Origin of the sequence: Streptomyces sp. NPDC020983, assembly GCF_044333485.1 — a bacterium.
Lineage (GTDB): Bacteria > Actinomycetota > Actinomycetes > Streptomycetales > Streptomycetaceae > Actinacidiphila.
Genome location: NZ_JBIRRA010000011.1, coordinates 57672 through 113869, shown reverse-complemented (window position 1 = coordinate 113869; position 56198 = coordinate 57672). Strand labels below are relative to the sequence as shown.

Genomic DNA, 56198 nt, shown 5'->3' with positions numbered 1-56198 from the left:
AGTGGATGATGCCCGTGCGCAGCGCGACGGCCACCATCCCCGCACGGTCGCCCGTCCCGAGCTTGCGCGCGATCCGCGCGAGATGGCTCTTGACCGTCAGCGCGGAAAGGCCCATCGAGACGCCGATCGCCTTGTTGGACTGGCCCTCGGCGACGAGCCTGAGCACCTCCACCTCGCGTCCGGACAGCTCCCGGTAGCCGCTGCCGGGGTGACCGGCGGCGCCCGGGGGGCGGCGCTGCATGCGGGCGGCGGTCGCGCCCAGCGGGGCGAGGCCCGGGCGGCCGGCGAGGCTGCCCGGGGTGTTGCGGGTGCCGGTCACCACATAGCCCTTCACGCCGCCCGCGAGGGCGTTGCGCACCGCGCCGATGTCGTCGGCGGCGGAGAGGGCGAGGCCGTTGGGCCAGCCCGCGGCGCGGGTCTCGGCGAGCAGGGTGAGCCCGGAGCCGTCGGGCAGGTGGACGTCGGCGACGCAGATGTCGCGGGGGTTACCGACCCGGGGGCGGGCCTCGGCGATCGACGAGGCCTCGATCACGTCGCGAACCCCGAGCGCCCACAGGTGTCGGGTGACGGTGGAGCGTACGCGGGGGTCGGCCACGACGACCATGGCCGTCGGCTTGCTGGGACGGTAGGCGACCAGGCTCGTGGGCTGCTCGAGAAGAACGGACACCGGGCCTCCTGTGGCAAAGGGGACTGAAAGGGTCACAGTTTCCTTCGGCAGCAATCGGCCCGGCCTTTAGGGAAAGATCACGATTTGTTGCACATTATTTCCGGCAAATCGGACGGCCGATCGAACGCCAGAGCTGCCGGCCCCGGCCGGGTGCCCGACGCACCCTCAGAAGGGCCCCTCGCGGGGCCCGCAGCGGCCGCAGCGGGGGGACGGGCACCGCGCTCAGGTGCGGCGCTTGGGCAGCGGCACGACGCCCGCCGTGCCGCGCGCGGGGGTGTCCTCGGCCGGCGGCAGGCCCGCGCACGCGCACAGCAGGTCGCACCAGGCGGCCAGGTGCGCGGTGGCGTCGATCAGCCCGCCGGGCCGCTCCTGCGGCGTCCAGGACGCGCGCAGCTCGATCCTGGTCTCGTCCGGGCGGTCGCCGAGGCCGCCGAAGAAGTGCGACGACGCGCGCGAGACCGTGCCGCTCGGCTCGCCGTGGCCGGCGCCGTGCGCGGCGAGCGCGCCCGTCAGCCACGACCAGCTGACCTCGGGCAGCAGCGGGTCGCCCGCCATCTCCGGCTCCAGGTCCGCCCGGGCGAGGGTGACCAGCCGGAAGGTGCCGGACCAGGCCTCGTGGCCCTGCGGTTCGTGCAGCAGCACCACCCGCCCGTCGGCCAGCTCCTCCCCGTCGGCGAGCACCGAGGCCTCCAGTGCGTAGGCGTACGAGGCGAGCCGGCGCGGCGCGGCCACCTCCTCGATCCGCACCTGCGGCCGCACCCGCGCCCCCCGCAACGCGTCCACCGCATGCCGAAAAGGAAAGGGGACCCCGCCGTCCTCGCCGACCTCGCCGACCTGTCCATGCACCGCTGCCATGCCCGGAAGACTAGGGCGCGCGCGGCGTCCGCGTGCGCAACAACACCCGAGGCCCCGTAACCGGTCTCTCCGCGCGGCGTGCGAGGATGCCGGGTGTGAGCACGCATCAGCAGACCGCTGCCTCCCCGTTCATCCGCGCCTGCCGGAACGAGCCGGTGCCGTACACCCCGGTGTGGTTCATGCGCCAGGCGGGCAGGTCGCTGCCCGAGTACCTGAAGGCGCGCGAGGGTATTCCGATGCTCGAGTCGTGCATGCGGCCCGAGCTGGTCGCGGAGATCACCCTGCAGCCGGTCCGGCGGCACAAGGTGGACGCGGCGATCTACTACAGCGACATCATGGTGCCGCTCAAGGCGATCGGCCTGGACCTGGACATCAAGCCGGGCGTGGGACCCGTGGTCGGCGAGCCGTTCCGCAGCCGGCAGGACCTGGCGCGGCTGCGCGACCTGGACCCCTCGGACGTCGGCTACGTCACCGAGGCCGTCGGCCTGCTCACCGCCGAGCTGGGGGAGACCCCGCTGATCGGCTTCACCGGCGCCCCCTTCACGCTGGCCAGCTACCTCGTCGAGGGCGGCCCGTCGCGCAACCACGAGCGCACCAAGGCGCTCATGTACGGCGACCCCCAGCTGTGGCACGACCTGCTCGACCGGCTCGCCGACATCACCGCGGCCTTCCTGAAGGTGCAGGTCGAGGCGGGCGCGAGCGCCGTCCAGGTCTTCGACTCCTGGGTCGGTGCGGTGTCCCCGGCCGACTACCGGCGGCATGTGATGCCGGCCTCCGCGAAGGTCTTCCGCGCCGTCGAGGGCTACGGGGTGCCGCGCATCCACTTCGGTGTCGGCTCCGGCGAGCTGCTGGGCCTGATGGGCGAGGCGGGCGCCGACGTCGTCGGCGTCGACTGGCGCGTGCCGCTGGACGAGGCCGCGCGCCGCGTCGGCCCCGGCAAGGCGCTCCAGGGCAACCTGGACCCGGCGGTGCTCTTCGCGCCGACGGCGGCCGTCGAGGAGAAGACCCGCGAGGTGCTGGACGCCGCGGCCGCGGCGGGCACCGGGCACGTCTTCAACCTCGGCCACGGCGTCATGCCGCACACCGACCCGGACGCCCTCAGCCGCCTGGTGGAGTTCGTGCACCGCACCACGCAGACGGCCTGAGGCGACCCGGCCCGCCGGTCACCCGGCGGGCGGCGGCTCCTCCTTCCCCGGCTTCCCCGGCTCGCGCCGCTCCTGCGGCCGCTGCGCCGCCGGCCCGGCGGCCTGCGGCGGTACCGGGGGCACGGCGGGAGCGGGCGGCGCGGCCCGGTCCGTCCGGGCACCCGGGGAGCGCGGTACGGCAGCGGGCTCCGCGGGCGCACGCCACGGATCGGCGGATTCCGCCTGTGCCTGCGGGTGGCCCGGCAGCCCGCGCGGCGGGCGCAGCGTCGCGGCGTCCGGGTCCGGCTCCCGCCGCGGCCACCAGCGGCGGCGCGCCACGCGGTAGGCCGTCCACAGCGCCGCCACGGCGAGCAGGAAGGGCAGGACCACCGCCAGCACGACGAGGACGCCGCGCAGGGCCACGAAGAAGGCGTCCCAGCCGTCGCGCAGGGCGTGGCCGACCGAGGTCCAGAAGCCGTCGTGGCGGGCCTTCTCCGCCTTCTTGTGCACGGCCGGTGCGGGCGGCTCGCTCAGGGTCAGCGTGACGGTGGCCAGGTTCGTCTGGTCCTGGAGCGACGCCTGCTGGGCCTCCAGCGACTCCAGGTCGGCCTCACGGGTGCTCAGTTCGCTCTCCAGGCTGACGACGTCGTCCAGGTCCGTCGCCTGCTGCATGAGCGCCCGTACCCGCTCCACGCTGGCCTTCTGGGACTTCACCCGGCTCTGCACGTCCACCACCTTGCCGGTGACGTCCTGCACGCTCACCTTGCGGGAGAGCAGGCTGCCCAGCCCGGAGAGCCGGTCCAGCAGGCCGTCGTACGCCGCGGACGGGACGCGCAGCTGGACGGTGGAGGAGACGCCGCCGTCCGTCCCCGTCGCGGTGTCCTCGTCGCCGGAGTAGCCGCCCGCGTCGGCCACGAAGGACTTGGCCTGCCGCAGCGCGTCGGCGACGTGCGGGGTGCGCACGCTCAGGCTCGCCGTACGGACGAGGTACGACACGGACGGGTGCGGGGCCCTGCTGCCGGACGAGCCGGCGGACGGTGCGGCCTTTGCGCCGGAGCCCTCGTCCTGGACGGCGCCGGTGCCGCTGCCGCTGCTGCGGCTGCCGCCCTCCTGGTTCCCGGCGGCCGGCGCGGACGCGGCCGGGCCCGCCGCGCTGTCCGACGAGGACGAGCTGTCCTTGCCGGACGACGCGCTGCACCCGGCGAGGGCGAGCGCCCCCGCCAGCAGCAGCGCGGCCGGCACCGGCCGGCGGTGCCGGGCCCGGCGGGAGCCGGGCGCGGCCTGTCTCGCACTTACTCTCATCGTGAAATCCCCCCAGAGACACGGTTGTCGAGCGGAAGTGCCGGTGTGACGGGAGTGTGGCGCATCCCGTTCCGCGACTTCGGTACCGGCGCCATCACGGTCCGAACTCGATCCGGCGTCTGAGACAGTGGACGTATGAGCGACGCGCACTCCGGTCCGGCCGCGGCGGCATCCCGCGGGCACGCAGGCGAGACCGCGGGCAAGAGGCCTCCGGGCCATGTGGTGGTCGTCGGCGGCGGTATCTCCGGGCTCGCCGCGGCGCACCGGCTGGCCCGCGCGGGGGTGCGGGTCACGGTGCTGGAGGCCACCGCGCGGCTCGGCGGGAAGCTGCACGCCGACGAGATCGCCGGGGTGCCCGTGGACCTGGGCGCCGAGTCGATACTCGCCCGCCGCCCGGAGGCGGTGGCCCTGGCCCGCGAGGTCGGGCTCGGCGACGACCTGGAGCCGCCCGCCGTGCTGGGCGCCACGGTGTGGACCCGCGGGCGGCTGCGGCCGATGCCGAAGGGCCATGTCATGGGCGTGCCGGGCGACCTCGGGCCGCTCGCCGCCTCCGGCGTCATCTCCCCCGCGGGCCTGGCCCGCATCCCCTTCGACCACGTCCTGCCGCGCACCGCCGTCGACGGGGACGTCGCCGTGGGGGCGTACGTCGCCGCCCGGCTGGGCCGGGAGGTCGTCGACCGGCTCGTCGAGCCGCTGCTCGGCGGCGTCTACGCGGGCAACGCGTACGAGATCTCGCTGCGCGCGGCGGTGCCGCAGCTCTACGCCGCCGCCACAGGGGGGCGCTCGCTCATCGAGGCGGCCCGCGCGATCCAGCGCAAGGCGGCCGCCGCCACCGCGGCCGGCCCGGTCTTCAACGGGCTGCGCGGCGGCGTCGGGCGGCTGCCGCTCGCGGTCGCCGAGGCCTGCCGGGCGCTGGGCGTCACCGTCGAGACCGGGGCGCGCGTGCGCGAACTGCACCGCACCGGCCCGCACGGCTGGCGGGTCCGGCTCGCCGACCGCGCCCTCGACGCCGACGGCGTGGTGCTCGCCGTGCCCGCCCCCGCCTCCGCCCGGCTGCTGGAGGGCGAGTCGCCGGCCGCCGCGGCGGAGCTGTCCGGCGTGGACTACGCGAGCATGGCGCTGGTCACGATGGCCTTCCGGCGCGCCGACCTGGCCCTGCTGCCGCAGTCCAGCGGCTTCCTCGTGCCGCCCGTGGACGGCCGTACGATCAAGGCCTCGACCTTCTCCAGCCGCAAGTGGGGCTGGCTGGACGCGGCGGGCGGCGACACCGTGGTGCTGCGCACCTCCGTCGGGCGCTTCGGCGACGAGGGGGACCTCGCGTGGGACGACACCGACCTGGTGCGGCTGTCCCGCGAGGACCTGGAGCAGGCGGTCGGGCTGCGGGCCGCACCGGTCGCCGCCCGCGTCACCCGGTGGGACGGCGGCCTGCCGCAGTATCCGGTCGGGCATGTGGACCGGGTCGCCCGCATCCGCGAGCACGTCGGCAAGCTGCCCGGTCTGGGCGTGTGCGGCGCGGTCTACGACGGCGTCGGCATCCCGGCGTGCGTCGGCAGCGGGCAGCGGGCCGCGGACGGGCTGCTGGCCACCCTGGTGCCCGGCGGGACGGACGGCGCGGGAGAATAGCCGCATGACCGACTCCACTCCTGCCGACGCCCACGCCCACGCTCCCGCCGAAGCCGCCGCGGGGGACTCCGCCGCGCACGCCAAGGCCCCGAACGCGGGCAAGAAGGCCAAGGACCTCAACGAGGTCATCCGCTACACCCTGTGGTCGGTCTTCCGGCTCCGCGCCCCGCTCCCGGAAGACCGCTCCGGTTACGCGGAGGAGGTCGACGAGCTGTTCGCGCAGCTCGCCGCCAAGGACGTCACGATCCGCGGCACGTACGACCTGTCCGGGCTGCGGGCGGACGCCGACGTGATGATCTGGTGGCACTCCGAGACGTCCGACGCGCTCCAGGAGGCCTACAGCCTCTTCCGCCGCACGCGCCTGGGCCGCGCCCTGGAGCCGGTGTGGTCCAACATGGCGCTGCACCGCCCCGCGGAGTTCAACAAGTCGCACATCCCGGCCTTCCTCGCCGACGAGCACGCGCGCGACTACGTGAGCGTCTATCCGTTCGTCCGCTCGTACGACTGGTACCTGCTGCCGGACGAGGACCGCCGCCGGATGCTCGCCGACCACGGCAAGATGGCCCGCGGCTTCCCGGACGTGCGCGCCAACACCGTCGCCTCCTTCTCGCTCGGCGACTACGAGTGGATCCTCGCCTTCGAGGCCGACGAGCTGCACCGGATCGTGGACCTCATGCGGCACCTGCGCGGCTCCGAGGCGCGCCGCCACGTCCGCGAGGAGGTGCCGTTCTTCACCGGGCGCCGCCGCGAGGTCGCCGACCTGGTCGCCGGTCTCGCCTGAGACCCCCGCCCTTCCCGGGCCCGGCTCCCTCGGGGGCCGGGCCCGGACGCGTGCCGGGCGAACCCCCGCCGTACGCCTGACCGGACGGCCGGGCCGGCCGGCACGTTCTGCTCCGGCCGGTCCCCGGCGGCCGCCGGCGCGCTGCCGGACCGACCGGCACGGCCGGCGCCGCCCCTGTGCGTCAGCCCCCGTCGCGGGGCGGCGCCCGCGGTTGCGCGGGGGAGCGAACGCGTCGTACGCAGCCCGTGCTGACGCCCGGTGCCCGCGGCCCCTCTCGGCCGGTACGTGGCCCAGAGGTGCGTTACGCACTTCCAGGTGCCTGCTTACCAGAAGATAGCAATGCGCCTAGGGTCGTACCGCGGGGCACGGACGCCCCCGCGAACGGTCGGAGAGCAGGCAGGAGTGCGGAGATGGGCAACGGGATCACGAGGGCGGTCGTCGTCCGGGAGTTCGGCGGACCGGAGGCGCTGGAGGTCGTCGAGCAGCCGCTGCCCGAGCCGGGGCCGGGGCAGGTGCGCATCGCGGTCGAGGCCGCGGCCGTCAACCCCGTGGACCTGCTGACACGCGCCGGGGGAACCGTCGCCGTCGGCTTCACCGCGCCGCGCGCGCAGTACGGGATCGGCTGGGACGTCGCCGGCCGCGTCGACGCGGTGGGGGCCGGGGCCGGGTTCGCGGTCGGCGACCGCGTCATCGGCTGCATCGACCGGCTGGACCTCACGACCGGCGGCTACGCCGAGCACGTCGTCCTCGACGCCGCCGCGGTGGGCCGGGCCCCGCGCGACGCGACACCGGCGGAGGCCGCCACGATCCCGCTGAACGCGCTCACCGCCGACCAGGCCCTCGACCTGCTCGGCCTGCCCGCCGGGAGCACGCTGCTGGTCACCGGCGCGGCCGGCGGTGTGGGCGGCTTCGCCGTGGAGCTGGCCGTGCTGCGCGGGCTGCGCGTCGCGGCGCTCGCCGGGGCGGACGACGAGAAGCTGGTGCGGCAGCTGGGCGCCACCCACTTCATTCCCCGTGACGTCCCGAACGTCGGCGACGCGGTACGGGCGTGGGCGCCCGGCGGGGCCGACGGCGTCCTCGACACGGCGGGGCTGCGGGAGGCGGCGCTCGAGGCGCTGCGCGGCGGCGGCGCCTTCGTCGCCTTCGGGCACGGCGCCGACCCCGTGCCGCGGCGCGGGACGCGCGTCGCCAACGTGTGGATCCGCGCGGACGGGCGCCGCCTCACCGAATTCTCCGCGCTCGCGGACGCGGGCCGCATCTCCCTGCGCGTGGCGGCCACGTACCCGCTGGCCGAGGCCCCCGCCGCGCACGCCCGCCTCGCCGCGGGCGGCGTGCGGGGGCGGCTGGTCCTCCTGCCGTGAGCCCCGACGCGCCCGCCGCGGGACCTTCCACCGGTCCCGTGGCGGGGCGCGCGTCGCCCGCGTCCGGGGGAGCCGCGTCCGGGGCCCGAGGCCGGCGCGCGAACCGGTGGCCCGGGGGCGGGAGCCGCGGGCAGGCCGTCACCGGCGGGAGTTCGGGCGGGCCGCCGCAGCGGGCTGTCCGGGGCGCCGTCAGGCGTGGGGGCTGCGCAGGGCGGGGTGGTCGGCGACGACGGTCGCGGAGCCGGGGGCGACCTCCGTGAAGCCGGCGTCGCGCACGAGGGGGAGGGGCGACGCCGCCAGGGCGGGCCAGTCGGCGGGGGAGGCGGTGCGGACGGCCAGCGGGAAGCCCGCCGCCCGCCAGGCCGCGCGCTCGTCGCCGTCCAGCTCCCACCACGCGAGCTGTGCGCCGTGCCCGGCCTGCGCCATGGCCTTGCCCGCGGACATCGTGACCTCGGGGTTGAGCCACAGCACGGGCTCGGCCGCGGGGGGCGGCGGCGGGGCCGCGGGGTCGTCGAGTTCGGTGCCCGAGACCTGGAGCCTGGCCAGGTCCTTGGGCCAGCCGTCGAGCGGCACCGGCGGATAGACCCGCACCTCGGCGGAGCGCCCGGTCACGGTGATGCCGGGCAGCGTGCCCGCCCGCCGCCACTCCGCACCCCGCGCGCGCCGGACCACCTTGCGGATCCGGGCGTCCTGCCAGTCGCGGACGGCCTGCGCCCACTCCCCGCCGTCCGCCGTCGCCCGCTCGTCGGACAGCAGGGTCAGGACGGCGCGGGCGGCGGTCTCGAGCGCGTCCGTGCGCTCCGGAGGGGCGTCCCGCTCGATCCGTACGACGAGCGGCAGGACGTACTGCCGCGCCGCGTCCCGCTCGGCGGCGCTGTGCTGGAAGGGGCTGGTCACGGGCCCAGTCTGCCACCGCCGCTTGGCGCTCCGCGGCGGGTGGTCCAGGATGGGCCCGTGGGGGGAACGGGACTGCGACTCGACGGTGTCGGGCGGCGCTACCGGCCGCGCGGACCGTGGGTGCTGCGGGAGGTCACGCTGGAGCTGCCGCGGGGCGCGCTGGTGCGGGTCGAGGGGGTGAACGGCAGCGGCAAGTCGACGCTGCTGCGGCTTCTCGCCGGGATCGACCGCCCGACGACCGGGCGCGTCACGGGCCGCCCCGCATCCGCCACCGCGTACGTGCCGGAGCGCTTCCCGGCCGCCCTGCCCTTCCCCGCCCTGCGCTACCTGACCCACCTGGGCGCCGTCCGCGGCCTGCCCGCCGCGACCGCCCGGGCACGGGCGGCGTACTGGCTGGAAGGCTTCGGTGTCGCCGGGTACGCGGGCACGCCGCTCGACGAGCTGTCCAAGGGCACCTGCCAGAAGGTCGCCGTCGCCCAGGCCCTGCTGGCCGACCCGCAGCTGCTGGTGCTGGACGAGGCCTGGACGGGTCTGGACACCGCCGCCCGCGCCACGCTGGACGCGGCGGTGCGGGCCAGGACGGCCGCGGGCGGCACGGTCGTCTTCGTCGACCACGACCCGCGGCGCCTGGCGGGTGAGCAGGACGTCACGGTGACGGTCGACGCGGCGACGGGAGGGGCCACCGCGCACCTTCGCACGCCCCGAGGCGCCGCGCCACCGGCGGGCCGCATGCTGATCGAGGCCGAGGGTACGGGCGAACTCCCCGCGGGCGTCCGCCCGTACGCCCGCCCCGGGGCCCGCCCGGCCCGTCTCGTCCTGCCCGCCGCGGCTTCCGACGCCGCCCTGCGCGCCCTGCTGGCTGCGGACCCGCCGTGGCACGTCACCGCCGTCCGCCCCGTGCCGCAGGCCGACGGCCCCCGGTCCCCGGAGGCCCCCGCCCCCGAGCCCGCGGCGGCGCGGGCAGGCGGGGCGGACCCGGCGCCGCTGCCCGCGGCCGCGGTGGCCGCGCCGGCAGGTGAAGGCGCCCAGGTCCCCGGGGAACCGCCGCCCGCGGTCCCGCCGGCCCGGCTCGGCGGAGAGGGCGGCGGGTGGCGGCGGGCCCGTGCGCTGCTGCGGTACCAGGCCGCGCTGCTGGTGCGCTCGCACCGCTGGCTGCCGCCGCTGCTGGGGTACGGCGCGGTCATGGCGGTCGGGATCGGCGGCGGGGAGCCGGTGCTCGGGTCGATGGGGTACGCGGCCGCGCTGCTGCTGCCGGTCACGGCGTGGCTGGTGCGGGTGTGCGTGCGCAACGAGCCCGCCGCCGCGCGCGCGTGCACCGCCTCCGCGGTGGGGCCCGGGCGGGCGCACGCCGGGGCGCTGGTCACCGGGCTGGGGGCCGCCGCGCTGCTGGGCGCCGCCGGGACGGCCTTCGTGGCCGCCGTGAGCGGGGCGTGTGCCGACGACCTGAGGACCGCGGTCCCGGTGGGGCCGGCCTCCCTGGCCGGGCTGCTGGCCGCGGCGGTGGCGGTCCTGCTCGGCGGCGCGGTGGGGGCGCTGACCAACCCGCCGCTGGTGCGGGGCGCGGGCTGGTCGCTGCTGGTGACGGCGCTGGGCGCGGGCGCGGTGCTGCTGGCCTCCGGGTCGCCCGCGCAGGCCGCGGTCACCGGCCTGGTCACCGGTTCGCGCACGGGCGCGGTGCACTACCCGGTGGTGCCGCTCGTCCTCGCCGCGGTGGCCGCGGCCGCGGCGGGCCTGCTGTCCTGCGCGGCCGTCTCCCGCCTCGGCTCGGCGGAGTAGACGGGCCGGGCGCGCAGCCGCGCACCGGCCGCCGCGCCCGTACGCACCCGGCCGCGGTCCCGTACCGAACGGTTCCGGCCAGCACCGGCAACCCCGGGCCCTCCCGTGGACACGGGTCTTCGAAACTTTCGAAACGGCGCTCGCCATTCCGATCGTCACATGCCCTGCCCATGGCGGGCGTTGGCCGTTCGAGTCGGCGAATTCCTCTCAATCGGCGGGTGATCAGCGGAGATCGCTTGTCTGTGGGAACCCTGTGGGCAGAAAGATTTCGAAATTTCTACCGAAAGTGTTGACACCCGGAGGGTGCGGTCCAGACTGTTCGGCGTCACCGGTGATGCGTCACCGGTGATCCGGGCCGCACCCATCCGGGCCCGGGCCTCCGGCCGCGGCACGCTCGGCGGTCGGAGTGCGTGTCATGCCCCTGCTGTCGCCGGCCGCAACGGCCCGTGCCGGCGGGGGCGGCGGCACGCGGACCCCCCACATCCGTGCAAGGAGGAACCCCAGTGAGTCTGCTGACCCGTGTGATGCGCCCCAGACGCCCCGTCATGGCCGCCGTCCGAGGTCTCGTCGCCGTCGCGGCGTCGGTCACGGTCGCCTTCGCGCTCCCCGGCGCGGCCCACGCCGACACGACCGTCAACACGAACAGCACCGGCACCAACAACGGGTACTTCTACTCGTTCTGGAGCCAGAACAGCGGCCAGGCCTCGATGACGATGGGCTCCGGCGGCCAGTACAGCACCCAGTGGAACAACGTGACCAACTTCGTGGCCGGCAAGGGCTGGAACCCGGGCACGACCGCGCCGGTGACGTACTCGGGGACGTGGAACTGCAACGGCAACTGCTACCTGTCGCTGTACGGCTGGACCACCAACCCGCTCATCGAGTACTACATCGTCGACAACTACGGCAACTACAACCCCAGCACCGGCGCCACCAAGCTGGGCTCGGTCAGCAGTGACGGCAGCACGTACGACCTGTACCGGACGCAGCGCGTCAACCAGCCGTCGATCGAGGGCACCGCGACCTTCTACCAGTACTGGGCGATCCGCCAGGCCAAGCGCACCGGCGGCACCATCACCGTGTCCAACTTCTTCAACGCGTGGGCACAGGCGGGCCTGAACCTCGGCACCCCGAACTACGAGATCCTGGCCACCGAGGGCTACGGCTCCTCCGGCAGCTCCAACATCACCGTCAGCAGCGGCGGCAGCAGCACCGGCGGCACGACGGGCGGCACCACCGGCGGCACGACCGGCGGTACCACCGGGGGCACGACCGGCGGCACGACCGGCGGCACGACCGGCGGCACGACCGGCGGATCGACCGGCGGCACCGGCAGCGGCTGCTCCGCGACCTTCACCAACTCCTCCGACTGGGGGGCCGGCTTCACCGGTGCGGTGAACGTCAAGAACAACGGCTCCTCCGGCGTCAACGGCTGGACGGTGAAGCTCACCTTCCCCGGCAACCAGACCGTCACCAACCTGTGGAACGGCAGCTACACGCAGTCCGGCAACACGGTGACCGTGACCAACGCCAGCTACAACGGGAGCCTCGGCGCCGGCGCGAGCACGTCCTTCGGCTTCAACGCCAACTACTCGGGCAGCAACGGCGCCCCGACGCTCTCCTGCACCACGAGCTGACCTGGCCGCGAGCGCTGTCGCGCACACGGCAGGGGGTGGGCACCGGAGTCCTCCGGTGCCCACCCCCGCGCCCGCGTCACTCCCCGGTGGGGGCCAGCCGCAGTGAGATCGAGTTGATGCAGTAGCGCTGGTCGGTCGGTGTCGGGTAGCCCTCGCCCGTGAAGACGTGGCCGAGGTGGGATCCGCAGCGCGCGCAGCGCACCTCGGTGCGCACCATGCCCATGGTGCGGTCCTCGATCAGCTCGACCGCCGCGCTGTCGGCCGGGTCGTAGAACGACGGCCATCCGCAGTGCGACTCGAACTTCGTGGCGGAGCGGAAGAGCTCGGCGCCGCACGCGCGGCACTCGTACACGCCCTCGGTGCTGGTGTCGGTGTACTCACCGGTGAAGGGGCGCTCGGTGCCGGCCTGCCGCAGGACCGCGTACTCCTGCGGGGACAGCTCCTCGCGCCACTGCTCGTCGGACTTGTTCACTTCGTACGGCATGGAGGTCCTCTCAGCTGCCGAGGCGGGCCAGAATCCGCGGTCCGAGGTCGGTCACGTCGCCCGCCCCCATGGTGAGAACGAGATCGCCGGGCTTCGCCATTCCTGCCACCAGCTCCGCGACCGCCTCGCGGTCCGGTTCCGGGGTCACGTCGGCGCCCGCGGCGCGCGCGGCGTCGACGATGAGCGCGCTGGTCACGCCGGGTACCGGGTCCTCGCGCGCCGGGTAGATCTCCAGCACCACCGAGGCGTCCGCGAGCGCCAGCGCGCCTCCCATCTCCTTGCCCAGCTCGCGGGTGCGGCTGAACAGGTGCGGCTGGAAGACCACGAGCACCCGGCCGCCGTCCGCGGCGGCGCGGATCGCCTCCAGGTCGGCCGTCATCTCGGTCGGGTGGTGCGCGTAGGAGTCGATGACCTGCACGCCCGCGGCCTCGCCCTTGAGCTGGAGGCGCCGTTTGACGCCGGTGTACGAGGCGAGCGCGGGCGCCAGCTCCTCGGCGGGCACCCCGAGGGCGGTGCCGGCGGCCAGCGCGGCGGCTGCGTTGAGTGCGTAGTGCCGGCCGGGCACCGAGACGGTGAAGGCCAGTTCCCGGCCGTCCGCCATGACGACCGTGACCTCGCTGGTCAGGCCGCGCGGAGTGATGGACGTGACCCGCAGGTCGGCGGTCGGCGCCTCGCCGACCGTGAGCACGTGCGGTCCGTCCGTGCCGGCGATCCGCCGGGTCAGCTCCACGGCGCCCGCCTGGTCGGCGGAGACCACCAGCGTGCCTCCGGGGCGGATCTTGCCGACGAAGGTCGCGAAGGAGTCGTAGATCTCCTCCATCGACGCGTAGTTCGCGTGGTGGTCCAGCTCGACGTTGAGCACCACCGCGACCTCGGGGTCGTAGGCGTGGAAGCTGCGGTCGCTCTCGTCGGCCTCGGCGACGAAGAGGTCGCCCTCGCCGTGGTGGGCGTTGGAGCCGGGCGCGTCCAGGTCGCCGCCGATCGCGTAAGACGGGGCCAGGCCGAGCGTGGTGAGGGCGACGGCCAGCATCGAGGTGGTCGTCGTCTTGCCGTGCGTGCCGGCCACCGCGACCGGGCGGGTGCCCGCCATCAGCGCCGCCAGCGCGTCGCTGCGGTGCACGACCGGCAGGCCGCGCTCGCGGGCCGCCGCCAGCTCCGGGTTCTCCGCGCGGATCGCGCTGGAGACGATGACCGCGGTGGCGTCCGGCGCGAGGTTGCCCGCGGCGTGCCCGATGTGCACGGTCGCACCGAGCGCCCGCAGCGCGGCGGCCGTCTCCGACTCGCGCGCGTCGCTGCCCGCCACCGCCGCGCCGCGCTGCGCGAGGATCTTCGCGATGCCCGACATCCCGGCGCCGCCGATCCCGATGAAGTGCGGTCGGTCCAGGGTGGGCGGAACGGTCGGGCTCATACGCGCATCTCCAAGGGGCGGGCCGAGTGTCCGGCGGGCGGGTGAGCCGATTCTCGCACTGCTGGGCGCCGCGCCTCGCGCGCACCGGCCCCCGCACGGCGGGCGTGCCCGCCGCCCGGGGGCCCGGCGGCGGGCACGCGCCTGCGCCGTGTCACTCCTCGTCGTCCTGCTGGGCGAAGAGCTTCAGCACCGGCACGCCCACCTTGTGGCGGGCCCTGGACGTCCAGTCGCGGTGGAAGAACTCCTCCACGAAGTGCGGCGCCGTCAGCACGATCACCTCGTCCGCGTGCGTCCGCTCGACCACCGACGTGAGGACGTCCAGCGGGTGCTTCTGGACGATCTCGCCCACCGCCTCCGCCCCCGCGGTGCGCAACTGGTCGACGGAGGCGGCGAGGGCCAGCTCGGCGGGCTGGTGGGCCTGCTCGCCCTCGGGTACCTCGTTCTCCCGCGCGGCCTCCTCCAGGTGGCCCAGCGCCACGTCGTCCACCGCCCGCAGCAGGCGGTCCTGGTCGCCGCGGGGCTGCATCAGCACCACGAACGAGACCGGCTCGTCGCCGTGCAGGGTGGTGACGAGCTCCACATCGGCGGGGGCGAGCCCCTTCTCGATCATGAGTACGGTCGTGAACACGGACGCGTCCTTCTTTCTCAGGGGCCGCTCGGCCGCCCTGCACACCATCCTGCCCCGATCTTCACAGGGCACCCGGTACGAGTCTTCCCGAGCCACGCCAAGCGGAACGCCGGAATCCGGTTTTTACGGCTCACCCTTGCCCCTGCAGGGCGTACGGCGGGGCGCGGGGTTTACGCGGGGGCACGCGGGAGGCTGCCCGGGGGCGAGGCGTCCCGGGCGGAGGTGCGGGGTGCGGCGGGGGCGGAGACTCCGCGGGGGCACGCGTGCTACGCGCGGACGTAGCGGGTGAAGAGGAAGCCGTCCTCCTCCAGGACCGACCCCGGTGCGAAGCGGGCCGGGCCCGGGACCGCGGGGCCGTTCATGATGCGCGGCGCCCCGCCGCCGGTGAGCAGCGGCGCCACCGTCAGGCACAGCTCGTCGACGGCGCCGGCCGCGGCGAACTGCGCCAGCAGCCGCGGCCCGCCCTCGTGCAGCAGCCGCGGGAGGCCGCGCGCGGCCAGCTCGGCGACCGCGCGGAGCGGGTCCACGCCCGCGCCGTCACCAGCCGGATCCGCCGCGACGACCACCTCGGCGCCCGCCGCGCGGGCCGCGACCAGCCGCTCGCGCGGCGCCGCCGCCCCCGTCAGGACCAGCGTCGGGACGACGGGGTCGCGGAAGAGCGGGCTGCCGAAGTCCAGGTCGAGGCCGCGGGTGACCACCGCGATCGCCGGGGCCGCCGCCTGCCCGGCCGCCGCCCGCCGGGCGGCGAACTCCTTGCGCGCCCTGGCCGGCCGGTAGCCCTCGCGGCGCGCGGTCTCGGCGCCCACCACGACGACGTCGGCCAGTGCCCGCAGCACCCCGAAGATCCGCATGTCGGCCGGCGAGGACAGCGGCGCGGACTTGCCGTCGGCGACCGCGGCCCCGTCGAGCGAGCCGACCATGTTCGCCCGCAGCCATGCGCGTCCGCCGGCCACCGAGGCGGGATAGGCGTAGACCTCCGCGAGGCCGTCAAGGGTGTCGAGGCCGGGCCCGGCGGACGCGCCCGGCGTGCCCGCGGGCTCCGCGTCCGCCGCCCCGGCGGGTGGGTACAGGCGCCGCATACCCGCGATCCTCCCACGTCCCGCAGTGGCGCGCGCCACGGTGCCCCGGGACGTGGACGTCCACCGGAGGGACTACGCTGGACAGTCGTGACAGCCGTACCGTCGTACGAATCCGCCCTGCTCAGCCCGGTCGCGCTGAGCGGCCGCACGCCGCATGTCGAGACAGGGCGGCTGGTGGCCGACATGGTCCCGCCGCCGCGATTCGACGGAGTCCGCTTCGAGACGTACGTCGCCGACCCCGGGCAGCCCAGCCAGGCGGCCGCCGTCGCCAGGCTCCGCGACTTCGCCCGGCAGGACGCCCCGCAGACCCGCCGCCGCTGGTTCCGCGGCCCGGCGCCCGCCCCGGCGGCCGGCGGGGTGTACCTGGACGGCGGCTACGGCGTCGGCAAGACGCACCTGCTGGCCTCGCTGTGGCACGCCACCCCCGCGCCGCGCGAGCGCAAGGCCTTCGGCACCTTCGTGGAGCTGACGAACCTGGTCGGCGCGCTCGGCTTCCAGCCCGCCGTGACGGCGCTCAGGGACCACCGGCTGCTGTGCATCGACGAGTTCGAGCTCGACGACCCCGGCGACACGGTGCTGGTCTCCACGCTGCTCGGCAGGCTCGCGGAGGCGGGCGTACGGCTCGCCGCGACGTCCAACACGCTGCCGGGGCGGCTCGGCGAGGGGCGCTTCGCCGCCGCCGACTTCATGCGCGAGATACAGGGCCTGTCCGCACGCTTCACCAGCATCAGGATCGACGGTGAGGACTACCGGCACCGCGGCCTGCCGCAGGCGCCCGAGCCGTTCGCCGACGAGCAGGTGGTGCGCGCCGCGCTGCGCACCCCCGGCGCGGCCCTCGACGACTTCGCGGAGCTGTCCGCGCACCTGGCCACCGTCCACCCCAGCCGCTACGGGGCGCTGTGCGACGGCGTGACGGCGGTCTTCCTGCGCGGGGTCACCGAGGTCACCGACCAGGCGGCCGCGCTGCGGCTGGTGGTGCTCGCCGACCGGCTCTACGACCGCGAGATCCCGGTCATGGCCTCCGGGGTGCCCTTCGACCGGCTCTTCTCGGCGGAGCTGCTGTCCGGGGGCTACCGCAAGAAGTACTTCCGGGCCGTCTCCCGGCTCACCGCGCTGGCCCGTGACGCGGCCCGCGCCGAGCGTGCGGACGGCGTCACGGCGGACTGACCTCGCCGCAGCGCTGGCGGCGGGCGGCGGCCCGGCGCACGATCGGTGCATGGCCAGGCAGACCAGCCGTGCGACGGCCCCCGACCTGCGGTCCCTGCTGCGGGTGCCGCCCGGCCCCGTGCACCTCGCCGCCCGCGGCACCCGGGACACCCCGGGCGCCCCGGCGGGCGGCAAGAAGGGCGCGCGGGCCGAGACCGAGCGCGTCCGGGCACTGCTCGCCCGGTGGCAGGAGCGGCTCTTCGCGCAGAGCACCGCGGGCGACCCGCGCTGCCTGCTGCTCGTCCTCCAGGGCATGGACACCTCCGGCAAGGGCGGCACCGTCAAGCACGTCGTCTCCGGCCTGAACCCGGCGGGCGTCCGTGTCACCGCCTTCAAGGCGCCGACCCCCGAGGAACGGCGGCACACCTTCCTGTGGCGCGTCCGGCGCGCGGTGCCCGGCCCCGGCGAGATCGGCGTCTTCGACCGCTCGCACTACGAGGACGTGCTGGCCGCCCGGGTCCGCGGGCTCGTCCCGCGCGCCACCTGGGCCCGGCGCTACGCCGTCATCAACCGCTTCGAGCAGTCGCTCGCCGACGACGGCGTCACCGTGCTGAAGGTCTTCCTGCACATCGGTTTCGACGAGCAGCGCAGGCGGCTGCTGGCCCGGCTCGACGACCCGGCCAGGCACTGGAAGTTCACCCCGGGCGACATCGCCGACCGAGCGCTGTGGCCCGCGTACCAGGAGGCGTACGAGGCGGCGCTGGAGCGCTGCGCCACCGCAACCGCGCCCTGGTACCTCGTGCCCGCCGACCGCAAGTGGTACCGCAACTGGGCGGTGGCCCAGCTCCTCCTGGAGCACCTGGAGCTGATGGACCCGCACCACCCGCCCGCCGCCTACGACGTCCCGGCGGCGCGCAGGGCGCTGCTGCGCACCTAGGCTCAGCCCGAGCAGGCGGTGCGCTGGGCCTCCTGCCACTCGCACACCGGGCAGTACGTGGCACCCCGGGTGCTCGCGGGGTGCTCGGTCGGCTCGCCGCACAGCACGCAGTCCGCGCGCGGCCCGGCCGCCTCGTCGTCCTGCGGTGCTTCCACGGGCTGCTCCTGGGGCTCGGTCACCCCTCCACGGTAGCGTCCGCCGTCCGCAGCACCGCCGCGCCCCGGGCGGGCAGCTGCACCGCGGGGCCCGGCAGCAGCTTGCACGCGGGGCGGGACAGCACGACCTCGCAGGGGGCGTTGAGCGGCACGCGCGCGGGCGCGTCGGAGAAGTTGGCGAGGATACGGAAGGGGCCGCGCGCGACCCGCAGCGTACGGCCGCCCGCGGTCGCCGTGACGGCGTCCAGCTGCGGGTCGGTGAGGGCCGGCTCGGAACGGCGCAGCGCGATCAGCGCGCGGTACCACTCCAGCAGTTCGCGGTGCCCGGCCTTCTCCGGCTCCGCCCAGTCCAGGCACGAGCGGTCGCGGGTGGCCGGGTCCTGCGGGTCGGGCACGTCCTGCTCGGCCCAGCCGTGCGCGGCGAACTCACGGCGCCTGCCCGCGGTGATGGCCGCGCCCAGCTCGGCGTCGTGGTGGTCGGTGAAGAACTGCCACGGGGTGCTCGCGCCCCACTCCTCGCCCATGAAGAGCATCGGGGTGAAGGGCGAGGTCAGCACCAGCATCGCGGCGACGCCGAGCGCCTGCGGCGTCAGCCGGTCACCGGTCGCGCGGTTGCCGACCTGGTCGTGCGTCTGCGCGTAGCCGAGCAGCCGGTGCCCCGGCAGCGTCGTCGGGTCGATCGGGCGGCCGTGGCGGCGGCCGCGGAAGGAGGAGTAGGTGCCGTCGTGGAAGAAGCCGTGCGTCAGCGTCCTGGCCACCGCGGCGGGGCCCATGGCGGCGAAGTCGGCGTAGTAGCCCTGGGCCTCGCCCGTCACCGCGGTGTGCAGGGCGTGGTGGAAGTCGTCGTTCCACTGCGCGTGCAGGCCCAGACCGCCGGCCTCGCGGGGGGCGGTGGTGCGCGGGTCGTTCAGGTCCGATTCGGCGATCAGGAAGAGCGGGCGGCCGACCGCCGCCGACAGCCCGTCGACCGCGGTCGACAGCTCCTCCAGGAAGTGCAGCGCGCGGGTGTCGACGAGCGCGTGCACGGCGTCCAGCCGCAGCCCGTCGAGGCGGTAGTCGCGCAGCCAGGCCAGGGCGCTGCCGATGAGGAAGGCCCGTACCTCGTCCGAGCCGGGTGCGTCCAGGTTCACCGCGTCGCCCCACGGCGTGTGGTGGCGGTCGGTGAAGTACGGGCCGAAGGCGGGCAGGTAGTTGCCGGACGGCCCGAGGTGGTTGTGCACGACGTCCAGGACGACACCGAGGCCGTGCCGGTGCGCCGCGTCGACAAAGCGCTTCATCGCCTCGGGCCCGCCGTACGGCTCGTGCACCGACCACAGCGACACGCCCTCGTAGCCCCAGCCGTTGGTGCCGGGGAAGGAGCACACCGGCATCAGCTGGACGTGCGTGACGCCGAGCCGGGCCAGGTGCGGCAGCCGTTCGGCTGCCGCGTCGAAGGTGCCCTCGGGCGTGAAGGTGCCGACGTGCAGCTCGTAGAGCACCGCGCCGGGCAGGCCCCGCCCCGGCCAGGGCGCCGACCAGGCGAAGGCGTCGTGGTCCACGACCGCGCTCGGCCCGTCGGGCCCGTCCGGCTGCCGCCGCGACCGCGGGTCGGGCAGGGGCGGCCCGCCGTCCAGGACGTAGGCGTAGCGGGTGCCCGCCGGCGCCGGCACCTCGGCCCGCCACCAGCCCTCCCGCGCCGGGTCGGGGCCCAGCCGGTGCGCGCGCCCGCCGGCCACCACGTCCACCCGCTGTGCCTGGGGCGCCCACACTTCGAACAGCACGCACATCTCCCGTCCGCCGGCGACAGTCGCCTCCCGCGCAGGATGCATGCCCGCGGGCGGGGCCGGATAGACGCGATTCACCCCCCTCCCGGCCGGGCGCAGGAGGTCAGGCCGTCCGGTGCAGGGCGCGGCCGGCCAGGGACAGGAAGACCTCGCCGACCGCCTCGGAGAGGGTCGGGTGCGGGTGGACGTGGGCGGCGACGTCCGCGGGCTCGGCCTCCCAGCCCACGATCAGCTGGCTCTCGGCGATCATCTCCGAGACGTGCGGTCCCACGAGGTGGACACCGAGGACGGGCCCGCCCGCGGCAGCCACCACCTTCACGCTGCCGCCCTGCCCGTGCACCATGCCCTTGGCCACCGCGGTCAGCGGCATCGTGCCCACCACCACGTCGTGGCCCGCGTCGGCGGCCTGCTGCTCGGTCAGGCCGACCGAGGCCGTCTGCGGGCTGGAGTACGTCACGCGCGGCACCGCCGCGTAGTCCACCGGCCGCGGGCTCCGCCCGGCCAGCACCTCGGCCACCAGCAGGCCCTCCGCGAAGGACGCGTGCGCCAGGCCCGGCGAGGGCGGCGGCAGCAGGTCGCCCACGACGTGGACGCCGGGCACCGCCGTCTCCAGCCGCGCCCAGTCCGCCGGGGCCACGAAGCCGTGCGCGTCGGTGGCCAGGCCCGCCTCCGCCAGCCCGAGCCCGTCGGTGACGGGCTCGCGGCCCACCGCCACCAGCAGCCGCTCCACGTCGTGGACACGCGTCCCGCCGCGCGCGTCCCGCACCGTGACCCGCACCCCGTTCGCGTACGGCTCCGCGCCCGTCATCCGCGCACCGGTGAGGATCTCCACACCGCGCCTGCGCAGGCCGCGGCCGAGCTGCCGCGACACCTCGGTGTCCTCCAGCGGCAGCAGCCGCCCGGCCGCCTCGACCAGCACCACCCGGGCGCCCATCGAACGGTGCAGCGACGCGTACTCGACGCCGATCGCGCCGCCGCCCAGCACCGCCACGGACTCCGGCAGGCCCGGCGCGAAGAGGGCGTCGTCGCTGGTGACGATCCGCCGCCCGTCCGGGACCAGGCCGGGCAGCAGCCGCGGGCGCGACCCCGTCGCCAGGACGATGCCGCGCCGCGCGGTGTACGTCCGCCCCTCCGCGGCCACCGTCCGCGGCCCCGTCAGCGAGGCCTGCGCGCGCAGCACGCGCACCCCGGCCTGCGCGAGGTGCCCCTCCACGCCGCGGTGGTTGCGGGCCACGATGTCGTCGCGGGTCGCGGTGAGCGCGGGCCAGTCCACCGCGTCGAGCGTCGCCTCGACGCCCCACCGCTCGCGCGCCTCCGCGATGCCGTCGACCAGCTCCGCCGCGTGCAGCATCGCCTTGCTGGGGATGCAGCCGCGGTGCAGGCAGGTGCCGCCGACCAGGTCCCGCTCGGCCAGCACCACGTCCAGACCGAGGTTCGCCGCGCGCAGGGCCGTGCTGTAGCCGCCCGTGCCGCCGCCGATCACGATGACGTCCGCCGTGGTGGGGGCGGCGCCGGGGATGTGCTCGCTCGTCATGCCGCCAGTCTCCGGCGGCCGCACACCATGAGTCCAAGACATAATCGGCGCGAAGTCCATGCAGGATGTTTATGAGGAGGCCCCGGTGAGCCTGCGCCAGATGGAGTACTTCGTCACCGTCGTCGACGCCGACTCCTTCACCCGCGCGGCGGAACAGCTGCACGTCACGCAGCCCGCGCTGTCGCACCAGATCAGGGCGCTCGAACGGCACGTCGGCGGGCCGCTGCTGGAGCGCCTGCCGCGCGGGGTGCGGCTCACGGCGATGGGCCGCGCCTTCCTGCCGCACGCCGAACTCGCCGTGCGCAGCGCCGCGCAGGCGCAGCGGGCCGCACGTGCCGCCGCCGGGGCGGAGGGCGGAGAGATCCACGTCGCCGCGGTCCACTCGGTCGCCGCGGGCCTGCTCGCGCCCGCCTTCGCCCGCTGGCGCCGCGCCCACCCGGGCGTCCGGCTCGTGCTGCGCGAGTACGCGCGGGACGAGGACCTCGACGACGCGATGGAGCGGGGCGTCGCGGACCTCGCCGTCGGCCACGGCGGGGACGGCGCCGCCGCACGCGCGGTGATCGGCGAGGAGGAGGTGGTCGTCGTGCTCCCGCCGGGCGACCCGCTCGCCGGCGGCGGACCCGTGCCGCTCGCGGCGCTGGCCGGGCGGGACTGGGTCCGCTGCGCGATGGAGCCCGTCGTGGGCGGGCGGCCCTTCATCGACCTGGCCTGCGAACGCGCGGGGTTCGTACCGCGGGGCGCGGTGCGCACGGAGCACACGACGACCGCGGTCGCCATGGCCGCGGCCGGGGCGGGCGTCGCGGCGGTGCCCTCCTACGCGGTCCCGCCGGGCACCCCCGCGGTGCCCCTCACCCCGCCCTGGCGCCGCCCCCTCCACGCGTGGGGCCGCACCGCCTTCCCGGCCCCGGTGGCCGGGCTCGTCTCCCAGCTCGCCGGCGGGACCACCGCGGCACCGTGACGCCGCGGGCCGTGCGGCGGGGCAGCGCCCGCGGCCTTCCGCCGGTGGCGGGCCGGCCGCCCGGACCAGCGCAGTCGGCACCCGGGGCGCAGGGGCCCGCCGGGCGCGCGGGTCAGGGGCGGACACCCCGCGGGGGAGCCGACCAGCTCGCCAGGAGGGCGAGGCGGTCGGCGGAGGGGGAGCCGGGCGGGGCGGTGTACGCCACGAGCGTCCGGCTCGGCTCGCCGGGCAGCGCGAGGGTCTCGTAGGACAGGCGGAGCTCCCCGGCCACGGGGTGGTTGATCCGCTTGACCCCGTACGTCTTCTCGCGCACGAGGTGGTCGGCCCACAGCCGGCGGAAGGCCTCGCTCCCGAGCGACAGCTCGCCGACGAGCGCGGTGAGGGCCGCGTCGTCGGGGTGGCGGCCGGCGCCCAGGCGCAGGTAGGAGACGGTGTCGGCGGCGACCGCGGCCCAGTCCGGGAAGAGCTCGGGGGCCTGCGGGTCGAGGAAGACCAGCCGCGGCATGTTCCGCCGCAGCGGCTCCGCGGCGAAGCCGTGCAGCGCGTCGCCGAGGGCGTTCCACGCCAGGACGTTCATGCGGTGGTCCAGCACCATGGCGGGGCAGTCCGCCATCCGGTCGAGCAGCAGCTGCACCCCGGGCCGGACCCCGCCGTGCGCGGGGGCGGGCGCCGGGGCCGTGCCGTGCGCCGGGCGGGCCAGCGCCAGCAGGTGCGCGTGCTCCGTGGCGTCGAGCCGCAGGACGCGGGCGACCGCGTCCAGGACCGCGTCCGACACGTTCTTGCCGCGCCCCTGTTCGAGCCGTATGTAGTAGTCGACGCTCACCCCGGCGAGCTGCGCGACCTCCTCGCGGCGCAGCCCCGGCACGCGCCGCCGCCCGTACGGCGGCAGTCCGACGTCCTCGGGCTGGATGGCGGCCCGCCTGGACCGGAGGAACTCCCCGAGCGTGTTGTCCATGACCGAACCATAGGGGGTGCCCCCCGGACGCGTCCCCGCGGCCGATCCTGGTACTGCCGGACCCAGGCACAGCTCAACCCTGGGTGTCCCGTGCGGCTCCCCGCACAGTGGATCCGTCAGCAGGACCGGCACCCGGCGCACGGGTCACTTTCGGGGAGTCACTTCACATGAGCACCTTCGGTTTCGAACGCCTCACCGGCCGCACCGCCGTCGTCACCGGCGCCGCCAGCGGGATGGGGGAGGCCACCGCGCGGCGGCTCGCCGCGCACGGCGTGCGGGTCGCGCTGCTGGCGCGGCGCGCCGAGCGGCTCGACGCCCTCGCCGGGAGGATCGCGGCGGAGGGCGGCCAGGCGCTGGCCGTGGCCGCCGACGTCACCGACGCGGCGTCGGTGCGGGCCGCGGCCGAGCGGGTGCGGGACGCCTACGGGCCGGCCGACCTGGTGGTGAACTCCGCCGGGGTCATGCTGCCGAACCCGGTGGACGCGGGCCGCACCGACGAGTGGGCGCGGATGATCGACACCAACCTGGGCGGCGCGCTGCACGTCATCGACGCCTTCCGCGCCGACCTGCTGGCCGCCGCGGCGCAGGGCCGTCCCGCCGACCTGGTCAACGTCTCCTCCATCGGCGCCCACGTGGTCTTCCCGAACTACGCCGTCTACGGAGCCACCAAGGCCGCGCTGACCCAGCTCTCGGCGTCGCTGCGCACCGAGTTCGGGCCGCGCGGGGTGCGGGTGAGCAACATCGAGCCGGGCCTGACCGACACCGAGCTGGGCAGCCACATCGACAACCCGGAGCTGTCGCAGGCGCTCGACGGCATGTTCCAGGCCTTCGGGCAGGCGCTCACGGCCGACGACGTCGCGGACCTGATCGCCTACACCACCAGCCGCCCGGGCCACGTCAACCTGCGGCAGCTCGTCGTCCTGCCGACCGCCCAGGCGTGACGGGCGCTCACTCGCGGGTGAGCAGCTCCACGGGGCAGTCCGCGAACAGCTTCGCGAGCGGCACCCGGCCGGTGAACACCGCCCCCGTCAGGCGGCTGCGCCAGCGGCCCGGCGGCAGCGGCAGCGCCGTCCCGCGCCAGCCGTGCGCCTCCTCCAGACGGCGCGACAGCCGGGTCACCGCGGTGAGCGCGCCGCCGCCGCGGACGAAGGCCACGCAGTGCCCGGCGGCCGGCCCGTCCGCGGCGAGCGGGTCGTACGCGGCCTGCGGGCCGTACCACTGCGGGTTGTCGCGGCGCAGCCGCAGCGCCACCGCGGTCAGGCGGAGCTTGGTCTCGTCGCTGCTCCGCGGCGGGCGGCCGTCCAGGAGCTCGGCGAGGGTGCCCTCGGTGCCGAACCGCAGGCCGTCGCCGGACAGCCCCGTCATCGGGGCCCGGTTGTCGGGGTCGACCAGCGTGTACACCGGGAATTCGGTGCCCTGGTAGATGTCCGGCACCCCGGGCATCGTCAGGTGCAGCAGTGCCGCGCCCAGCGTGTTGGCCTCGGCGTACGGGTGCAGCCGCCCGGCGAACTCGCCGATCTCGTAGACCTGCGGCCCGCAGGGGCCGTGCGCGGTGAAGTCGGTGACCGCCCGCTCGTAGGCGGCGTCCTGCTCGGTCCACGTGGTGTGCAGCCCCGCCTCGCGGACGGCCTTCAGCAGCGCGGGTCCCAGCCGGTCCGGGTGGCAGAAGCCGAGGCCGAGGCCCGTCTGGTAGGCGGTGTACTGCACCTGCCGGTCGGGCGCGGGCGGGCAGGACAGCTGTGCCTCGCGGGCGTCGCGCTCCTCCAGCCACGAGGCCCACGCCTCGGGCATCTCGGAGAGCACCGCGAGCCGCAGCCGCAGGTCGGCGCTGCGCTTGGTGTCGTGCGTGGACAGCACGGTGCCGGTCGCGGGCCGCTCGCGCAGCAGGCCGGCGCAGAAGGCGTGGAATTCCGCGGGCGTCGTCGCGGGGGCCGCGGGGTCGCGGCCGACCTCGCACAGCGGCAGCAGCGGGGTGTAGCGGTAGAAGGCGGTGTCCTCCACCGACTTGGCGTGCAGCGCGGAGGCGACCTGCGCGAAGCGCGCCGCGAAGTCCGCCGCGTCCGCGCCCTCGCCGCCCGGTGCCGGGCGGGCCAGCGCGAGGTCCCGGACGAAGTCCACCGCGCCGCCCAGGCCCGGCGCCGCCTCCGCGGCCTCGCGCGCCGCCCGCTCCAGCAGCGCGGTGTCCCGCGCGGACGCGGGGCCGCCGGGCGGCACGTACGGCCGGTAGACCGGCACCCGCACGAGCAGCTCGCGGATCGCGTCGTCCAGCACCTCGCGCCGGTACGGCGGCGCGCCGGGGACGGCCGCGCGGGCGCGCTCCGCGGCGCGGCGCAGCCGGCCGACCTCGGCGGCCAGGTCGTGGGTCACGACCCGGTGGGCCGCCCGCCGCGCGGTCGGTGCCCAGCGGCCGCCGCGGTCGTCGTCGGCACCGGTGAAGGAGCGGTGGAACTCCGCGAGCCGCTCGGCGCCCGCCGGGTCGGTGAACAGCCCGTCGATCCGGTCCAGCGCGTCGTAGCCGGTGGTCCCGGCGCAGGCCCAGTCCGCGGGCAGCGGCTCGTCACGCCGCAGGATCTTCTCCACCACCGTCCAGCGCCCGCCGCTCGCCTCGGCCAGCCGCCGCAGGTAGCCCGCCGGGTCCGCCAGGCCGTCGGGGTGGTCGACGCGCAGCCCGTCGACGACGTTCTCGCGCAGCAGCCGCAGCACGGTGGCGTGCGTCGCCGCGAAGACCTCGGGGCGCTCGACCCGCACCGCGATCAGGTCGGAGATGGTGAAGAAGCGGCGGTAGTTCAGCTGGGTGCGGGCGGTGCGCCAGTAGGCCAGCCGGTACCACTGGGCGTCCAGCAGCTCCGGCAGCGGCAGCTCCTCCGTGCCGGGGCGCAGCGGGAAGCGGTGCTCGTAGTAGGCCAGGACGGTGCCGCCCGCGGCCTTGTCCCGCACGAGGGACAGCTTGTCCGCCGCGTCGGGGAGCGGCTCGCCCAGCACCGGCAGCAGCAGCCGGCCGCCGAGCGCGGCCCAGTCGATGTCGAACCAGTCCGCGTACGGCGACTGCGGGCCGTCCCGCAGCACCGCCCACAGCGGGCGGTTCAGGTGCTCGGGGGCCGGGACGGCCATGTGGTTCGGGACGATGTCGAGGACGAGCCCGAGGCCGTGCTCGCGGGCCGTGCGGGACAGCTCCCGCAGGCCCTGCTCACCGCCCAGCTCCGCGCGTACCCGGGTGTGGTCCACGACGTCGTAGCCGTGCCCGGAGCCCGGTACCGCCTCCAGCACCGGCGACAGGTGCAGGTGGCTGACGCCGAGCGCCGCGAGGTAGGGGACGGCCTGGGCGGCCTGCGCGAACGTGAAGCCGGGCTGCACCTGGAGGCGGTACGTGGCGCTCGGCGGCGGCGCCGCGGTGTCGGTCATGCTCACCCTTCTACCCGTGATCCGCCCGTCCTGCCCCTTGAGCACCGCTCCGGCTGCCGCCCGCGCTCCGGGCCGCCCCGTGCCGTGGTGGTCGCACTCCCGGGCCCCGGTCCCGCGGCCGGCGGCGGCCGCGGGACGGTCCCCGGACGCCCGGGTCCCGGCAGGCGCGGGTCAGTCCGCCGGGCGCTGCAGGACGACGAGGCTGCGGTCCGCGAGCAGGATGCGGTCGCCCGCGGCGACGCGTTCGCCCGTGCCGGGCGGGACGCCGTCGGGCCGCTCGGTGTCGACGATGAGCTGCCACTCCTTGCCGTGGTGGGCGGGCACGACGAATTCCTGGGCACGGGGCGCCGCGTTGAACATCAGCAGGAAGGAGTCGTCGGTCACCCGTTCGCCACGCGGACCCGGCTCGGAGATCGCGTTGCCGTTGAGGAAGACCACCAGCGAGCGGGCGTGCGCGGCCTGCCATTCGCGCTGGGTCATCTGGGTGCCCTCCGCGGTGAACCACGCGATGTCGGACAGCTCGTCGTGGGTGCCCTCCACGGGGCGCCCGTGGAAGAAGCGGCGGCGGCGGAAGACGGCGTGGTCGCGCCGCAGCCACACCATCCGGCGGACGAACTCGTGCATGCGGTGCGCCTCGTCGGCGCCGTCGTCGGTACCCGCCTTGCCGGGCCACGCGATCCAGGCCAGCTCGTTGTCCTGGCAGTACGCGTTGTTGTTGCCGCGCTGGGTGCGGCCGAACTCGTCGCCGTGGGAGAGCATCGGCACGCCCTGCGAGAGCATGAGCGTCGCGACGAAGTTGCGCATCTGGCGCTGCCGCAGGGCGTTGATCCGGCGGTCGTCGGTGGGCCCCTCGGCGCCGCAGTTCCAGGAGCGGTTGAAGCTCTCGCCGTCGCTGTTGTTCTCGCCGTTGGCCTCGTTGTGCTTCTCGTCGTACGAGACCAGGTCGCGCAGCGTGAAGCCGTCGTGGCAGGTGACGAAGTTGATGGAGGCCAGCGGGCGGCGCCCGTCGTCCTGGTAGAGGTCGGAGGAGCCGGTGAGCCGGGAGGCGAACTCGGCGAGCGTGGCGCTCTCGCCGCGCCACAGGTCGCGCACGGTGTCGCGGAACTTGCCGTTCCACTCGGTCCACAGCGGCGGGAAGTTGCCGACCTGGTAGCCGCCCTCGCCGACGTCCCACGGCTCGGCGATCAGCTTGACCTGGGAGACCACCGGATCCTGCTGGACGAGGTCGAAGAACGACGACAGCCGGTCGACCTCGTGGAACTGCCGGGCCAGCGTCGCGGCCAGGTCGAAGCGGAAGCCGTCGACGTGCATCTCGGTGACCCAGTAGCGCAGCGAGTCCATGATCAGCTGGAGCACGTGCGGGCTGCGCATCAGCAGCGAGTTCCCGGTGCCGGTGGTGTCCATGTAGTAGCGCCGGTTGTCGGCGAGCCGGTAGTAGGAGGCGTTGTCCAGGCCGCGCAGCGACAGCGTGGGGCCGAGGTGGCTCCCCTCGGCTGTGTGGTTGTAGACCACGTCGAGGATGACCTCGATGCCCGCCCGGTGCAGGGCGCGCACCGCGGTCTTGAACTCCAGCACCTGCTGGCCGCGGTCGCCCAGCGAGCAGTACGCGTGGTGCGGCGCGAAGAACCCGATGGTGTTGTATCCCCAGTAGTTCGCGAGCCCCGCGTCGACCAGCCGGTGGTCCTGGATGAACTGGTGCACCGGCATCAGCTCCAGGGTCGTGACGCCGAGTTCCACCAGATGGCCGATCACGGCCGGGTGCGCGAGGGCCGCGTACGTGCCGCGGATCTCCTCCGGCAGGCCCGGGTGGGTCATCGTCAGGCCCTTGACGTGCGCCTCGTAGATGACCGTGCGGTGGTAGTCGATGCGCGGCGCCCGGTCGTCGGCCCAGTCGAAGTACGGGTTCACCACGACCGACGACATGGTGTGCGGCGCGGAGTCCAGGTCGTTGCGCGAGTCGGGCTGGCCGAAGCGGTAGCCGTACACCGCCTCGTCCCAGTCGATCTCGCCGCTCATCGCCTTGGCGTACGGGTCGAGCAGCAGCTTCGCGGAGTTGCAGCGGTCGCCGCGGGCCGGCTCGTACGGGCCGTGCACCCGGAAGCCGTACCGCTGGCCCGGCATCACCCCGGGGAGGTACGCGTGCCGGACGAAGGCGTCCGCCTCGCGCAGCTCCACGGCGGTCTCCGAGCCGTCGTCGTGCAGCAGGCACAGCTCGATGCGCGAGGCGACCTCGGAGAAGACGGCGAAGTTGGTGCCCGCCCCGTCGAAGGTCGCTCCGAGAGGGTAGGACTGACCCGGCCAGACTTGCATGTCGAGACTCTTCCGTTCTGTCCGTTTTCCCGGCCGGGCGCGGATGCCCGGTCACCTGGTCCTCGTACCCCGCGGTCCTTCCGGGCTGCGGTGGCGGTGCGGATGGGGTTGACTGTGTGCGGTGCGGTGACGAAGCGTCATCTTCGCATCCCCTCCCACCTGAGGGTGACACAGCCACAACCGGCTGCGACCGGACGAGTGATGGGGTTGTCCGGTAGTAGTCAAGTAGGGTCGATACTGCTGCGACGTCCCCCGCACCGCAGTACCCTTCCTTGATCGTGGACGGGGTGGGAGGCGGTGAAGTGGTGACGTCCGGAGGTCTGATGCTCCCGGGAGGCGGTGAGCAGGGTGACCGGCAGGACACCACTGTGGAGGGCGGACCGGCCGCGGTCGCCCTCACCCGGCCCATGGAGATCGGCGCGGAACTCGACTGGGGCGCCGACGCCTGGGCCGAGGTCCGCACCCGCGCCCGGCGGGCCGGCCGCGCCTACGTGTGGCTGAATCTGGTCGAGCAGCGGCTGCGGGCCGTCGTCAACGCGGTGCTGAGGCCGATCTACGAGCCCGTGCACGGCGAGGAGTGGGTCGTCGCCGCGGCGGGCCCCGCCGGACACGAATGGGTGCAGCGGGCCGTCGCCGTGCACGAGGTGAGCCGCCGCAAGGGCTACCTGCTCGACCCGGCCGACGACAACGTCCTCAGCTTCCTGACCCTGCCGCAGCTGCGCGAGCTGGTCGTCCAGCACTGGCCCTGTTTCGAGCCCTACTTCGACGACCGCCGCGACCTCGAACTCGCCCTCGACGAGCTGGAGGTGGCCCGGCACGTCGTCTCCCGCAACCGCGCCCTGTCCCGCACCGTCCTGGACCAGGCCGAGCGCGCCTGCGCCCGTCTGCTGGAACTGCTGGGCGCCGGTGCGGGCCGTGCCGCCTCGCAGCGGCTTCCGGTGGACGCCGTGGAGGAGCTGGTCGCCGACCGCTTCTCGGACGTCGTCGGGGTCTACGCCGACCGGGTGCGCCTGCAGCGGCAGCTGCCCGTCGAGGACCTCTTCGCCGGGGCGCGGCGGCTGGACGCGGTGGGCATCGGGCTCAATCTGCTGGTGCAGAACTACTCCGGACGGCGGCTCATCCGGCTCGCCGAGGACGGCTGCCGGGTGCGGCTGCTCTTCCTCAACCCGGCGAGCAGCGCGGTCCGCCGCCGCGAGCGGGAACTCGGGCTCGGGCGCGGCGAGATGGCCCGCTCCGTGGAGATGAACATCATGCACATGCGCCGGGTGCGCTCCCGGCTGCGCGACCCCGGCGCCTTCGAGATCCAGGTCTTCGACGAGACCCCGCGCTTCACCGCCTACCTCGTCGACGGCGACAGCGGCGACGGCCTCGCCGTCGTGCAGTCCTACCTGCGGCGGGCGCGCGGTATGGAGGTGCCGGTCATGGTGCTGCGCGGCGGGGCGCGCCGCGTCGTCACCGACGACCGGCCCGCCGAGAGCGGCCTCTTCGACGTCTACCGCGAGGAGTTCGAGGGCATCTGGGCCGACGCCCGGCCCGTCTCCTGAACCCCCCGGTACCACGCGCGGGAGGCGCGCTCCGGCCCGGGCGGGCGGGGGAGTGTCAGTGGGGCACGCGATGATGGCAGGGCAATCGGGGGACAACGGGGCGGGAAGGGGACTTTCGCCATGGCTTGGCACGAGGATCTGCTGGTCGGCTTCGACCTGGAGACCACGGGGACGGACCCGCGGCAGGCGCGTATCGTCACCGCGGCACTCACCGAGGTGAAGGACGGCCAGCCGGTGCGGCACCGCGCCTGGCTCGCGGACCCCGGGGTGCCGATACCGGCGGAGACCACCGCCATCCACGGGGTGAGCACCGCCCGCGCCACCGCCGAGGGCCGCCCGGCACCGGAGGTGGCCGCCGAGGTGGCGGACGCCGTCCGCGGCTACTGGGCCGCGCAGGTCCCGGTGGTCGTCTACAACGCGCCCTTCGACCTCACCCTGCTGGACGCGGAGTTGCGGCGGTACGCACTGCCGCCGCTGGTCGCGCCCGGCGGGCGGCCGGGCCCGGTGGTGGATCCGCTCGTCATCGACCGCGCCCTGGACCGCTACCGCCGCGGCAAGCGGACCCTGGAGGCGGCCTGCGCCGTCTACGGGGTGACGCTGGACGACGCGCACGACGCGGGCGCCGACGCCCTCGCCGCCGTCCGTGTCGCCCGCGCCCTCGCCGTCCGCTTCCCGGAGGCCGCCGACGCGGACCTGTGGGAGCTCCAGCACGCGCAGAGCGGCTGGTACGCCACATGGGCCGAGGACTTCACGGCATGGCTGCGCCGGCGGGACGCCGCGGCCGCCGCGATCCCGGGGGAGTGGCCGCTGCACCGGGCGGCGTGAGCGGGCGCGCCGCGATCCCCGGGGGAGTGGCCGCCGCCCGCCGGGTTCCGCCCCGGCGCGCAGTCAGTCCGCGGCGGGCGTGCGGCCGTTCGCCGGGTCGCCGGCGCCGGGCTGCCCGCCGGGCTCCCGCGCCGGTGCGTCGCCGGCCGCCGCGTCGGGCTCCGGGAGCGGGCCGAGGACCAGCAGCGCCACCACGAGGCCGAGCGCGGCCACGCCCGCGGCGCCCAGGAAGGCGCTGTGGAACCCCGCGTTGACCGCGTCCTCCGGGCGGCCGCCGTGGTGGTGCGACGCCCGCGCGTTGGCGACCGCGGCCAGCACCGCCACCCCCAGGCCGGCCCCGAGCCGCTGCGCGGTGTTGACCACGCCCGACACCACGCCGGTCTCGGCGGGACGTGCCGCGCGCATCGCGGGGAGCGTGGAGCCCACGAAGCACGCGGGTAGGGCGACGGCGAAGACCAGCGCGGCGGGCAGGAAGTCCGTCACGTAGTCCGCGTGCGCCGGGAGCCGGGACAGCAGCAGCAGCGCCAGCGCCAGCAGCCCCGTACCGCCCGCGAGTACCGCCCGCGGACCGGCGGCCTTCAGGACGCGTGGCAGCACCAGCCGCGCCACCGGGATCGCCGCGAGCGCCAGCGGCAGCACCGCGAGGCCCGAGGTGACGGCCGAGTAGCCGTGCACCTGCTGGAAGTACAGCGACAGGAAGACGAAGACGGGCACGTGCGCGGCGCCGACCAGGAAGTTCGCCAGCGTCGAGCCCGCGATGTTGCGCACCCGGAAGAGCCGGAAGGGCAGTACGGGCGTCTCGGCCCGCCGCTCCACGGCCACGAAGAGCACGCCGAGCAGCACCGCGAGGCCGGCGAGCACCTGGTGCAGGGTGTCCAGCGAGCCCTCCGCGCCCTTGGTCGCCACGTACACCAGCAGCAGCAGGCTCGCGGTGCCGGTGACCATCCCCGGCAGGTCCAGCTCGCGGCGCCGTACCGCCCGCAGGTCGACGTCGTCGCGCGGCAGCAGCGGCCCGCTCGCCAGCAGGCCCAGCACCCCGATCGGCACGTTGACGAGGAAGACCCAGCGCCAGCCGAGCCCCGAGACGATCACCCCGCCGAGCGCGACCCCGGCGGCCCCGCCGACCGCGCCCATCGCGCTCCACACCCCGAAGGCCCGCCGGTAGGCCTCCGGTTCGGTGAACACCGCCGTGAGCAGGGCCAGTTCGGCGGGGATCAGGATCGCGGCGCCGACGCCCTGCACCGCGCGTGCGGCGATCAGGGCGGCGCCGCTGTGGGTCAGGCCCGCGAGCAGCGAGGCCGCGGTGAAGACCGCGAGTCCGGTGCGGAACATCAGCCGCATCCCGAGCCGGTCGGTGGTGCGGCCCGCGCCCAGCTGGAAGCCGCCGAAGGTCACCTGGTAGGCGCTGCTGACCCAGACGAGCGTGGCCACCCCCAGGGCCAGCGCCCTGCCGATGCTCGGCATCGCGAGGTTGGTGACGGACGAGTCCAGAAAGACGATCAGCTCGACGCCGGTCAGCAGTAAGAGCGTTCCCGGCCGTGCGGCGCGCTTTTCGGGCATGGCGAATCCCCTCTCCCGGTGTCCCGGTCGGCCCGGGGGTGGGCCCGCCTTAATCTTTACACCAGTGATAGGTTTGGGTCCATGGGCATGTGGCTGCCGCGCGGGGTGGGCCTGCCGGGGCGCGCGGAACCGCGCGCGGAGCGCGGGAACGGGTCGTCACCGGACGGGAGGGGCAGGTGCCGTCCGGTTCCGGCCACCGGCCGGGGGCCGGCCGAGCGCGCGGTTCCCCGCGCCCCCCGGGTGGCGGCGCGGCAGCGCGTGGCTCAGAAGGAGAACCAGCGGACGGTGGGGTCGCCGGCGCGGAGCGAGGCGACGCGGCGGCGGAATTCGGTGCCCGCGGCAGGGTTCGCGGCGGCGTGCTGGGCGACCCACGCGCACCCCGCGGTCTCCCGCGCCCCGCGGAGCGCCTCGCTGCCGTCCCATTCGGCGACGTCCCAGCCGTAGGCGTCGGTGAAGGCGGCGTACGCGGCGGGGGACACGCCGTAGCGGTCGCGGTCGAGGGTGTGGACGACGAGGTCGTGCTCGCGCAGGTCGGAGGAGAAGGTCTCCAGGTCGACCAGGACCGGGCCGTCCGGACCGATGTGGACGTTGCGCGGCAGCGCGTCGCCGTGGATCGGGCCGCGCGGCAGCATCGGCACCAGCTCGGCGATCTCGGCGGCGTGGCGGTCCCGGCGGGCGCGCAGGAAGGCGGCGTCGGCCGGGTCGATCGCGTCCCCCGCGAGCCGCAGCCAGCGTTCGACGCCGCCCAGCAGATCGCGCGGCGGGAGACCGAAGTCCGGCTCGGGCAGGGCGTGGACGCGGCGCAGCAGCGGGGCGACGTCCGCGGGCTCGGCGGGGCGCAGCGACTCCGGCAGCCGCTGCCAGTAGGTGACGGGGTGCCCCTCGACCAGCCGCACCTCGGACTCGGCCGAGCGCACCGCGGGCACGTCGTGCTTGGCCAGCCAGTCGGCAGTGCGCACCTCGCGGCGGGCGCGGTCGAGCAGGTCGGCGCCGCGGCCGACCTTGATGACCAGCCGTCCGGCGGCGAAGACGGCGTTCTCACCGAAGGAGATCAGCTCGGCTTTGGGGTGCCCCGCGGCTTCCAGTACCGCCTGCGCCCGCTCCTGCGAGAACACCGCCTCCGCCATGCCCGACCCTCCGTGCTCCGCCCCTCGGGCAGCCTCCGCCGGGCCGCCTGCCGCATATGCCACCGGCACCGCCGGTGCTGCGGTCAAGGCCAAGTCTTGCACTCCGGCGCCCGCACTTCGCGCCCCTTTGCGGCCGAACTGCTGGGAACCGTGTCCGGAGGCGACCCCCGTGCCCTCCGGGCGGCTACGCCGGCCCGGAATCCGCGGGCAGCTCCAGCGGGAGGCCGAAGAGCGGGAAGAGGCGGTCGGCGTCGTGATAGGACGTCATGGTCGTGATCCGGTCGCCCGACGTCTCGATGACCTGGAGCGCGAACGCCCGGAAACCGCCTTCCGGAGCGGGGCGGTACTGGGCGAAGCCGGGCAGGCCGCTGGCCGCGACCGGCACCATGCGCGAGCCCGCGCACCCCGCGCCGACCGTGCCCATGAACTGCCGTATGTCGTCGTGGCCCTGCACCCACATCGGGAAGGGCGGCATGTTGAGGACCGCGTCCTCGTGCAGCAGCGCCGTCAGGGCCTGCAGGTCGTAGCGCTCGAACGCGTCGACGTAGCGCTCCAGCAGGGCTTCGTGCTGCTCGTCGAGCACGGCGCCGCGGGGGTCCGCGTCGGTGGAGGCGCCCGCTCCGGCGAGGGTGGCGCGGGCGCGCTGGAGGGCGCTGTTGACCGACGCCACGGTCGTGCCGAGCAGCTCGGCGGTCTCGTCGGCCTTCCAGGCGAGCACCTCGCGCAGGATCAGCACCGCGCGCTGCCGCGGCGGCAGCAGCTGGAGCGCGGCGACGAACGCCAGCCGCACGCTCTCGCGGCTGACCACCACGTCCGCCGGGTCGCCGCCCTCGGGGAGCACGCGGCCGTCCGGCGCGGGCTCGACCCACATCCCGTCGGACGTCGGGTCGGGCAGCACCGCGTCGGCGTGCGAGGCGGGCGACAGGTCCATCGGGCGGGCGCGGCGCTTGCCCGCGTTGAGGCTGTCCAGGCACACGTTGGTCGCGATGCGGTAGAGCCAGGACCGCAGGGAGGACCGGCCCTCGAAGCGCTCGGCGCCCCGCCAGGCGCGTACCAGCGTCTCCTGCACCGCGTCCTCGGCCTCGAAGGCCGAGCCCAGCATCCGGTAGCAGTAGCCCGTCAGCTCCACACGGTGCTGTTCGAGACCGCGCTCGACCTCGGCGGCACCGGGCGCCGCCTCCGCCGTCGCCGCGGCCGCCGTCCTGCTTGCGCTGCTCTCCCGTACGGTCATGTCCCCACCGTAACCGCGACCACTGACAGCGCCCCCGTACCGGCTCGGTACGGGGGCGCGTCGGTCCTGCGGTGGGCGGTTCCGCACCGCGCGGGGCGGTGCGGAACCGCTGGTCAGCGGCTGCTCTCGGCGCCGGTCAGCTGGGGCGCCGGGCGCGGGCCGCCGGCCGGGGGCTGCGGCAGCGCGGACTCGTCGTGGGTCATGTCGGGCAGCCGGTTCATCCAGCGCGGCAGGTACCAGTTGCGGTCGCCCAGCAGGGTCATGACCGCCGGCAGCAGCACCCCGCGGATCACCGTGGCGTCGATCAGCACCGCGAAGGCCAGGCCGACACCCATCTGCTTCATGCTCTGCATGGACAGCGTCCCGAAGATCGCGAAGACGGCGACCATGATGACGGCGGCGCTGGTGACGACTCCCGCGGTGGTGGTGACGCCGTGCTCGATCGCGCCCTTGGTGGACAGGCCCCGGTTGCGGGCCTCGCGGATCCGGGAGACCACGAAGACGTGGTAGTCCATGCTCAGCCCGAAGAGGATGACGAAGAGGAAGAGCGGCAGCCAGGCCACGACCGCGCCGGTGCCGTGCGCGCCGACCAGCGAGGCGCCCCAGCCGTGCTGGAAGACCGCGGTGAGGATGCCGTACGCGGCGCCCACCGACAGCAGGTTGAGCACGATCGAGGTGACGGCGATGGTCAGGGACCGGAAGGACAGCAGCATCAGCAGGAAGGCGAAGACGGTCACGAAGGCGAAGACCGGCGGCACACTGCTGGTGATCTTGTGGGTGAAGTCCATCGAGCCGGCCGTGTCACCGGTGATGGGCGCCCGGAGGCCGGGGACCTTGCCCAGGGTGTCGGGCCGCACGTGGTCGCGCAGCGTCCTCACGTTCGCCTCGGCCTGGGCGCGGTCGGCGCCGCCGGCCAGCGGCACGTCGATCTGCGCCACGTTCTGCGCGGCGTGCACGGTGACGGTGACCGGACCCTTGCTGGCACCGGAGGACACGGCCTCGGCGCGGAAGTCGGCGATGGCCTTGCGCACCGCCGGCGCGTCGATGTCGGCGGCCTTGACGACGACCTGGGCGGGTGCGGGGCCGCCGGGGAAGGCCGCCTCGATGTGCTCGTAGGTCTGGATGATCGGCAGCCCGTCGCCCAGTTCCTGCTGCATCGACAGGTTCGCGGTCTTCATGCCGAAGGCGGGCAGCGCGACGATCAGCAGCGCGCCGCCGGCCACGAGGGTGGCCGCCTTGGGGTGCCGCAGCACCGGCCGCAGCACGGTCCGCCACACCCGGCTGGTGCGGGGCGCCGCCGGGCGCCCGGCGGCCTGCCTGCGGCCGCGGTTCAGGAACGGGATGCGGCCCTTCTCGACCCGGTGGCCGAGCAGCGACAGCAGCGCGGGCAGCACGGTGACGGAGCCGGCCATCGCGAGGGCGACCACGATCATGGTGGCGACGCCCATCGCCTCGAAGTCGCCGATGCCGGTGAAGAGCATGCCCGCCATGGCCACGATCACCGTGACGCCGGAGATCAGCACCGCCCGGCCGGACGTCGCCGCGGCGATCTTCAGCGCCGTCTCCGCGTCGTGCCCGGCGGCCCGCTCCTCGCGCTCACGGCGCAGGTAGAACAGGCAGTAGTCGACGCCGACCGCGAGGCCCACCAGCAGCATCACCGAGTTGGCGGTGTCGCTCATCGGCACCCAGTGGCTGACCAGCGCCACCACGCCGCCGGCCGCGACGAAGGCCGTCATCGCCAGCAGCACCGGCAGCAGCGCGGCCACGAGCGCGCCGAAGGCGATCAGCAGGATGCCCAGTGCGAGCGGCACCGCCGAGTACTCGGCCGTCTTGAAATCGGTGCCGAAGGCGTCGTCCAGCACCTTGTTCGCGCTGGCGTCGCCGAATTCCTCGATGCGCAGGCCGGAGTGCCGCGCCTGCACCTTCTTCACCGCGTCCATGACCGGCTCGACGCGGTCGCCCGCCGTCTCCTCGTCACCGAGCATGTCGAACCGCACGAGCGCCGAGCGCCCGTCCGCGGAGACCGATGCGGTGTCGTACGGCGAGGTGACCGCGGTCACCTCGCCGGTGCCCCTGACGGCGGTGACGACGTCGCCGACCGCGGCCCGGAAGGCCGGGTCGGTGGCCTTGAGGGTGCCGCCCCTGGCCTGGACGAGCACCATCTCGCCGGCCGGCGTCTTCAGGCCCGCGTCGTCGTTGATCGTGGCGGCCTGGTTGACCTCTCCGGCCATCGACCGGTCCTGGTCCACGTCGACGCGGCCCGCGGCCTGCCCCGCGAAGACCGCGAGGACGACCAGGAGCAGCCAGGCGCCCACCGCCGCCCAGCGGTGCCGGGCGCTCCAGGCGCCCATGGCCGCCGCTATTCCCATCCTGCTGCCGTGTGCGCGTCCGCGACTCACGGGGTCCCCCTTGTCAGGTGTCCGGTTCGTAGGTCCGGGTCGGGTGGCGGCGGGTGCCGCTCCGTCCACGCATGACGCTACGGGCCCGGCGGGGGCCCACCCATCCGGCTGACCGGTGACTTCGGGGAGGGCGTTCTCCCCCTTGGGGGTGGGGCTAGCCCCACCCCCACCCGGTACGTGGCCCTTACAACGAGAGGGGATGTGCGGCCCTCAGGCCGACAGGAGCCGCCCCGCGGCGGCCGGCTGCCGCGCCTGGTCGTAGCGGCGCAGCAGCAGCGCGACGAGCTCGGGCGCGTCGCCCAGCACCGGCGCGAGCACCTCGGCGCCCGCCTCCCGCGCCCCGCGGGCGATGCGGTCCGGCAGGAAGCCCGGCGCGATGACGTACGGCGCCACCGCGACCTGCCGCACCCCCGGCAGGGCCCGCAGTTCCCGCACCGCGTCGTCGGTGGCCCTCGGGCGCCGCAGGCCGGCGGAGGCGAACGCGGGCCGCACGGCGCACCATCCGGTGTGCCGCCACTCCCGCGCGACGGCTGCGATCACCGCGCCCGCCTCCGGATCGGTGGAGCCCGCCGACGCCAGCACCACGCCGGTCGACGGGCGGTCGGCGGGCCGCAGGCCCGCCTCGGAAAGCCGCCGCTCCAGGGCGGCGGTCAGCAGCGCGGACGGCCCGAGGACGTCCGCGGTGCGCAGCCGCAGCTGCGGCAGCGCGGCGGTGGAGTCGCGCAGTACGGCGGGAATGTCGGTCTTGGCGTGGAAGGCCCGGGTCAGCAGCAGCGGCAGCGCCACCGCGTCCCGTACGCCGTCCGCCGCGAGCCTGCTGACGGCCTGCGGAACGGACGGGGCGTTGAAGTCCAGGAAGGCGGTGTCCACCCGCAGCCCCGGCCTGGCCGCCGCGACCCGCCGCGTCAGGGCGTGCACGGTCGCGGCGTGCCGCGGATCGCGCGAACCGTGGGCGATGACGAGCAGCGGCGGACGGCCCGGGCCGGGGCGCACGGTCACTGGCTCCGTGCGGTCAGCCCGCGCGAGCGCAGCACCCAGCGCTCCAGGGGGCTGAAGACGATCAGGTCGATGGCGATGCCGACGACCAGGATCATCAGGATGCCGAGGAAGACGCCCGCCATGTCGGAGGCCTCCCGCATGTTCTCCAGGTAGCGGCCGAGCCCGACCCCGAGGTCCGGCGAGGACGCGATCAGCTCGGCGGCCATCAGCGACCGCCAGGAGAAGGCCCAGCCCTGCTTGAGCCCGGCCACGTAGCCCGGCAGCGCGGCGGGCAGCAGGATGTACCACGCCCCGCGCAGCCCGGTCGCGCCGATGGTGCGGCCGGCCCGCAGGTACAGCGGCGGCACCTGGTCGATGCCGGCCACCAGGCCGTTGGCGATGGACGGCACCGCGCCGAGCAGGATCACCGCGTACATCGTGGAGTTGTTCAGGCCCAGCCAGATCACCGCGGCCGGCACCCACGCCACCGACGGCAGCGACTGGAGCCCGGACAGGATCGGCCCGATCGCGGCCCGCACGAACGGCACCCGCGCCACCACCAGGCCGAGCGGGGTGCCGATGACCAGCGCGGCGGCGAAGCCGAGCAGGCCGTGCGACACGCTGGTCCAGATGATCTGGAAGAGGTCGCCCGCCAGCCACCGCTGCTTCAGCTCGTCGCCCACCGCGGACGGGCTGGGCAGCTTCGTCCGGTCGGCGACGTGCCCCCACACGGCCAGCTGCCACACCACGAGCACCAGCGCCACCGCCAGGACCGGCGGCAGCACCTTCTTGACCAGTACCTCGCGCAGTGACACGCGTTCGACGACGACCGCGTCGAGCGCGTCGAGACCGGCTTCCAGGCCGGACAGGTCGCTGTCGCGGGACCGCTTCGCGACGGGCTCACGCGGCGCCTTGTCCAGCGGGCCCGCGGCGTCCTGCGGCCCCGGACCGGGCGTCGGCTCTGTCTCAGTGCTGGCCATGGCGGCGGATCTCCCCACGCAGTTCCTCGGTGATCTCGACGGACAGGTCCGCCACGGCCGCGTCCTCGATCCGCCGCGGCTGCGGGATGCCGATCCGCCACTCGCGGTTGATCCGGCCCGGCCGGGAGGACAGCAGCACGACCCGCTCGGCCAGCCGCACCGCCTCCCGCACGTTGTGCGTCACGAACAGCACCGACAGGCCGTTCTCGGACCAGATCCGGGTCAGCTCGTCGTGCAGCACGTCCCGCGTGATGGCGTCCAGCGCCGCGAAGGGCTCGTCCATCAGCAGCAGCCGGCTGTCCTGGGCGAGCGCCCGGGCCAGTGCGACGCGCTGCCGCATGCCGCCGGACAGCTCGTGCACCCGCTTGCCGTACGCGCCGCCCAGCCGTACCAGCGACAGCAGCCGCTCGGCCTCGCCGCGCCGCTCCTCGCGCGGCAGGCCGCGCAGCCGCAGCGCCAGCTCGATGTTCTTGCCCGCCGTCAGCCACGGGAAGAGCGCGTGCTCCTGGAACATCAGGGCCGGCCGGCCGCCGGGAGTCGTGATGCTCCCGGCGGACGGCTTGTCGAGTCCGGCGACCAGGTTCAGCAGCGTCGACTTGCCGCAGCCCGAGGCGCCCAGGAGGCAGACGAACTCGCCGGGGGCGACATCGAGCGTGATGTCGTCCAGCACGAGCTGCCGGCCGCCGGGCCCGCCGAAGGCCTTCGACACGTGGTCGAGCCGGGCCGCGTGCGCGGCGCTCTCCACGGCCTGCTCCCCGGCACTGGTCAGAGTGTCGGCCATGTCACCTCCTGGGATTCTCGGTTCGGTTGTCACGCGGACCCGTGGCCCGTCACTCGCTGCCGAGGCCGGCCGCGCTCACCGCGGGCTGTCCTGCGGCCTTGAGCACCTTGTTGAGCAGCGTCAGGTCGTAGATGCCCTTCAGCTCCGGCTTGTCCAGCAGGCCCGCGGCGACCGCGTGGTCGGCCTCGGCCTTGGCGGTCGCGGCCAGCGGGTCGTCCGTCACCTGGATCGACGCCCAGGCCGGGTCGAGGATGTTCGCCGGCAGCGCCTTCTGCGTCAGCTTCTCCAGCTCGGCGTTGGCGTCCGCCTTGGCCTTGTCCGCATTGGCCTTGATCCACGCGTTGGTCTTCACCGAGCCGCGCAGCACCGCCTCCACCACGTCCGGGTGCGCGGTCAGGAACTTCTGGGACACGATCACGTTGGTGATCACGAACGCCTTGTCCGGCCAGAGCGTGCTCTCGTCGAGCAGCACCTTGGCGCCCTCGTTGACGAGCTTCGACGCGGTGGGCTCCGGCACCCACGCACCGTCGATGGAGCCGTTCCGGTACGCGTCCGGGGTGATCTTGTTGTCGGTGCGCACCACCGACACGTCACCCTTGCCGGACTGCGCGTCGACCTTCCAGCCCTGCGTGGATATCCAGTTCAGCAGCGCCACGTCCTGGGTGTTGCCGAGCTGGGGGGTGGCGATCCTCTTGCCCTTGACGTCGGCCAGGGTCTTGATCTTCTTGGGGTTGACCACCAGCTTGACGCCGCCGGACGCCGAACCCGCGACGATCTTCAGGTTCTTGCCGCCGGACTTGGTGTAGCCGTTGATCGACGGGGAGGGGCCGATCCAGCCGATGTCGATCGAGCCGGCGTTGAGCGCCTCGATCTCGGCCGGGCCCGCGTTGAAGGTGGCTTCCTTGATCTTGGTGCCGCCCAGCTCCTGCTGGAAGAAGCCCTCCTTGAGCCCGACCAGCGCGGTGGCGTGCGTCAGGTTCGGGAAGTAGCCGATCTTCACCTGGTCGGCGGAGAGCTTGGCCGCGGTGGTGCTGCCGGACGCCGCGGCGGCCGGCGAGGAGTTGTCGTCGTCCGACGCGTTGTCGGAGCCGTAGCCGCACGCGGCAAGCGAGCCGAGGAACAGCGGGAGGGCGGCGGCCACGGCGATGAGTCTGTGGCGGCGGGCGGTGGGGCGGGACGCGGGTCGGAGGTGCGCAGACACGGGTGTGTCCTCTCGTCTGGCCCGGCGTGTCGCGCGCTAGGGCGCGGCCGGAGGCTCGTCAGGTCTTCGAAAGCGGTGCATCGGGGCGCGCGGAGCGCGCACGGGGCGTGCGCCGGCGGCCACGGGCATGCCGTGGACCGCCGTCGTGCGGATCAGCCCGCACATCGCGCGACCCCGCCCGTACCCGAGCCGAGCGAGCCGCTGCCGACGCGCCCGCCCTCCTTCGCGAATCCCGAGAAGGCTTCCTGAGCCATGATCAGAAGTCCCAGCCCTCGTCCCCGGCCGCCGCGCCCGCGGCCGCCGGGGGCTCCGCGAACGCCTCGCCCGCCATGCCGGCGGTCAGCGTCGTCCCGTCCGCGGGGTCGATCAGCAGGAAGGCGCCGGTGAGCCGGGCCTCCGCGTAGGCGTCGACGGGCAGCGGCTCGGCGGTGCGCAGCCGCACCGCGCCGATGTCGTTGACCTCGAGCGCCGCCGGGTCGTTGTCGTGGGCGAGCCCGTGCGACAGGTCGATCCGGTAGGGGATGGCCTTGACGATCGCCTTGACCGTCCGCGTGCCGTGCTTGAGCAGCACCCGCTCGCCGATCCGCAGCGGGCGCTCGTGCAGGTGGCACACCGTCGCCCGGACGTCCTGGGTGACCTCGGGCGCGGACGCGGTCGGGGCGATCATGTCGCCGCGCGAGACGTCGAGGTCGTCGGCGAGCCGCACCGTCACCGACTGCGGTGCCCACGCGGTGTCCACGCCCACGCCGAGCGCGTCGATACCGGAGATCGTCGTCGTACGCCCCGAGGGCAGCACGGTCACCGGCTCGCCGACGCGCAGCATGCCGGAGGCGATCTGGCCCGCGTAGCCGCGGTAGTCCGGGTGCTCGGCGGACTGCGGCCGGATCACGTACTGCACCGGGAAGCGCGCCGGGCAGGCCGTCAGGTCGTGGCTGACCGGAACGGTCTCCAGGTGCTCCAGCACCGTCGGGCCGCCGTACCAGTCCATGTTCGCCGACGGCTCCACGACGTTGTCGCCCGCCAGCGCGGAGATCGGGATCGCGGTGATCTCCGGCACCCCGAGCGAGGCGGCGTAGGAGGTGAACTCCTCGGCGATGGCGGCGAAGACCGGCTCGGCGAAGTCGACCAGGTCCATCTTGTTGACCGCGAGCACCACGTGCGGCACCCGCAGCAGCGCGGCCACGGCGGCGTGCCGGCGGGTCTGCTCCACCACACCGTTGCGCGCGTCGACGAGCACCACCGCGAGTTCCGCGGTCGAGGCGCCGGTGACCATGTTGCGGGTGTACTGCACGTGGCCCGGAGTGTCGGCCAGGATGAAGCGGCGGCGCGCGGTGGCGAAGTAGCGGTAGGCCACGTCGATGGTGATGCCCTGCTCCCGCTCGGCCCGCAGGCCGTCGGTGAGCAGCGCCAGGTCCGGGGCCTCCTGGCCGCGGCCCTGCGAGGCCCGCTCGACGGCTTCGAGCTGGTCGCTGAGCACCGACTTGGAGTCGTGCAACAGCCGGCCGACCAGGGTGGACTTGCCGTCGTCGACGGACCCGGCGGTGGCGAACCGCAGCAGCGTGGTCGCCGACAGCTGCTCGGCCGTCAGCGGACTGGTGGAGACGCTCATGTCTAGAAGTACCCCTCGCGCTTGCGGTCCTCCATCGCCGCCTCCGACATCTTGTCGTCGGCGCGGGTGGCACCCCGTTCGGTCAGCCGGGAGGCGGCGATCTCGGTGATCACCGCGTCCAGCGTGGTCGCGGCCGAGTCGACCGCGCCCGTGCAGGACATGTCGCCGACCGTGCGGTAGCGGACCGTCCTGGTCTCGACCGGCTCGGTCGCCTTCGGGCCGCCCCACTCGCCGGCGGTCAGCCACATCCCGTTGCGGCGGAAGACCTCGCGCTCGTGCGCGAAGTAGATCGCGGGCAGCTCGATCTTCTCCCGCGCGATGTACTGCCACACGTCCAGCTCGGTCCAGTTGGACAGCGGGAAGACGCGCACGTGCTCGCCCGGCGCGTGCCGGCCGTTGTAGAGCTGCCACAGCTCGGGGCGCTGGCGGCGCGGGTCCCACTGGGAGAACTCGTCGCGCAGCGAGAACACCCGCTCCTTGGCGCGGGCCTTCTCCTCGTCGCGCCGCCCGCCGCCGAAGACCGCGTCGAAGCGGTGCCCGGCGATGGCCTCGGTCAGTGGCACGGTCTGGAGCGGGTTGCGCAGCCCGTCGGGGCGCTCACGCAGCCGCCCGTCGTCGATGTAGTCCTGCACCTTGGCGACGTACAGCCGCAGGGAGTGCTCGGCGACCGTGCGGTCGCGCAGCTCCAGCACCTCCGGGAAGTTGTGCCCGGTGTCGACGTGCAGCAGCGAGAACGGCACCGGCGCGGGGGTGAACGCCTTGAGCGCCAGGTGCAGCATGACGATCGAGTCCTTGCCGCCGGAGAAGAGGATCACCGGCCGCTCGAACTCGCCCGCGACCTCGCGGATGATGTGGACGGCCTCGGACTCCAGCGCGTCCAGGTGCGTCAGCGCGTACGGGCTGTCGCGCTGCTCGGCGTGCGTCGTGGTCGTGCTCATGTCGTCAGGCCCCTCTCGGCGAGCAGCGCGTGCACCGCTGCGGCGGACTCCTCGACGGTGCTGTCCTGCGTCTCGATCCGGAGGTCGGGGGCCTCCGGCACTTCGTAGGGGTCGTCCACCCCGGTCAGCCCGGTCAGCTCGCCCGCGGCCTGCCGGGCGTAGAGGCCCTTCACGTCGCGGACCGAGCACACGTCGACCGGAGTGGCCACGTGCACCTCCACGAAGCCGGTGCCCCGCGCCTGGTGGCGCTTGCGCACGGCCTCGCGGCTGTCGGCGTACGGCGCGATGACCGGCACCAGCACCAGCACCCCGTGGGAGGCGAGCAGTTCGGCGACGAAGCCGATCCGCTGCACGTTGGTGTGCCGGTCCTCGCGGCCGAACCCCAGGCCCGCGGACAGGAACTCGCGGATCTCGTCGCCGTCCAGCACCTCGACGCGGCGGCCGTCCGCGCGCAGCCGCCCGGCGAGCGCGCGGGCGATCGTGGTCTTGCCGGCGCTCGGCAGGCCGGTGAGCCAGACGGTGGCACCCGTCGTCATCGAAGCCTCCTGCTGAGTCGCCGTCACTGGTGTATCCCGCACTCGGTCTTGCCGAACGCCGCCCAGCGCCCGGCCCTTGCGTCCTCGCCCTCCAGCACCCGCCGGGTGCAGGGCGCGCAGCCGACGGAGGCGTAGCCGTCCGTCAGCAGCGGGTTGGTGAGCACCCCGTGCTCGGCCACGTAGGCCTCGACGTCGTCCTGCGTCCAGCGGGCGATCGGGGCGATCTTGACCTTCTGCCGCTTGGCGTCCCAGCTGACGACCGGGGTGTTCGCCCGGGTCGGCGACTCGTCCCTGCGCAGGCCGGTCGCCCACGCGTCGTAGCCGGCCAGCGAGCGCTCCAGCGGGGCGATCTTGCGCAGCGCGCAGCACAGGTCGGGGTCGCGGTCGTGCAGCCTGGGGCCGTACTGCGCGTCCTGCTCGGCGACCGTCTGCTCGGGCGTGACGGTGATGACGTTGACGTCCATGACCGCCGCGACCGCGTCGCGGGTGCCGATGGTCTCCTCGAAGTGGTAGCCGGTGTCGAGGAAGACCACGTCGATGCCGGGCAGCGCGCGCGAGGCGAGGTGCGCCACGACGGCGTCCTCCATCGACGACGTCACGCACAGCCGCGGCCCGAAGGTCTCGGCGGCCCAGCGCAGCACGTCGAGCGCGGACGCGTCCTCCAGGTCGCGGCCGGCCTGCTCGGCCAGCTGCTGCAACTGCTCGGCCGTGTACGAAGATGCGGTGGTCACGAAGCGCCTCCCTGCGGGGAACCGGCGGCCGGCCTCCTGGCCAGCAGCCCGAGGAACGACAGCTTGAATGCGCGGGCGCACGCCCGGCATTCCCAGGCACCGTGGCCGCCCTCCTCGGAGGGGCGCAGGTCCTCGTCGCCGCAGTAGGGGCAGTAGAAGGGGGCGGCACGCTCGCTCACGACAGCGCCTCCTCGGACGCGCGCGCCGCCCACTGGGCGAACCGCTCGCCGTCGGTGCGCTCGGCCTGGAAGCGCGTGAGCACCCGCTCGACGTAGTCCGGCAGTTCGGCCGCGGTGACCTTCAGGCCGCGCACCTTGCGGCCGAAGCCCGCGGTCAGGCCGAGGCTGCCGCCCAGGTGCACCTGGAAGCCCTCGGTCTGCTCGCCGTCCGGCCCGGTGACCAGCTGGCCCTTCAGGCCGATGTCGGCCGTCTGGATGCGGGCGCAGGAGTTCGGGCAGCCGTTGATGTTGATGTTGACCGGCTCGTCGAAGTCGGGCAGGCGGCGCTCCAGTTCGTCGATGAGCGCGGCGCCGCGCGCCTTGGTCTCGACGATGGCGAGCTTGCAGAACTCGATGCCGGTGCAGGCGAGGGTGCCGCGCCGGAAGGGCGACGGGCGCACCTGGAGGTCCAGCGACTCCAGGCCCGCGACGAGGGAGTCGACCTGGTCCTCGGCGACGTCCAGGACGATCATCTTCTGGTCGGTCGTGGTGCGCACCCGGTCCGAGCCGTGGCCCTGCGCCAGGTCGGCGATCTTGGTGAGGGTGGCGCCGTCGACCCGGCCGACGCGCGGGGCGAAGCCCACGTAGAAGCGGCCGTCCTTCTGCCGGTGCACTCCGATGTGGTCGCGCCAGATCTCCTTCGGGACCTCCGGCGCCGGGCCGTCGACCAGCTTGCGGTGGAGGTACTCGTCCTCCAGCACCTGGCGGAACTTCTCCGGGCCCCAGTCGGCCAGCAGGAACTTCAGCCGTGCGCGGGAGCGCAGCCGGCGGTAGCCGTAGTCGCGGAAGATGCCGACCACACCGGCCCACACGTCGGGCACCTCGTCCAGCGGCACCCACGCGCCGAGCCGCTCGCCCAGCCGCGGGTTGGTGGACAGCGCGCCGCCGACCCACAGGTCGAAGCCCGGGCCGTGCTCGGGGTGCTCGACGCCGACGAAGGACACGTCGTTGATCTCGTGCACCACGTCCAGCTTGCGGGAACCGGAGATCGCGGTCTTGAACTTCCGCGGCAGGTTGGAGAACTCCTTGCTGCCGATGTAGCGCTCGCGGATGGCCTCCAGCGCCGGCGTGCCGTCGATGATCTCGTCCGCCTCGACGCCGGCCACGGGGGAGCCGAGCATCGCGCGCGGGGTGTCGCCGCAGGCCTCGGTGGTCGTGAGGCCGACGGCCTCCAGCCGGCGCCAGATCTCCGGCACGTCCTCGATGCGGATCCAGTGGTACTGCACGTTCTGCCGGTCGGTGATGTCGGCCGTGCCGCGCGCGAACTCCTGCGAGATCTCGCCGACGACGCGCAGCTGGGCCACCGTCAGCCGGCCGCCGTCGATGCGGACCCGCATCATGAAGTAGCGGTCGTCCAGCTCCTCGGGCTCCAGGATCGCGGTGCGGCCGCCGTCGATCCCGGGACGGCGCTGGGTGTAGAGGCCGTACCAGCGCATACGTCCGCGCAGGTCGGCACCGTCGATCGCGTCGAAGCCCGCCGTGGCGTAGATCGTCTCAATGCGTGTCCGCACGTTGAGACCGTCATCGTCCTTCTTCGTCTGCTCGTTGGCGTTGAGCGGAGTGAAGTGGCCCTTGGCCCACTGGCCTTCGCCGCGGTGCCGCGTCGTCCGGCGGCGGGTCGCGGCGGGTGTCCTGGGCGTCCCGGCGGGCGGCTGCGGGCTGTCGGCGGGGCTGGATGCCATGGCGATGCGTCCTTCTGGCAGGCTCGAATACGGTCGTTGACGGCGCGGAAGTACCCTGTGGCCTGGGGAAACGCAGAGCGGTGGTACGACGACCGCGGACACAGGGGACTCCCGCGCATCCACGACGGCGGGGATGGCGGAGCGGTGCAGCTGTGCGGTCAGCCCGCCGGACAGATGGCGCTGGAAACGCGGCAGAAGTCGACGTGCGGCCGACCCACCAAGGCGATTCCAGTGCGAGACATGACGGAAGCGTGGCACGCACGTCTCGGGAGAGTCCACCGTCATCCATTATGTGGACGTCATCATCTCACTATGTGGCAAACTGTGGCGCGCGTCACGTCCTCGCCGGTGCCGGGGAGGAGCAGGTGGGGCGCGGGCCGGTGAGCAGCAGGACGCTACCGGGTGCGGCCGCGGCTCAGCCGCGCGGGACGCGGTCCGCCAGCACCGCGGGCGCCACCGAGTGCGGCAGCAGGTCGGCCGCCCGGCGCGGGCGCACCAGCTCGACCTCCACCTCCTCCGCGAAGCGGTACGGGCGGTGCGCCAGCACCCCCGCGAGCGTGCGCCGCAACCGCGACATCTCGGCCCGTACCGTCACCGTACGGGTCGGGTCCCCGAACAGGTCGCCGGCCAGCTCCGCCGCCGTCCGCCCCGCCCGGCGCACCGCCAGGACGTACAGCAGCTCCGCATGCCGGGGACTGAGCGGCAGCTCCCAGCTGCCCGCCGGGCCCGCCACCGTCACGCTCCAGGACGCCGGGCCGCTCACGTCCACCACCACCCGGCTCGCCGCGGGCGCCGGCTCCTCCTCGCCGACGCGCACCAGCCAGCCGCCCGGCAGCGGCTCGATCCCGCACAGCCCCAGCGGCGGCAGCCACACCCGCCCCGCGGCCACGGTGGCGGGCAGGGTGATCCGCTCGGCCGGGGCGATCCCGGTCGCCGCCGCCGTCCAGCCGTTGCGGTCCACGACCACCGCGCGGCCGCCGATCCCCGCGAGCAGCGGCGCCGCGACCGACCGCAGCCGCTCCACCGCCGCCCAGTGCCGCCTGCGCAGCTCGCCCTCGGCGACGCGGGCGACCGCCGACACCAGCGTCAGCGTCGCCGGGTGCACGGTCGAGGCGGGCCCGCTCACGTCCACCACGCCCATCAGCCGCCCGTCGCGCGGGTCGTGCAGGGGCGCGGCCGCGCACGTCCAGCCGTGGTGGGTGCGCACGAAGTGCTCGGCGGAATGCACCTGGAGCGGCCTGCGCGTGACGAGCGCGGTGCCGATCGCGTTGGTGCCGACGGTCTCCTCCGACCAGGAGGCGCCCTCGGCGAAGCCCAGCCGGTCCGCGCTGCGGCGCACCGCGACACTGCCGTCGCGCCACAGCACCCGGCCCTCGGTGTCGGCGACGACCATGATGTGCCAGGCCGCGTCCGCGACCGACACCAGACCGTCGGCCAGCACCGGCAGCACCTCGCCCAGCGGGCTGCCCTGACGGCGGTGCTCGATCTCCTCGGCGGCCAGCAGCCCGTTGTGGCGCCCCACGTCCGGATCCACCCCGTGGTCCAGGGTGCGCGCCCAGGACGCCCCGATGACCGCGCGCGGCGACTCGGGCGGGGTGTCCCCGGCGAGCGTGGCCGCCCGTACCGACGCCAGCAGGTGCGGTGACCTCGTCAGGTCCGTCCCGTCGAGCCGCCCGTAGCCGATCGGCCGGTCTGCCACGCCGCCTCCGTCCCGCCCCGATGTCCCCGCAGCTCCCGCTGCCCATGGTGCCCGGGTACGGCCCCGGGCCGCCGGGGTTTGGTGCAACGGTGTGCAACGGTTGCACTGGGAGCGCTTACCGGCGGACAGTGACGCCGCGTCACCTTCGGGGGTGGTGCCGAGTCGGCGCGGCGCCACCCCCGGCCCCTGGCGCCGCGGGCTCCCCCCCCCGGTACGCCGCGGCGCGGCTGCCCGCGAAGGGCCGCCGGCCGTCACGCCGCAGCGGCGAGGACGGGGGAGAGGGCGCGGCGCAGGAACGCGCCCGCGGAGTCCAGCGCCGCGTCGGCCTCGTCGAGCAGACCCGAGCCGGCGAACCGCTGGAAGACGTGCGTCGCCCCGGCGGTCACCTCCAGCTCCACCGGCACGTCGTCGGCCGCCGCGCGCGCGGCCAGGGCCACCGCGTCGTCCAGCACGATCTCGTGCGAGCCGGCCTGCACCAGCAGCGGCGGCAGCCCCAGCAGGTCGTCGGTCGCCGGCCGCGTGCCGGCCGCCGTGCCCAGGTAGTCGGCGGCGTAGCGGCGCAGCATGTGCGCGGTCAGGATCGGGTCGTCGGCCGCCCGCGAGGTGATCGAGGCACCGGACAGCGTCAGGTCGTACCAGGGGGAGAAGACCACCGCGGCCGCGGGCAGCGGCAGCCCGGCGTCCCGGGCGGCCACCAGGGCCTGGACCGCGAGCCCGCCGCCCGCCGAGTCGCCCGCGAAGGCGATCCGGGAGGGCGCCGTGCCCCCGTCCAGCAGGGCGCGGTAGACGGCGAGGGTGTCCTCCACCGCTGCCGGGAAGGGGTGCTCGGGCGCCAGCCGGTAGTCCACCGACACCCCGCGGCCGCGGGCCCGGGAGGCCAGGCCCGCGGCGAGCGCGGTGCCCGAGCGGGCCGAGCCGACGACGAAGCCGCCGCCGTGCAGGTACAGCACGGCCGGCGCGTCCGGGCCGTCCTCCGTCTCCGGGTGCGTGGTGTGCACGACCGGCACGCCGCCGAGCCGGCCCTCCGCGGTGGCGGTGCCCGCGGGGAGCACCGCGGTCGAGGTGACCTGCTCGAAGAACGCCCGCTGGTCGGCGAGGCTCTGGTCCGGGTCCAGGGCGGGGCGGTCGCGCAGCATGTCCTGGAGGTTCCTGATCTGTGTCTGTGTCATGCCCCCACCGTGCCGCCGCCCCGCCGGAAGGAAAATCGGAGCGCTTCGCCTAGGACGGGCCGTCCTAGGCACCCCCGGCCGCACCCGCCGTCCGGCGCTGCATGATGGGGACATGCAGATGGACCGCGAGCAGCTCGCCGACTTCCTGCGCCGGTCGCGCAACCGGCTGCGGCCCGAGGAGGCCGACCTGCCGGTCGGCCGGCACCGGCGCACCCCCGGGCTGCGCCGCGAGGAGGTCGCCCAGCTCGCGGGCATGTCCGCGGATTACGTGATGCGGCTCGAACAGGCCCGCGGCCCGCAGCCCTCGACGCAGATCCTCGGGTCGCTGGCCCGTGCGCTGCGCCTGACCACCGACGAGCGCGACCACCTCTACCTGCTCGCGGGCCACCCGCCGCCGCTGCGGCAGTCCACCGGCCTGCACGTACGCCCCAGCCTGCGCTACCTGCTGGACCACATGACGCAGACCCCGGCGCAGCTCGTCGGCGACCTGGGGGACCTGCTGGCGATGAACGCGCTGGCCGAGGCGCTGTTCGGCTGCGTGTGCACGGTCGCCGAGGGGGAGCGCAACATCCCCTGGCGCTGGTTCACCGACCCGGCCGTGCGCGCGGGCTTTCCGCCCGAGGAGCACGCCCCGCACAGCCGGGAGATGGTGGCCGACCTGCGCGCGGCCGTCGCCCGCCGGGGCGGCGACGCGGTGTCGGCGGCGCTGGTCGCCCGGCTGCGGGAGGCGAGCGCGGAGTTCCGCGAGCTGTGGGACGCGCACGAGGTCGCGGTGAGGCAGCGCAGCCGGATGCGGGTGCTGCACCCCGAGATCGGGCCGATCGCCTTCGACTACGAGGTGCTGTTCACGCCGTCGCAGGACCAGCGGCTGCTGGTCTTCACGCCGCCGCCCGGCTCGCCGGGCGTGGACGCGCTCGCCCTGCTCGGCGTCCTCGGCCCGGCCACCGCGCACCGCAGCCACCGTGGCGGGCCCCCGGCGGTGGCGGCGCCGTAGCGTCCGGGGCGCGGCGCAGCCACCGCCGGGGGCCCGCCCGCGAGGCCGCGCCCCGCCCCGCCCGCGACGCCGCGCTCACCCCGCCACCGGCGCCGCCCGCTCCAGCACCGGTCCCAGGTCGAGGCCCGAGGGCAGGGTGCCGAAGGTCGAGCCCCACTCGCCGCCCAGCCGGGAGGCGCAGAAGGCGTCGGCCACCGCGGGAGGGGCGTACCGCACCAGCAGCGAGCCCTGGAGGACCAGCGCCATCCGCTCCACGACCCGGCGGGCGCGCGCCTCCACACCCTCCAGGTCGCCCAGCTCCGACAGCAGGTCCTTCACGGCCGCGTCCAGCCGGTGGTCGGCGCCCCGCGCGCGCCCCACCTCGGTCAGGAACGCCTCGACGGCGAGCGGCTCGCGCCCCAGCACCCGCAGCACGTCCAGCGCCTGGACGTTCCCCGAGCCCTCCCACACCGAGTTCAGCGGCGACTCCCGGAAGATCCGCGGCATCCCGGACTCCTCCACGTAGCCGTTGCCGCCCAGGCACTCCAGCGCCTCGGCCGCGACCACCGGGCAGCGCTTGGTCACCCAGAACTTCGTCACGGCCACCCCGAGCCGCCGCAGGTGCCGCTCCTGCTCGGTGTCCGCGTCGTAAGCCGCCGCGAGCCGCATGACCGCCGCCGTCGCGGCCTCCGACTCCAGCGCCATGTCGGCGAGCACGTTGCGCATGAGCGGCTTGCCGATGAGCGGACCGCCGAAGGCCTCCCGGTAGGTGGCGTGGTGCACGGCCTGCGCGACGGCCTGCCGCATGAGCGCCGCCGAGCCGAGCGCGCAGTCCAGCCGGGTCGCCGCGACCATCCCGATGATCGTCGCGACCCCGCGGCCCTCCTCGCCGACCCGCCGGGCCCAGGTGTCGCGGAACTCGACCTCGGCGGAGGCGTTGGAGCGGTTGCCCAGCTTGTCCTTCAGCCGCTGGATCGCGAAGACGTTCCGCGTCCCGTCCGGCAGCACGCGCGGCACCAGGAAGCAGGTGAGCCCGCCCCCGCCGGGCGAGGCCGCCTGCGCCAGCACCAGGAAGCCGTCCGACATCGGTGCCGAGCAGAACCACTTGTGCCCGGTCAGCGCGTACGTCCCGGGCTCGGCGAGCGGCACCGCCCGGGTGGTGTTGGCCCGCACGTCCGAGCCGCCCTGCTTCTCGGTCATGCCCATCCCGAACAGCGCCCCCGGCTTCTCCCCGGGCGCCACCAGCCGCGGGTCGTAGGAGCGCGAGCCCAGCCGCGGCTCCCACTCGGCCGCCAGCGCCGGATCGGCCCGCAGCGCGGGCACCGCGGCGTGCGTCATCGACACCGGGCAGCCGTGCCCGGCCTCGACCTGCGACCACACCAGGAAGCCTGCCGCCCGCCGCAGGTGCCCGTCCGGCCGCGACCAGGCGTCGGTCAGGCCCGCGGTGATCGCGTGCCCGAGCAGCCGGTGCCAGGAGGGGTGGAAGTCGACCTCGTCGATGCGGTTGCCGTAGCGGTCGTGGGTGCGCAGCACGGGGGGATAGGTGTTGGCCTCCTCGCCCCACCGCTGCGCCTGGGCGGAACCGGCGGCCTCACCGAGCCGGACGAGTTCCCCGGTGACCTCCGCGAGCAGGGCCGGGTCCGCATGGCGGGCGACGGCCTCGGTCAGCGCGGTGTCGGTGCTGTATACGTCGTGGCCGACCAGGGGCGGAGCCTGGTTCACGACCGTGTGGGTGACAGCAGTCATGCCAGCTAACGTAAGGGGGTGCAAGCAGCAGAAGAAAGAAGCCACAGGCGCCCGGGCCGCTGGCGGCGGGCCCGGGTGCTCTACCGCAACGTCTCGAAGCGGAAGGTGGGCTGGCTGCTGCTCAAGGACACGGTCGACTCGTGCCTGGAGTACCGCGTCACCGGCCTCGCCGCCGAGGCGGCCTTCTTCGTGCTGCTGTCGCTGCCGCCGCTGCTGCTCGGCCTGGTCGGCGCCCTCGGTTACGTCGACACCGTCGTCGGCCTCGACACCATCGACCACATACGCAAGAACATCCTCAGCGCGTCCGGCACCGTTCTGTCCGACAGGGGCGTCAACGACCTGGTCAAACCACTCGTCGACGACGTCTTCCACGGGCGGCGGCCGGACCTGATCTCGCTCGGCTTCGTCATCGCCCTGTGGTCCGGCTCCCGCGCGGTCAACGTCTTCGTCGACACCATCACCATCATGTACGGCCTGGAGGGCCGCCGCGGCATCGTCAAGACCCGGCTGATGTCCCTCGTGCTCTACGTCGTCGCGCTCGTCCTCGGCGCCGCCGTGCTCCCGCTGGTCGTCGTCGGCCCCAGCGCCGTCGACGACCTGATCCCCGGCGTCACCGGCACCGTGCACCTCCTCTACTGGCCCACCGTGCTGCTCGCCTCGGTCGCCTTCCTCACCACCCTCTACCACGTCTCCGTCCCCGTGCGGTCGCCGTGGTACGAGGACGTGCCCGGCGCGCTCGTCGCCCTGTTCCTGTGGCTGCTGGGCAGCTTCGTGCTGCGGATCTACCTCGGGCACGCCGTCGAGGGCCACACCATCTACGGCTCGCTCGCCGCGCCCATCGCCGTCCTGCTGTGGATCGGTGTGAGCGCCTTCGCCGTCCTCGTCGGCGCCGCCGTCAACGCCGCCGTCGACCGCGTGTGGCCGTCGCTGGCCACCGCCGCCGCCCGCGAGGAGAACAACCGCCGCAAGGAGGCCGCCGCCGCCCAGGTCGTCGCCCGCGCCGCCGCCCGCCGCGCCCGGCAGGCCGCCGCGGCCGGGAACGGCGAGTACGGCGGCTACGGCGAGGACGCCGAGGACGCCGACGCCGACCCGCCCGCCGAGTACCCCGAGCGCTGGGTCGACGTCCTCCCGCCCGCCGACATCCGCTCCCGGCTGCGCGCCCGCCGCCCCCGGCCGGAGCGCCCCGCGCCCCTCGACCCGCCCCGCCGCCCCCGCCCGCTGGTCCCGCCGCGCCCCTCCGCCCCTCCGCCGCTGCCCCCGGGCCCCCCGTCGCCGCCCTACCCGCCGCAGCCCGCGCGCTGGGACGAGCACCGGCACCACTGAACCGCGGCACCCGGTGGGCCGCGGCATCATGGTGGCGTGGGCGGATACCGCGAGCGGCCGGGAGCGGTCCCCGGCGTCACCGTGTGGAGCCGCACGGACAGCGGGGACGTCCCCTACCGTGTCCTGCCCGACGGCTGCATGGACCTGGTCTGGCACGACGGCACGCTCCTCGTCGCCGGACCCGACACCGCCGCGTACGCCGCCACCGCCCGCCCCGGCAGCACCTTCACCGGCCTGCGCTTCGCACCGGGCACCGCGCCCGCCCTGCTCGGCGTCCCCGCCGCCGAGATCCGCGACCGCCGGGTGCCGCTCGCCGACCTCTGGCCCGCCGCCCGCGCCCGGCGGCTCGCCGAACGTGCCGACACCGGCCCGGCCGCCGCCCTCGAAGCCTGGGCCGCCGCCCGGATGAGCCGGGTCACCCCCGACCCGCTGCCCGCCGCCGTCGGCGCCGCACTCGCCGCCGGGTGCTCCGTCACGGCTGCCGCCGCCGCGTGCGGCCTCGGCGAGCGCCAGCTGCGCCGCCGCTGCCAGGCCGCCTTCGGCTACGGGCCGCGCACCCTCGGCCGGGTCCTGCGCCTCCAGCGCGCCCTGGTCCTCGCCCGCGCGGGCCTCCCCTTCGCCCGCGTCGCCGCCGACGCCGGCTACGCCGACCAGCCCCACCTGGCGCGCGAGGTCCGCGCGCTCGCGGGCGTGCCGCTCGGCGAGCTAATCCGGTTGCCGCCGGCCGTCCCGGCCCGGTAGGAAGGCCGACATGCTACGAGGCCGTACGGTCGGGCTGCGGGCCCGGCACGAGGAGGACATCCCGATCCTGCGGGCCGAGCTCCACGACGACGTGGTCACCGCCTCGCGCGCCGAGGGCGCCGCCTGGCGCCCCCTCGCCCCCGGGACGAAGGACCCCCGGAACGCGACCGACGAGCAGGACCCGAGGAACGTCCCCTTCTCCGTGGTGGACCTGTCCGGCGGCGCCCTCGTCGGCTACGCCAACCTGTGGGGCATCGACAACCACAGCCGCTACGCCCACATCGGCCTGAGCATGCTGCCGTCCTCCCGCGGCAAGGGCTACGGCACCGACGCGGTCTCGGTGCTCTGCCACTACGGTTTCGTCGTCCGCGGCCTGAACCGGCTCCAGATCGAGACCCTCGCCGACAACCCCGCGATGCTGCGCGCCGCCGAGCGCAACGGCTTCGTCCGCGAGGGCGTCCTCCGCTCCGCCGCCTGGGTACTGGGCGAATTCGTGGACGAGGTGGTCCTCGGCCTCCTCGCCCACGAGTGGCAGCCCCCGGCGCCGTCATGAGCGCGGCGGACGCCTCCCGGGACGCGGCCCGCGCGCCCGCCGCGCCGCCTGCCGTCAGGCGGTTCCAGGTCACCTTCGACTGCGCGGAGCCGGAGCGTCTGGCCCGCTTCTGGTGCGAGGTGCTCGGGTACGTCGTACCGCCGCCTCCCGAGGGCTTCGCCACGTGGGAGGACCACCGGCGGGCGCAGCCACCGGGGGAGCAGGACTCCTGGTTCGCCTGCGTGGATCCCACGGGTGTGGGACCGCGGCTGTACTTCCGGCGCGTCCCCGAGGGCAAGGCCGTCAAGAACCGCGTCCACCTCGACGTCCGGGTCGGCACCGGCCTCGTCGGCGGGGAACGCCTCGCCGCCCTGGAGGCCGAGTGCGCGCGGCTCCTCCCGCTGGGCGCGGTCCATGTGCAGACGCTGTACGACGGCAGGGACGCGTGCATCCCGATGCTGGACATCGAGGGCAACGAGTTCTGCATCGACTGAGCGCCCGGGCCCCGCGCCGGGCGCGGCACGGGGTCAGGTGATCGCCGAGCTCTCGCGCCACAGCGCGGCCAGGCCGGCGTCGCCGGTCAGGGGAACGGCGTCGAGGGGGAGCCGGTTCCACAGCATGAGGTAGAGGTCCTGCGCCGGGCCGGCCAGTTCGCAGTCGGCCGGGCCGTCCGCGTTCCGCTCGGTGCGCGGGGGCGCGTCGGCCGAGAGCCGGACGGTCCACACCGCGTCGGCGTCGGCGGGCCGCACCCGCAGGACACGCGGCCGCCCGGTGCGCACACGGCTGCGCGGCCGGGCGTGGAAACCGGTCAGCAGCTCGTCGATGCCGTCCGCGGCGAAGGCCGGGTCGAACGCCGAGAGCGTCCCGCCGCGCGCCGACTCGGCGTCCACCCG

The 56198-nt window shown here is 75.1% G+C and carries 50 protein-coding genes (2 of these 50 cut by a window edge); 17 read left to right on the top strand and 33 right to left on the bottom strand.

Features of this window, described 5'->3' with window-relative positions; translation table 11 throughout:
* Both ACH4SE_RS24710 and ACH4SE_RS24705 read right to left on the bottom strand, forming a co-directional pair.
* On the bottom strand, positions 1 to 667 hold the 5' portion of the coding sequence (locus ACH4SE_RS24710) for a LuxR C-terminal-related transcriptional regulator (RefSeq protein WP_398545642.1). It extends 2 nt beyond the left edge of the window; only the first 667 of its 669 coding nucleotides appear in the window; its start codon is at positions 665 to 667; its stop codon straddles the left edge of the window (only 1 of its three bases is visible, at position 1).
* A 222-nt stretch (positions 668 to 889) separates the two neighbouring features.
* Positions 890 to 1522, bottom strand: a complete 633-nt coding sequence (locus ACH4SE_RS24705; protein ID WP_398545641.1) for a DUF3000 domain-containing protein — start codon at positions 1520 to 1522, stop codon at positions 890 to 892.
* 86 nt (positions 1523 to 1608) lie between these two features.
* On the opposite strand from ACH4SE_RS24705, the gene hemE reads away from it, so the two are divergent.
* On the top strand, positions 1609 to 2667 hold the full coding sequence (hemE, locus tag ACH4SE_RS24700) for a uroporphyrinogen decarboxylase (protein WP_398545640.1): 1059 nt from the start codon (positions 1609 to 1611) through the stop codon (positions 2665 to 2667).
* A gap of 18 nt (positions 2668 to 2685) precedes the next feature.
* Here hemE and ACH4SE_RS24695 read toward each other — a convergent pair whose 3' ends face one another.
* Positions 2686 to 3948 (bottom strand): DUF4349 domain-containing protein, encoded by a 1263-nt coding sequence (locus tag ACH4SE_RS24695; protein ID WP_398545639.1) that lies wholly within the window; start codon positions 3946 to 3948, stop codon positions 2686 to 2688.
* 135 nt (positions 3949 to 4083) lie between these two features.
* Here ACH4SE_RS24695 and hemG point away from each other — a divergent pair, with 135 nt between their 5' ends.
* From hemG to ACH4SE_RS24680, 3 genes are all read left to right on the top strand, one after another.
* The gene (gene hemG, locus ACH4SE_RS24690; RefSeq protein WP_398545638.1) at positions 4084 to 5571 is read left to right on the top strand and encodes a protoporphyrinogen oxidase; all 1488 of its coding nucleotides are present in this window, start codon (positions 4084 to 4086) and stop codon (positions 5569 to 5571) included.
* 4 nt (positions 5572 to 5575) lie between these two features.
* The gene (gene hemQ, locus ACH4SE_RS24685; RefSeq protein WP_398545637.1) at positions 5576 to 6352 is read left to right on the top strand and encodes a hydrogen peroxide-dependent heme synthase; all 777 of its coding nucleotides are present in this window, start codon (positions 5576 to 5578) and stop codon (positions 6350 to 6352) included.
* Positions 6353 to 6762: 410 nt separating this feature from the next.
* The gene (locus tag ACH4SE_RS24680) at positions 6763 to 7713 is read left to right on the top strand and encodes an NADP-dependent oxidoreductase (RefSeq protein WP_398545636.1); all 951 of its coding nucleotides are present in this window, start codon (positions 6763 to 6765) and stop codon (positions 7711 to 7713) included.
* A 189-nt stretch (positions 7714 to 7902) separates the two neighbouring features.
* Here the strand turns inward: ACH4SE_RS24680 and ACH4SE_RS24675 are convergent, their stop codons facing one another.
* On the bottom strand, positions 7903 to 8610 hold the full coding sequence (locus ACH4SE_RS24675) for a peptidyl-tRNA hydrolase (protein ID WP_398545635.1): 708 nt from the start codon (positions 8608 to 8610) through the stop codon (positions 7903 to 7905).
* 57 nt (positions 8611 to 8667) lie between these two features.
* Between ACH4SE_RS24675 and ACH4SE_RS24670 the strand changes: the two genes are divergently transcribed.
* Entirely contained in the window at positions 8668 to 10386 is a 1719-nt protein-coding gene (locus tag ACH4SE_RS24670; RefSeq protein WP_398545634.1) for an ATP-binding cassette domain-containing protein, read from the top strand.
* 503 nt (positions 10387 to 10889) lie between these two features.
* Positions 10890 to 12023: a glycoside hydrolase family 11 protein gene (locus ACH4SE_RS24665; RefSeq protein ID WP_398545633.1), complete on the top strand. Its 1134-nt coding sequence runs from the start codon at positions 10890 to 10892 to the stop codon at positions 12021 to 12023.
* 76 nt (positions 12024 to 12099) lie between these two features.
* On the opposite strand, the gene msrB is transcribed toward ACH4SE_RS24665, so the two are convergent.
* The 4 genes from msrB to ACH4SE_RS24645 form a co-directional block, all read right to left on the bottom strand.
* Complete coding sequence (gene msrB, locus ACH4SE_RS24660) at positions 12100 to 12507, bottom strand: peptide-methionine (R)-S-oxide reductase MsrB (RefSeq protein WP_398545632.1); 408 nt, start codon at positions 12505 to 12507, stop codon at positions 12100 to 12102.
* 10 nt (positions 12508 to 12517) lie between these two features.
* Positions 12518 to 13915 carry a UDP-N-acetylmuramate--L-alanine ligase gene (gene murC, locus ACH4SE_RS24655; RefSeq protein ID WP_398545631.1) on the bottom strand — a complete coding sequence of 466 codons (1398 nt, stop codon included), beginning with the start codon at positions 13913 to 13915 and terminating at the stop codon, positions 12518 to 12520.
* Between the two features lie 151 nt (positions 13916 to 14066).
* Positions 14067 to 14543, bottom strand: coding sequence for an indole-3-glycerol phosphate synthase (locus ACH4SE_RS24650; RefSeq protein WP_398545630.1), 477 nt, complete (start codon positions 14541 to 14543; stop codon positions 14067 to 14069).
* 266 nt (positions 14544 to 14809) lie between these two features.
* Entirely contained in the window at positions 14810 to 15622 is an 813-nt protein-coding gene (locus ACH4SE_RS24645) for a dihydrofolate reductase family protein (RefSeq protein ID WP_398545629.1), read from the bottom strand.
* Positions 15623 to 15709: 87 nt separating this feature from the next.
* Here ACH4SE_RS24645 and zapE point away from each other — a divergent pair, with 87 nt between their 5' ends.
* Complete coding sequence (zapE, locus tag ACH4SE_RS24640; RefSeq protein ID WP_398545628.1) at positions 15710 to 16789, top strand: cell division protein ZapE; 1080 nt, start codon at positions 15710 to 15712, stop codon at positions 16787 to 16789.
* A 49-nt stretch (positions 16790 to 16838) separates the two neighbouring features.
* Positions 16839 to 17705, top strand: coding sequence for a PPK2 family polyphosphate kinase (locus ACH4SE_RS24635; protein ID WP_398545627.1), 867 nt, complete (start codon positions 16839 to 16841; stop codon positions 17703 to 17705).
* 2 nt (positions 17706 to 17707) lie between these two features.
* On the opposite strand, the gene ACH4SE_RS24630 is transcribed toward ACH4SE_RS24635, so the two are convergent.
* The 3 genes from ACH4SE_RS24630 to lpdA form a co-directional block, all read right to left on the bottom strand.
* On the bottom strand, positions 17708 to 17884 hold the full coding sequence (locus tag ACH4SE_RS24630; protein WP_398545626.1) for a hypothetical protein: 177 nt from the start codon (positions 17882 to 17884) through the stop codon (positions 17708 to 17710).
* Positions 17881 to 19620 (bottom strand): malto-oligosyltrehalose trehalohydrolase, encoded by a 1740-nt coding sequence (gene treZ, locus ACH4SE_RS24625; RefSeq protein WP_398545625.1) that lies wholly within the window; start codon positions 19618 to 19620, stop codon positions 17881 to 17883. Before treZ ends, ACH4SE_RS24630 begins: the two co-directional genes overlap by 4 nt.
* A 106-nt stretch (positions 19621 to 19726) precedes the next feature.
* Entirely contained in the window at positions 19727 to 21157 is a 1431-nt protein-coding gene (gene lpdA / locus ACH4SE_RS24620) for a dihydrolipoyl dehydrogenase (RefSeq protein ID WP_398545624.1), read from the bottom strand.
* Between the two features lie 58 nt (positions 21158 to 21215).
* On the opposite strand from lpdA, the gene ACH4SE_RS24615 reads away from it, so the two are divergent.
* Entirely contained in the window at positions 21216 to 22115 is a 900-nt protein-coding gene (locus ACH4SE_RS24615) for a LysR family transcriptional regulator (protein WP_398545623.1), read from the top strand.
* Between the two features lie 112 nt (positions 22116 to 22227).
* On the opposite strand, the gene ACH4SE_RS24610 is transcribed toward ACH4SE_RS24615, so the two are convergent.
* Positions 22228 to 23070: a helix-turn-helix transcriptional regulator gene (locus tag ACH4SE_RS24610; protein ID WP_398545622.1), complete on the bottom strand. Its 843-nt coding sequence runs from the start codon at positions 23068 to 23070 to the stop codon at positions 22228 to 22230.
* Between the two features lie 167 nt (positions 23071 to 23237).
* On the opposite strand from ACH4SE_RS24610, the gene ACH4SE_RS24605 reads away from it, so the two are divergent.
* Complete coding sequence (locus ACH4SE_RS24605) at positions 23238 to 24011, top strand: SDR family oxidoreductase (protein WP_398545621.1); 774 nt, start codon at positions 23238 to 23240, stop codon at positions 24009 to 24011.
* Between the two features lie 7 nt (positions 24012 to 24018).
* Here the strand turns inward: ACH4SE_RS24605 and treY are convergent, their stop codons facing one another.
* Together treY and glgX are read right to left on the bottom strand one after the other, a co-directional pair.
* Positions 24019 to 26472 (bottom strand): malto-oligosyltrehalose synthase, encoded by a 2454-nt coding sequence (gene treY / locus ACH4SE_RS24600; RefSeq protein WP_398545620.1) that lies wholly within the window; start codon positions 26470 to 26472, stop codon positions 24019 to 24021.
* Positions 26473 to 26643: 171 nt separating this feature from the next.
* Positions 26644 to 28782 carry a glycogen debranching protein GlgX gene (gene glgX / locus ACH4SE_RS24595; RefSeq protein ID WP_398545619.1) on the bottom strand — a complete coding sequence of 713 codons (2139 nt, stop codon included), beginning with the start codon at positions 28780 to 28782 and terminating at the stop codon, positions 26644 to 26646.
* Between the two features lie 305 nt (positions 28783 to 29087).
* On the opposite strand from glgX, the gene ACH4SE_RS24590 reads away from it, so the two are divergent.
* Both ACH4SE_RS24590 and ACH4SE_RS24585 read left to right on the top strand, forming a co-directional pair.
* Entirely contained in the window at positions 29088 to 30326 is a 1239-nt protein-coding gene (locus ACH4SE_RS24590) for an SAV2148 family HEPN domain-containing protein (RefSeq protein WP_398545618.1), read from the top strand.
* 120 nt (positions 30327 to 30446) lie between these two features.
* Positions 30447 to 31151: an exonuclease domain-containing protein gene (locus tag ACH4SE_RS24585; RefSeq protein WP_398545617.1), complete on the top strand. Its 705-nt coding sequence runs from the start codon at positions 30447 to 30449 to the stop codon at positions 31149 to 31151.
* Between the two features lie 63 nt (positions 31152 to 31214).
* On the opposite strand, the gene ACH4SE_RS24580 is transcribed toward ACH4SE_RS24585, so the two are convergent.
* The 17 genes from ACH4SE_RS24580 to ACH4SE_RS24500 all read right to left on the bottom strand — a co-directional run bounded on the left by ACH4SE_RS24580 (position 31215) and on the right by ACH4SE_RS24500 (position 49990).
* A complete protein-coding gene (locus tag ACH4SE_RS24580; RefSeq protein ID WP_398545616.1) occupies positions 31215 to 32711 on the bottom strand; it encodes an MFS transporter in 1497 nt (498 codons plus the stop codon).
* A gap of 263 nt (positions 32712 to 32974) precedes the next feature.
* On the bottom strand, positions 32975 to 33838 hold the full coding sequence (locus ACH4SE_RS24575; protein WP_398545615.1) for an aminoglycoside phosphotransferase family protein: 864 nt from the start codon (positions 33836 to 33838) through the stop codon (positions 32975 to 32977).
* Between the two features lie 184 nt (positions 33839 to 34022).
* Positions 34023 to 35069: a sigma-70 family RNA polymerase sigma factor gene (locus ACH4SE_RS24570; RefSeq protein WP_398545614.1), complete on the bottom strand. Its 1047-nt coding sequence runs from the start codon at positions 35067 to 35069 to the stop codon at positions 34023 to 34025.
* A 113-nt stretch (positions 35070 to 35182) separates the two neighbouring features.
* Entirely contained in the window at positions 35183 to 37438 is a 2256-nt protein-coding gene (locus ACH4SE_RS24565) for an MMPL family transporter (RefSeq protein ID WP_398545783.1), read from the bottom strand.
* A gap of 240 nt (positions 37439 to 37678) precedes the next feature.
* Positions 37679 to 38467 (bottom strand): sirohydrochlorin chelatase, encoded by a 789-nt coding sequence (locus ACH4SE_RS24560; protein ID WP_398545613.1) that lies wholly within the window; start codon positions 38465 to 38467, stop codon positions 37679 to 37681.
* On the bottom strand, positions 38464 to 39426 hold the full coding sequence (locus ACH4SE_RS24555; RefSeq protein WP_398545612.1) for an ABC transporter permease: 963 nt from the start codon (positions 39424 to 39426) through the stop codon (positions 38464 to 38466). The genes ACH4SE_RS24560 and ACH4SE_RS24555 overlap by 4 nt, the downstream gene beginning before the upstream one ends.
* Positions 39413 to 40207, bottom strand: a complete 795-nt coding sequence (locus tag ACH4SE_RS24550; protein ID WP_398545611.1) for an ABC transporter ATP-binding protein — start codon at positions 40205 to 40207, stop codon at positions 39413 to 39415. Before ACH4SE_RS24550 ends, ACH4SE_RS24555 begins: the two co-directional genes overlap by 14 nt.
* 49 nt (positions 40208 to 40256) lie before the next feature.
* Positions 40257 to 41408, bottom strand: coding sequence for an aliphatic sulfonate ABC transporter substrate-binding protein (locus tag ACH4SE_RS24545; protein WP_398545610.1), 1152 nt, complete (start codon positions 41406 to 41408; stop codon positions 40257 to 40259).
* Between the two features lie 256 nt (positions 41409 to 41664).
* Positions 41665 to 43017 (bottom strand): sulfate adenylyltransferase subunit 1, encoded by a 1353-nt coding sequence (locus ACH4SE_RS24540; protein ID WP_398545609.1) that lies wholly within the window; start codon positions 43015 to 43017, stop codon positions 41665 to 41667.
* A 2-nt stretch (positions 43018 to 43019) separates the two neighbouring features.
* Positions 43020 to 43955 carry a sulfate adenylyltransferase subunit CysD gene (cysD, locus tag ACH4SE_RS24535; RefSeq protein ID WP_398545608.1) on the bottom strand — a complete coding sequence of 312 codons (936 nt, stop codon included), beginning with the start codon at positions 43953 to 43955 and terminating at the stop codon, positions 43020 to 43022.
* Positions 43952 to 44491 carry an adenylyl-sulfate kinase gene (cysC, locus tag ACH4SE_RS24530; protein WP_398545607.1) on the bottom strand — a complete coding sequence of 180 codons (540 nt, stop codon included), beginning with the start codon at positions 44489 to 44491 and terminating at the stop codon, positions 43952 to 43954. Before cysC ends, cysD begins: the two co-directional genes overlap by 4 nt.
* Positions 44492 to 44514: 23 nt before the next feature.
* Positions 44515 to 45222: a phosphoadenylyl-sulfate reductase gene (locus ACH4SE_RS24525; protein ID WP_398545606.1), complete on the bottom strand. Its 708-nt coding sequence runs from the start codon at positions 45220 to 45222 to the stop codon at positions 44515 to 44517.
* Complete coding sequence (locus ACH4SE_RS24520; protein WP_398545605.1) at positions 45219 to 45401, bottom strand: hypothetical protein; 183 nt, start codon at positions 45399 to 45401, stop codon at positions 45219 to 45221. The genes ACH4SE_RS24525 and ACH4SE_RS24520 overlap by 4 nt, the downstream gene beginning before the upstream one ends.
* Entirely contained in the window at positions 45398 to 47122 is a 1725-nt protein-coding gene (locus ACH4SE_RS24515; protein ID WP_398545604.1) for a nitrite/sulfite reductase, read from the bottom strand. The genes ACH4SE_RS24520 and ACH4SE_RS24515 overlap by 4 nt, the downstream gene beginning before the upstream one ends.
* A 158-nt stretch (positions 47123 to 47280) precedes the next feature.
* The gene (locus tag ACH4SE_RS24510) at positions 47281 to 47364 is read right to left on the bottom strand and encodes a putative leader peptide (protein ID WP_322899662.1); all 84 of its coding nucleotides are present in this window, start codon (positions 47362 to 47364) and stop codon (positions 47281 to 47283) included.
* A gap of 173 nt (positions 47365 to 47537) precedes the next feature.
* A complete protein-coding gene (locus ACH4SE_RS24505) occupies positions 47538 to 48821 on the bottom strand; it encodes a GAF domain-containing protein (protein WP_398545603.1) in 1284 nt (427 codons plus the stop codon).
* A 251-nt stretch (positions 48822 to 49072) separates the two neighbouring features.
* The gene (locus tag ACH4SE_RS24500; RefSeq protein ID WP_398545602.1) at positions 49073 to 49990 is read right to left on the bottom strand and encodes an alpha/beta hydrolase; all 918 of its coding nucleotides are present in this window, start codon (positions 49988 to 49990) and stop codon (positions 49073 to 49075) included.
* A 112-nt stretch (positions 49991 to 50102) separates the two neighbouring features.
* On the opposite strand from ACH4SE_RS24500, the gene ACH4SE_RS24495 reads away from it, so the two are divergent.
* The gene (locus tag ACH4SE_RS24495; protein WP_398545601.1) at positions 50103 to 50984 is read left to right on the top strand and encodes a helix-turn-helix transcriptional regulator; all 882 of its coding nucleotides are present in this window, start codon (positions 50103 to 50105) and stop codon (positions 50982 to 50984) included.
* 75 nt (positions 50985 to 51059) lie between these two features.
* On the opposite strand, the gene ACH4SE_RS24490 is transcribed toward ACH4SE_RS24495, so the two are convergent.
* Positions 51060 to 52709: an acyl-CoA dehydrogenase family protein gene (locus ACH4SE_RS24490; protein ID WP_398545600.1), complete on the bottom strand. Its 1650-nt coding sequence runs from the start codon at positions 52707 to 52709 to the stop codon at positions 51060 to 51062.
* A gap of 18 nt (positions 52710 to 52727) precedes the next feature.
* On the opposite strand from ACH4SE_RS24490, the gene ACH4SE_RS24485 reads away from it, so the two are divergent.
* From ACH4SE_RS24485 to ACH4SE_RS24470, 4 genes are read left to right on the top strand one after another with little or no spacing between them, the layout of a single operon-like run.
* Positions 52728 to 54032, top strand: a complete 1305-nt coding sequence (locus ACH4SE_RS24485) for a YihY/virulence factor BrkB family protein (protein WP_398545599.1) — start codon at positions 52728 to 52730, stop codon at positions 54030 to 54032.
* A gap of 36 nt (positions 54033 to 54068) precedes the next feature.
* On the top strand, positions 54069 to 54773 hold the full coding sequence (locus ACH4SE_RS24480) for a helix-turn-helix domain-containing protein (protein WP_398545598.1): 705 nt from the start codon (positions 54069 to 54071) through the stop codon (positions 54771 to 54773).
* Positions 54774 to 54783: 10 nt separating this feature from the next.
* A complete protein-coding gene (locus tag ACH4SE_RS24475; protein ID WP_398545597.1) occupies positions 54784 to 55326 on the top strand; it encodes a GNAT family N-acetyltransferase in 543 nt (180 codons plus the stop codon).
* Complete coding sequence (locus ACH4SE_RS24470; RefSeq protein ID WP_398545596.1) at positions 55323 to 55799, top strand: VOC family protein; 477 nt, start codon at positions 55323 to 55325, stop codon at positions 55797 to 55799. Before ACH4SE_RS24475 ends, ACH4SE_RS24470 begins: the two co-directional genes overlap by 4 nt.
* 33 nt (positions 55800 to 55832) lie before the next feature.
* Here ACH4SE_RS24470 and ACH4SE_RS24465 read toward each other — a convergent pair whose 3' ends face one another.
* Positions 55833 to 56198: the final stretch of a maleylpyruvate isomerase family mycothiol-dependent enzyme gene (locus tag ACH4SE_RS24465; RefSeq protein WP_398545595.1), read on the bottom strand. Its footprint extends 378 nt past the window's final position; only the last 366 of its 744 coding nucleotides appear in the window; its start codon lies off the right edge, out of view; it ends in the stop codon at positions 55833 to 55835.

Excerpts from the sequence above, each read along its gene's own strand:
- ACH4SE_RS24470 (WP_398545596.1), top strand. The coding sequence starts at position 55,323 with ATGAGCGCGGCGGACGCCTCCCGGGACGCGGCCCGCGCGCCCGCCGCG.
- ACH4SE_RS24615 (WP_398545623.1), top strand. The coding sequence starts at position 21,216 with ATGCAGGATGTTTATGAGGAGGCCCCGGTGAGCCTGCGCCAGATGGAG.
- cysD (WP_398545608.1), bottom strand. The coding sequence starts at position 43,955 with ATGAGCACGACCACGACGCACGCCGAGCAGCGCGACAGCCCGTACGCG.
- ACH4SE_RS24570 (WP_398545614.1), bottom strand. The coding sequence starts at position 35,069 with ATGACCGTACGGGAGAGCAGCGCAAGCAGGACGGCGGCCGCGGCGACG.
- ACH4SE_RS24515 (WP_398545604.1), bottom strand. The coding sequence starts at position 47,122 with ATGGCATCCAGCCCCGCCGACAGCCCGCAGCCGCCCGCCGGGACGCCC.
- ACH4SE_RS24575 (WP_398545615.1), bottom strand. The coding sequence starts at position 33,838 with ATGGCGGAGGCGGTGTTCTCGCAGGAGCGGGCGCAGGCGGTACTGGAA.
- ACH4SE_RS24680 (WP_398545636.1), top strand. The coding sequence starts at position 6,763 with ATGGGCAACGGGATCACGAGGGCGGTCGTCGTCCGGGAGTTCGGCGGA.
- ACH4SE_RS24585 (WP_398545617.1), top strand. The coding sequence starts at position 30,447 with ATGGCTTGGCACGAGGATCTGCTGGTCGGCTTCGACCTGGAGACCACG.
- ACH4SE_RS24705 (WP_398545641.1), bottom strand. The coding sequence starts at position 1,522 with ATGGCAGCGGTGCATGGACAGGTCGGCGAGGTCGGCGAGGACGGCGGG.
- hemQ (WP_398545637.1), top strand. The coding sequence starts at position 5,576 with ATGACCGACTCCACTCCTGCCGACGCCCACGCCCACGCTCCCGCCGAA.
- lpdA (WP_398545624.1), bottom strand. The coding sequence starts at position 21,157 with ATGACGAGCGAGCACATCCCCGGCGCCGCCCCCACCACGGCGGACGTC.
- ACH4SE_RS24645 (WP_398545629.1), bottom strand. The coding sequence starts at position 15,622 with ATGCGGCGCCTGTACCCACCCGCCGGGGCGGCGGACGCGGAGCCCGCG.
- ACH4SE_RS24555 (WP_398545612.1), bottom strand. The coding sequence starts at position 39,426 with ATGGCCAGCACTGAGACAGAGCCGACGCCCGGTCCGGGGCCGCAGGAC.
- ACH4SE_RS24605 (WP_398545621.1), top strand. The coding sequence starts at position 23,238 with ATGAGCACCTTCGGTTTCGAACGCCTCACCGGCCGCACCGCCGTCGTC.
- ACH4SE_RS24635 (WP_398545627.1), top strand. The coding sequence starts at position 16,839 with ATGGCCAGGCAGACCAGCCGTGCGACGGCCCCCGACCTGCGGTCCCTG.
- ACH4SE_RS24510 (WP_322899662.1), bottom strand. The coding sequence starts at position 47,364 with ATGTCTCGCACTGGAATCGCCTTGGTGGGTCGGCCGCACGTCGACTTC.
- hemE (WP_398545640.1), top strand. The coding sequence starts at position 1,609 with ATGCCGGGTGTGAGCACGCATCAGCAGACCGCTGCCTCCCCGTTCATC.
- glgX (WP_398545619.1), bottom strand. The coding sequence starts at position 28,782 with ATGCAAGTCTGGCCGGGTCAGTCCTACCCTCTCGGAGCGACCTTCGAC.
- hemG (WP_398545638.1), top strand. The coding sequence starts at position 4,084 with ATGAGCGACGCGCACTCCGGTCCGGCCGCGGCGGCATCCCGCGGGCAC.
- ACH4SE_RS24580 (WP_398545616.1), bottom strand. The coding sequence starts at position 32,711 with ATGCCCGAAAAGCGCGCCGCACGGCCGGGAACGCTCTTACTGCTGACC.
- ACH4SE_RS24500 (WP_398545602.1), bottom strand. The coding sequence starts at position 49,990 with ATGACACAGACACAGATCAGGAACCTCCAGGACATGCTGCGCGACCGC.
- ACH4SE_RS24610 (WP_398545622.1), bottom strand. The coding sequence starts at position 23,070 with ATGGACAACACGCTCGGGGAGTTCCTCCGGTCCAGGCGGGCCGCCATC.
- murC (WP_398545631.1), bottom strand. The coding sequence starts at position 13,915 with ATGAGCCCGACCGTTCCGCCCACCCTGGACCGACCGCACTTCATCGGG.
- treY (WP_398545620.1), bottom strand. The coding sequence starts at position 26,472 with ATGACCGACACCGCGGCGCCGCCGCCGAGCGCCACGTACCGCCTCCAG.
- ACH4SE_RS24495 (WP_398545601.1), top strand. The coding sequence starts at position 50,103 with ATGCAGATGGACCGCGAGCAGCTCGCCGACTTCCTGCGCCGGTCGCGC.
- cysC (WP_398545607.1), bottom strand. The coding sequence starts at position 44,491 with ATGACGACGGGTGCCACCGTCTGGCTCACCGGCCTGCCGAGCGCCGGC.
- ACH4SE_RS24540 (WP_398545609.1), bottom strand. The coding sequence starts at position 43,017 with ATGAGCGTCTCCACCAGTCCGCTGACGGCCGAGCAGCTGTCGGCGACC.
- ACH4SE_RS24550 (WP_398545611.1), bottom strand. The coding sequence starts at position 40,207 with ATGGCCGACACTCTGACCAGTGCCGGGGAGCAGGCCGTGGAGAGCGCC.
- ACH4SE_RS24490 (WP_398545600.1), bottom strand. The coding sequence starts at position 52,709 with ATGACTGCTGTCACCCACACGGTCGTGAACCAGGCTCCGCCCCTGGTC.
- ACH4SE_RS24695 (WP_398545639.1), bottom strand. The coding sequence starts at position 3,948 with ATGAGAGTAAGTGCGAGACAGGCCGCGCCCGGCTCCCGCCGGGCCCGG.
- ACH4SE_RS24475 (WP_398545597.1), top strand. The coding sequence starts at position 54,784 with ATGCTACGAGGCCGTACGGTCGGGCTGCGGGCCCGGCACGAGGAGGAC.
- ACH4SE_RS24565 (WP_398545783.1), bottom strand. The coding sequence starts at position 37,438 with ATGGGAATAGCGGCGGCCATGGGCGCCTGGAGCGCCCGGCACCGCTGG.
- msrB (WP_398545632.1), bottom strand. The coding sequence starts at position 12,507 with ATGCCGTACGAAGTGAACAAGTCCGACGAGCAGTGGCGCGAGGAGCTG.